The sequence below is a fragment of the Burkholderia seminalis genome (assembly GCF_001718535.1).
Taxonomy (GTDB): Bacteria; Pseudomonadota; Gammaproteobacteria; order Burkholderiales; family Burkholderiaceae; genus Burkholderia; species Burkholderia seminalis.
The window spans coordinates 2,913,099-2,968,517 of record NZ_CP013400.1 but is presented as its reverse complement, the minus strand read 5'-3'; the positions used below and the strand labels follow the sequence as shown (position 1 = coordinate 2,968,517).

Below are 55,419 nucleotides of genomic sequence, written 5' to 3'. Positions count from 1 at the left end.
CGTTGAGCAAACGCAGAAACGTGTCGCGATGCCGAACGAGAAACGCACCGGTTTCGATCAAGCTTGCCGGCTCCCGCTCGATGACCAGGCACAAGTCGAACAGGTCCCGCGCGGTTGGACGATCGCCGCGGAAGTCCACTGCGGTATGGGGCGCGTGACCGGCAGGTTCGATGAAACATCGGGCAACCTATCGCCACGGCTACCGGTATAGACCGCTATCTCTTGCGTTTCGTCGCGGACGGGTGTCGCGTACGGGAGCACCTGAATTCCGCATAGAAATGCGTTAAATCGAAGGCTCCCCTGCCTCCCTGGTCCTCATCTCCAGTCGGTCCATCGCGCTCCCTTGTTTCCCCTGCTTGCACTCGAAATTTAGGCGGTCTAGACTGCATTCCAGTCTCATCGAAGTCCCGCCTTTCGCGCACCGCGCCGGCTCTCCGGCGCGGCGCCTCCACCGGACGCCGGCGTCGCCCGCCGCGTCGAGACCTGCAAGGACCCGCCATGAACTGCACTGCAACGCTCCTCGTTACCGCGCTGGCATTCGCGCCGCTCGTGTCGTTCGCCCAGGACACGTCGACGATCCGCTGGGGCATCGACCCCACGTATCCGCCGTTCGAGGCGAAGCAGCCCGACGGCTCGCTCGCCGGTTTCGACATCGACCTGCGCAATGCGATCTGCGAGCAGCTGCATGCGAAGTGCGTGTGGGTCGAGCAGGGCTTCGACGGGATGATTCCGGCGCTGCGCGCGCGCAAGTTCGACGTGATCATGTCGGCGATGACGGCCACCGACGAGCGGCTCAAGCAGATCGACTTCTCGAACAAGCTGTATGCGTCGCCGGGTGCGCTCGTCGCGCCGGTCGGCTCGAAGCTGCTGCCGACCGCCGCGTCGCTCGCGGGCAAGCGCATCGGGATCGACCAGGGCACGACCCAGGAGGCGTACGCGAAGGCCGAATGGGCGACCCGGGGCGTGACGATCGTCTCTTACCAGAATCAGGACCAGGTGTACCAGGATCTCGTCAACGGCCGCCTCGACGCGACCTTCCAGGACAAGACGCAAGCCGGCTACTCGTTCCTGAAGACGCCGCGCGGCAAGGGCTACGCGTTCGCCGGCCCCGACGTGACCGACGCACGGATCACCGGCTACGGCGTCGCGATGGGCGTGCGCAAGGGCGACGCGGACATGAAGAAGCGGCTGAACGACGCGATCGTCGCGATCCGCGCGAACGGCACATACCAGAAGATCGCCGCGAAATATTTCGACTTCGACATCTACGGCGCGAAGCAGCAGCTGACTTCGGCGCCGTGACCCGGTGATTCATTCAATGGACAGGCACACCATGACGAGTATCCAGGATCGAGTCGCGCAAGCCGTGACGCCCGAACTGATTGCCGCGTTCCGCGAGGAAGGCGCGGTCTGCATCAAGGGCATCTTTTCGCCCGACGAAGTGGCCGCGCTGCGGGCCGGCATCGACGTGAATCTTGCCCGGCCGAGCGCGCGCGCGAAAGTCGCGAGCCGGCCCGACGATCCCGGCTGGTTCTTCGAGGATTTCTGCAACTGGCAGCACAACGACGCGTATCGCGACTTCATCGTGCGCTCGCCGGCGCCGTCGGTCGCCGCCGCGCTGATGGGAACCGGGCGCGTGCGACTGCATCACGACCACCTGCTCGTGAAGGAGCCCGGCACGCGGCAGCGCACGCCGTGGCACCAGGACCAGCCGTACTACAACATCGAAGGCGACGACAACGTCAGCATGTGGATTCCGGTCGATCCGGTGCCGCTCGAATCGACGCTGGAATTCGTCGCGGGCTCGCATCGCGGGCCGTGGCTGATGCCGCGCACGTTCATGGACAAGGAAGCGAAGTGGTTCCCGGAAGGCAGCCTGGCCGACTTGCCCGATATCGAAGCCGACCGCGCGGCGTTCCCGATCCGCCGCTGGGCGCTCGAGCCCGGCGACATGGTGTGCTTCCGGATGCTCACGCTGCATGCGTCGGGCGGCACGCGGAACCGCCGGCGCGCGTTCTCGATCCGCTTCGTCGGCGACGATATCCGTCACGCGCCGCGCCGCTGGAAAACGTCGCCCGACTTCCCCGGGCTCGCGGAGCAGCTGGCCGACGGCGCACCGCTCGACCATCCGCTGTTTCCGGTCGTGTGGTCGCGCGGCGCGGGGCAGGTCGGCGCGATTTGACCGGCGCGGCGAACGAACGCGGCGGCCGTTTCGTCATGAAACGGCCGCCGTGTCCATTGGCGCGTACGGGGAAAGATCAGGTCGGGTGGCGCCCGGCGCCCGGCTTGAAGCGCGAGCCGAGCCGGTAGCGGTTGCCCGGATGCAGGAAATGCACGAACGTGACGGGCAGCCCGTCCGTCCACGTGCGGCGCGTGAGCGTGAGGCACGGCTCGTCGGCGCGCATGTCGAGCAGCCGCGCCTGCTCGACGGTCGGCAGCGACGCGTCGACGACGTGCTCGATTTCCAGTTCGTAGTGCGACACGTTGTTGTACAGGTACTCGGACGGCGGCTCGGTCTGGAAATCCTGGTCGATGAAGCCGGGCGCCGCGGCCGGGTTCACGTAGCGGTCCTCGAGCTGGATCGGGCGGCCGTTTTCCTCGTGCACGCACACCACATGAAAGACCGGCGTATTGACCGGCAGCCCGAATGCGGCCGCGACGTCGAACGATGCCGGCTCGCTCGCCCGGCTCAGCACGCGACAGCGATATTCGTGCCCGCGCGCGCGGATTTCGTCGCGGATGTGCGCGATCATCAGCAGGTTCGACTGCGGCTTCACCTCGGCGACGAAGGTGCCGACGCCCGCGATGCGCTTCAGCACGCCTTCCTCGGTCAGCTCGCGCAGCGCGCGGTTGACCGTCATGCGCGCGACGCCGAACTGCGCGGCGAGATCGAGCTCGGACGGGATGCGGTCGCCCGGGCGCCAGTCGCCGGACTCGACGTTCTGGCGAACGAGCGTCTTGATCTGCTGGAACGGTGCGGCGGCCTTCGTGACCATCAAGGAGGTTTCCGTGGGTGAAATACCAGCGGGATTCTATCGTCTTTGCCCGGTGGCGCTCCGGACGCGGCCTTGCGGGCGGCCGCTGATCCGACGACTCCTTTCCGTCCGTCGACAGGGGGGGAGATGTCGATTACAGGTTCCGCACGTCGGCCGTCGGCTCGGCGCCGAACGCATCGCTCAGCGCATAGCCGATCAGCTGGCGTGCGGCGGCCTCGGGCGTCGCGAGCGCGCCGCTCGATTTCAATTCGTCGAACTTCTCGCGCATCGGGAAGTTGTCTTCGCTGGTCGAGCGGATCGTCGCCTGCATGCCCGTGTCGACGACGCCCGGCGCCACGCTGCAGATCCGCAGCGCGCCGTTCGCATCGAGCGCGACCGCGCGTGCATGGTGATCGAGCGCGGCCTTGGTCGCGCAGTAAACGCTCCAGCCCGCGTATGCGTTGCGGGCCGCGCCGCTCGACAGGTGCAGGATCCGGCATTCGGTCGCGGCCGAAGCCGCTTGCGCGAGCGCGGCCGACAGCATCAGCGGCGCCGCGACGTTCAGGCCGACCGCACGCGCGACGATCGCCGGATCCTGCGCGGCGAGCGGGCCGATCGGATCGACGATGCCTGCGTTGTTGAACAGCAGCACGAGCGACGCGCCGTCGACGAAGCGGCGCAGCGTGTCGCTGGCGAGCCAGGCTGCGATGGCCGCGGTGTCGGACAGGTCGATCTCGACTTCGGAGAAGCGGTCGCCGGCTTGCGACGCGAGCGACGGATGGCGGCTGCGCGACACGCCGAGCACGGCGACGCCTTCCAGCAGCAGTTGTTCGGCGAGCGACGCGCCGAGGCCGCGCGTGTGTCCGGTGACGATGGCGCGCACGTGCGGCGCGGAAGAGGATGCAGTCATGGCAGTGAACCGGTGAAGGCGTGAACGGTGTTGACGGGCGGCGTGCATGCGCGGCGGCAGCACGATAAGGACGGGCGACGCGTGGCATCGGCGGGCGAAGACGATCGTGTGCGGCGCCACGGATACCGGGGTGAACGCATATCGTAGCGCCGGCATGTGTATCGCGCAAATGCCGGTGCGTGCGCGCAGGCAGTGCCGCACGGTATCGGGCGCGCCGACAGGCTGGACGACAGCCCGCTGCGGCAAGTGCGCGCGCCGCCGGGCCGTGCGTCGCGAGCTATCATATGGCTCGCCCGTGCGCGATGCCGGACGGGCCGCGATCGTTTCCCTTCACCTGCTGCACGCTGCGACGCCACTCATGAACACCACGCCGGATACGCCCACGCCACGCGCCCTTCGCGAACTCACGCCCCTCGAGGCCCGCATTCTCGGCGTGCTCGTCGAGAAACAGCACACGGTGCCGGATACGTACCCGCTGTCGCTGAACGCGCTGACCGCGGGCTGCAACCAGAAAACCGCGCGCGCGCCGGTGATGAACGTCAGCGAGGACGAGGTCACGACCGCGCTCGACGGGCTGAAGCACCTGAGCCTCGTGATGGAGGGCAGCAGCAGCCGCGTGCCGCGTTTCGAACACAACATGAACCGCGTGCTGGGCATCCCGAGCCAGGCGATCGCGCTGCTGACGATCCTGCTGCTGCGCGGCCCGCAGACGGCCGCCGAGCTGCGCCTGAACAGCGCGCGCCTGCACGGCTTCGCGGATATCTCGTCGGTCGAGGCGTTCCTCGACGAACTCGCGGCGCGCGCGCCGGCGCTCGTCGTCCGGCTGCCGCGCGCACCGGGCGCGCGCGAGAACCGCTGGATGCACCTGATGTGCGGCGAGGTGAACGTGGCCGATTTCGCCAGCGCGGAGGCCGGCGGCGCGGATTCGGTGCCGCCTTCCGAGTTCGAGGCGCTGAAGGCCGAGCAGAAGCGACTCGCGGATGAAGTGGCGCGACTGAATGCGCTGGTTCAGCGGATGGCGAGCGAACTCGGCATCGACGTCGACGCGCCGGGCGACGCCGGGTGACCGACAGCCTGCAACGCGCTCCTCGCTACCAGCGGCGCCCCGATTTCGCCGAAGCGTCGATATCCGGCGCCCACGCGAAATCGGTTTTCCTGCCCGTGCGCGCGCTGGTGTAGGTCATCGAATAGACCATCGCACCCTGGCTCATCATTTCGTATTCGCCGTCGATCGTGCCGTCGACCATTCCCCACCACGTCGTCGTGTATTGATACGGCCGGTCGGCTCCCAGCATTTCCGCGTCCCGGTGCTTGAACGGCAACGGAATGGCCGTGTTCGATTTCGCATGACGGACGACGCCACCTGACCATTTCGCGACGTCGTCGTGGTACATGCGCGGTTCGACGCGCACGGGTTGGTCGCCGGCTGTCCGGAAGCACGGCACTTCCGTGCTCACTTCGGCCGAGGCGGGCAATGCGATGCAAAGCATCAGCAGCGCGAGCGCTTTCTTCATGAGCGTATGTGAACGACGATGCGCCATTTCAACCCACGCTGATCCGCGTCGCACCTGCATCGACGAGCCGGAACAGCAGATCCTCGACGGCCGTCTCGGGCGCCGAGCCGAGATCCGCATTGACGCGCCACCCGTGTTCCGTGCGAACCGGTTCCGACAGGTAATGCACGATGCCGTGCAGCCCGACTTCGGCCGGATCGTTCTCGTCGTCGACATCGAACCACGCGAGGAACCACGTCTTGAACGCATCGGCCGCCGTGCTTTCGTCGAGACCGTCGGCCTCGATCACGACCCAGTCCCATACGAACGGGCGGACTGACACGGCTGCCATTTCGAGGTCGAACTCGAACGGGTCGAAATCGAGCTGCGTGGTCGAATCGATCATCACGGGCCGGCCGGCCGCTTCGCCTTCGGCCGCGATGGTGTCGGCGCGGCACGGCAGCGCGAGCGGCCCTTCAGTGGCGAGCGTGCCGTCGGCCTTCCGGTAGGCCGGCTCGACGATCACCGACGGTCGCGTGGCCGCTTTCGCGAGCAGATCGGCGTAGGGTTGGCGGATGGCACTGAGCAGTTCGGATACGGTCATCGTGGCGAGTCCGTGGGGCGGGGAGCGAACGGTTGCAGAGCAGGCGGTGGACGGCGCGGACCGCCTCCTGCGACGGGCCGCTTCGTTACCGGACAGCGCCGATCGTACGGTACCCCGGCAAAACGCGAACAGTCGGCCGAACGGCCGGTGCGCATGCGTCGGCCGGCGAGGGTTTTAGACGTTTACCTTCAAACAATCGAAAACGCGCGTCGAACGCGTTCGCGTTGTGCTTCAATGAATCCGGTTTGTACTCCTACTAAAACGACAGGTTCAGAACAAGCCGGATCATTCACTCACAGGAGACAGTCGATGGCACGGAAACGGTTTTGATGCGGCAGGCACGATGGTCTGCAATACCGCCGAACTTCCTTCGATGAAAGCAGGTTATCCCAGAGGCCCCCACCCATGTCCTCCAGACGACTCATGACCGTCGCGGCCGCCGTGTGCGCCGCGCTGGCCATCGCCGCACCGTCGGCCGGCGCCGCCGCGCCGACCGTGTCCGATCCGTTCTACACGTACACCGGCACCACGCCGCTGGCGTCGATTCCGCCGGGCACGGTGCTCAAGACGCGCAGCGTCACCTATCACGTGGCCGGCATTCCGACCGCCGTGACCGCGCAGCAGTTGCTGTACCGCACCAACAACGCGCGGAACCAGCCCGTCGTCAACGTGACGTCGGTGATTCGCAGCCAGGTCAGCAACGGCCACGCCATTTCGTACCAGTCGGCCTACGATTCGCTGAACCCGTACGACGAGCCGTCGCAGGTGATCGCCGGCGACCGCGACGTGACCAAGGTCATCAACGTCGGCACGCTGCTCTACAGCGCGGAATCGATCCCGCTGTCGACGCTGCTGCTGCTCGGCTACAACATCATCGTGCCCGATACGGAAGGCCAGACGGCAGACTTCGCGGCCGGCCCCGAATACGGGATGACGACGCTCGATTCGATCCGTGCGGCGCTCAATACGCCGTCGACCGGCCTGAATCCGTCGAGCAAGGTCGCGATGATCGGTTATTCCGGCGGCGCGATCGCGACGAACTGGGCCGCGCAGCTCGCGCCGAGCTATGCGCCCGACGTCAACAAGCAGCTCGTCGGCGCGGCGGAAGGCGGCGTGCTGGTCGATCCCGCGCACAACCTGCGTTACGTCGACGGCAGCATCGTGTGGGGCGGCGTCGCGGCGGCGGCGCTCGCCGGGCTGGTGCGCGGCTACGACTTCGACCTGACGCCGTATCTCAGCGATACCGGCGTGGCCGTGTTCAAGGACATCCAGAACCAGTCGCTCGCGTACATCCTGCCGAAGTACACGGGGCTGCGCTGGGGCACGCTGTTCAAGCCGCAATACGCGAACGACATCAACAGCATCCCGGCGTACGTGACGTATGCGAACAAGGTGAATGCGGGGCTGGCCGCATCGCCGACGATCCCGATGTTCATCGGCCAGGGCACGGCCGGGGCGCTCGACGGCACCTTCAGCAGCCAGGTGGGCGACGGCGTGATGCTCGCGTACGACGTGCGCGCGCTGGCGCAGAAGTTCTGCGCCAGCGGCACGCGGGTCACGTACACCGAGTATCCGCTCGAGCATGCGGGTGCGATCGTGCCCTGGGTGGCCGGGATGCTGCCCTGGCTCTACGACCGCTTCAACGGGAAAGCCGCGCCGAGCAATTGCTGGCTGACGTCGCTGCTGCCGAGCAACTCGCTGGCGCCCGAGACGTTGCATTAGGCGCGACGGCGTACGACTGCATGCATGGCCGGGCGATCTTTTTCGGGTCGCCCTTTTTTACGATGTTTTGACGTCGGTCGCGTGACCGGTGTGACGACTGTCCGCCTTCCCCTGCCGTCCCCCGCTGCCGCCTTCTCCGGGTGCCATAATCGAGCCTGCCCATCATTCCAGACGTCCCCCGGAGAATCACCATGCAGAACCTCGACAATCCTTCCCACGATCGCGAGGTAGGCAGCGCCGACGCGACGCAGGACACCACGCGCATCGACGACGTCCGCATCGGCGCCGTGCGCCCGCTGATTTCGCCGGCGCTGCTGCTGGACGAGCTGCCGGTGCCGGCCGGCACGCAGACGCTCGTCGAGGACACGCGCCGCGCGATCGGCGACATCCTGCACGGCCGCGACGACCGGCTGCTGCTCGTCGTCGGCCCGTGCTCGATCCACGATCACGACCAGGCGCTCGACTACGCGCGCCGCCTGAAAGCCGCCGCCGACGCGCTGAAGGACGACCTGCTGATCACGATGCGCGTCTACTTCGAGAAACCGCGCACGACGGTCGGCTGGAAGGGCTACATCAACGACCCGCGCCTGGACGGCAGCTTCCGCATCAACGAAGGGCTGCGCGCCGCGCGGCAGCTGCTGCTCGACATCAATGCGCTCGGCCTGCCGGCGTCGACCGAATTCCTCGACCTGCTGAGCCCGCAATACATCGCCGACCTGATCGCGTGGGGGGCGATCGGCGCGCGCACGACCGAGAGCCAGAGCCATCGGCAGCTCGCGTCGGGCCTGAGCTGCCCGATCGGCTTCAAGAACGGCACCGACGGCGGCGTGCAGGTCGCGTCGGATGCGATCGTCGCGGCCGCCGCGAGCCATGCGTTCATGGGGATGACGAAGATGGGGATGGCCGCGATCTTCGAGACGCGCGGCAACGACGACGCGCACGTGATCCTGCGCGGCGGCAAGACCGGCCCGAACTACGACGCCGAGCATGTCGAGGCATGCTGCGCGGTGCTGCGCAAGGCCGGGCTGCGCGAGCAGGTGATGGTCGACTGCTCGCACGCGAACTCGAACAAGTCGCACGACCGGCAGGTCGACGTCGCGCAGGATCTCGCGCGGCAACTGTCGCAGGGCGAACATCGGATCGTTGGCGTGATGGTCGAGAGCCACCTCGAAGCCGGGCGCCAGGACCTGAAGCCGGGCGTGCCGCTGAAGTACGGCGTGTCGATCACCGATGCCTGCCTGAGCTGGGCGCAGACGGAGCCGGTGCTCGACGTGCTGGCCGATGCCGTGCGGCACCGGCGCACCTATTCGCGGAATGCGTGACGCCGCGTGGCGGCGCGGCGCCGGCCGCGCCGTTCGAGGCGCCGCGAAGATCGGGGGGCCATCCGTGAGGTTGTCCTGATCGACGGGCATCGATGCCATTTTTCCGCGCCGCCCGCCCGGTCTGTCCGCACGATCATTGATCCTGATCCGGCTCGTCTGGCGTGTCACGTTGCACCCTGGGCGCACGATCCGCCGAATGCCGCTACCATGAAGCCGTGTCGCACGCTGCGGCCCGGCTGCGCCGGTCCGTCACGTACACATGGCGTGGCGGTGCGGCCGGCCGCCACGCGACCGACGAAGCGCGGGGCGCTCACCGATCAGCCGTTGCGTCCGCGCCGCTTCGTCCCCGGAATCAACAACAACCGAACCGGAGTGCAACGCATATGAAGTTTTACAAGACCCTCATCGCAGCAACCGTCCTCGCGTCGAGCGTCGGCGCGCACGCGCAGATCGCGGGCGCGCAGCCGATCAGCGTGACCGTCGAGCAGTCGCAGGCGCTGCTCGAAGGCTGGAGCGTGAAGAAGAGCGTGCTCGGCAAGACCGTGTACAACGACGAGAACCAGAAAGTCGGCAAGGTGCGCGACCTGATCGTCGCGCCGGACGGCTCGGTGTCGGCCGCGATCGTGTCGGCCGGCGGCTTCCTCGGCGTGGCCGCGCACGACGTCGCGGTGCCGATCGCATCGCTCGACGTGCGCAACGGCAACATCTACCTGCCGGGCGCGACGAAGGAAGCGCTGAAGGCCACGCCGGCGTTCCAGTACGCGAAGGTGCCGTCGCCGCCGAAGCCGAAGAAGCTCGACGAAAAGCACTGACCTGCGGTACCGGCGCGGGGCCCGCTGCGCGATGCGGCGGGCCCCGCGTTTTCATTTTCGCTCAGCGCTGCGATGTCTCGTCCGGCGGCGCAAGCGCCACGACGTGACTGATCCCTTCGTGCGCCATCTTCGTATACGGGCTGAAGCGCTCCGTATTGCGCACGAGCTCCGCCGCCACTGCGCGTTCGACACCCGGCAGCCGCACGCGAATGTTCGCGTTCAGCATGAACAGCCCGTCCACCGGATCGCGACAGAAGTCGATCGATGCGGACACCGATGCCCCGGCGATCGACACGCCCGCCCGTGCAGCCAGCAGGCTCAGCGCGCCGTGAAAGCACGCCGCATAGCTCGCGGCGAACAGTTGCTCCGGATTCGGGCCGTCGCCGGGCCCGCCGAGCGCGGACGGCAGGCGCAGCTCGACATCCAGGCGCCCGTCGTCGGAACGCGCGACGCCGGAGGCGCGGCCGTGCTCCGCCGTCCCGCCCGTGACGGTCACCGTCGTCGAGTACAGCGTTTGCGGTTCCCGACCGCGATACCGGTCGAGCAGCGAGAGGGGCGGCGGGCGCAGCGGCGTCATGGTGTGCGATCCGGCGGCGGCGTTCAGCGCGCGAGCGCGTTCTGCCGGAACCACGTGTCGAAGGTCGTCGCGCCGAGGCGCGCACCGGGCGCCGGCACGAGCGTGTCGTCCTGCAGCACCGCGCCGAAGTAGTCGGCGGCCGCATCCCGCGTCACCGTGCGCGCGTCGTGCGTGGCCGACAGAAAACGCTCGACCAGATCGGCGATCCGCACGCGCTCGGGGCCGCCGATTTCGGCGATGCCGTTGCGCGGCGCGTCGAGCGCGAAGTCGGTCACGGCGGCCGCGACGTCGTCGGAGGCGATCGGCTGGAAGTGCGCGGTGGTCAACCGCACCGTGTCGCCTTGCGCGCCGGCCTGAGCGATCGCCCCGACGAATTCGAAGAACTGCGTCGAACGCACGATCGTGTACGGCACGCCTGCCGCGCGGATCAGGTCTTCCTGGATGATCTTGCCGCGGAAATACGCGCTCTGCTGCAGTCGGTCGGTGCCGACCACCGACAACGCGACGTGATGACGCACGCCGGCCGCGCGCTCCGCGGCGAACAGGTTGCGCCCCGACGCCTCGAAGAACGCCTTCACGGCCGCTTCCTCGAATGACGGCGAATTCGCGAGATCGACGACGACCTCCGCGCCGGCGAGCGCGGCGTCCAGTCCCGCACCCGTGATCGTATCGACGCCCGTCGACGGCGCTGCCGCCACCGCGTCGTGGCCGCGTGCGATCAGGTTCCTGACGACCTTGCTGCCGATGAGGCCGGTACCACCAATCACGACGATTTTCACGATTGCTCTCCTTGAACGGGCGCGCGACATGCACGCCGCTTGAATGTGCCGAAACCGGCGCCCAGCGCGTTCGCGCGACGGGGCCTGGACCTTGCCGAGCGGTGCACCGCCGTATCGGCATGCCGGTCGAACAGCCCGCATCGTAGGCATGCGCCGCGCGATCCGCCAGCGTCCCGCAAGCCCTCATCATGTTGCCGCGAATGCATCAATCGATCGTCTCCAGCGGCGCGATCGTCGTCATCGTCGTTGGGCACTGCAGGTCGCGCGCACGCGTCTGCTCGATCATGTAGTCGATGAACGCGCGGATGCGCGTGGGCAGGTGCTTGCGGCTCAGGTAACAGAGATAGTGGCCGCCGTCGTCCGGCGCATGCTGACCGAGACAGCTCACCAGCCGGCCGTCGGCGAGCAGGTCGCACACCTGGTACGCGGGCAGTTGCGCGATGCCGAGCCCGTCGAGCGCCGCGCGCACGACGAGATCGATGTCGTTGAACGTGTGATGCGCGGCGAGCTGGCGCTGCTGCGTCACCCCGTCGATCCTGAATTCCCATTCCGTCACGCGGCCCGACGCGGTGCACAGGTTGATGCAGCGATGCCGCGCGAGTTCGTCGACGTGGCGCGGCAAGCCGTGCCGGTGCGCATACGACGGCGACGCGCAGACGATCATCTGCATCGGAATCAGCCGGCGCGCGACGATCGCGCTGTCCTCCATGCGACCGTCGCGAAACGCGACGTCGATGCGGTCGGCGGAGAAATCGGCCGGCCGGTCGTTCAACAGCAGGTCGAGCGTGATGTCCGGATAGCGTGCATGGAAATCGCGCAGCAGCGGGGCGATGACCTTGCGGCCGAAGCCTGGCGTCGAGCCGATGCGCAGGTGCCCGCTCGGCGGTCCGCTGCGCAGCTCGCGCATGTCCTCGAGCGCCTGCGCCAGATGCTCGATGCCGGGCCGGCAGTTTTCGTAGAAGAGCTCGCCTTCGCGCGTCAGCGACATGCTGCGCGTGGTGCGCTGGAACAGGCGTGCGTCGAGCCGGTCCTCGAGCCGTTGCACGTGACGGCTGACCGACGAGCGGCCGACGCCGAGGCGATCCGCGGCGCGCGCGAAGCTGCCCTCGGTGACGACGGCCAGGAACGTGACCACGCCGGCATAGCAGGTCGAGAAGCTGCGCGCGAATGGATCGTCGGCGTCGGGGCGGCGGATGGAGGTATCGGGCATGGAGGCGCTGGAATCGTGGTGTCCGTATGCGACTAGACGTTTCAGCGCTGCCGCCTGTGACACCGCCCGCCGCATTTTTTTCAAAAAGGTCGCGGCGGCGTGCGGGCCGGCTATTTTTCCGGCACGAGCACGGGCGCGCCCTTGTCCTTCAACAGCAGCACGATGAACTTCGCGGGTCGGGTCCGGCTCGCGTTGCGTCCGACCGTGTGCAGGTCGTCCGGACCCTCGTAGAAGGTCTGGCCCGGTTTCAGCGTGACGGGCTTGCCGCCCTTCACCTGCATCACGATCGACCCCTCGACGACGTAGACGAACGCGTCGGCGTGGTGGCGGTGAACGGGGTCGACCGCGCCGGGCGGGTACTCGACCGAGATCATCTGCGCTTCCTTGCCCGGGTAAGCGTCGAGCGGCTTCGTCATCAGCGGCGTGACGATGGCCGAGGGCGCCGCGCGAACGGCGCCGGTCGCGTGGGCCGCGACGACGAGCGCGGACGCGATCACGTGTTTCATGCGAATCATGGTGGCTTCCGGTGGGCCGCCGGCCGACGGCCGGCAGCGAGAGAGGGGGGCGGCCGTCAGGCGAGGTTGGCCTTGTCGAGCCCGAACGCCTTGTCGGACGAGCCCGGCACGGTCCGGAACGCGACGTTCGCGCGATTCCAGCCGTTGATCGCCATCACTTCGAACGTCAGGTCCGACAATTCCTTCTCGGAGAGCTGGCCGCGCACGCGGTCGTAGACATCGTCCGGCACGCCGTGCGCGGGCAGCGTCGTCAGCACTTCGGTCCATGCGAGCGCGGCCCGCTCGCGCGGCGAGAACAGCGTCGATTCGCGCCAGGTCGCCAGATGATGCAGGCGCAGTTCGCGCTCGCCGTGGATGCGCGCTTCCTTCACGTGCATGTCGAGGCAAAAGGCGCAGCCGTTGATCTGGGACGCCCGGACGGACACGAGATCCCGGATCGATTCCTCGATCGCGCTGCTGCGCAGCAGGTTGCTGAGTTCGAGGAGTTTCCGGAACAACTCGGGGGACTGTTGAATGTAGTCGAGACGCTGCGTCATGATTTCTCCTGGCGACGAAGAGGCTGGCCCGCATGGCGCGGGTGTCGTGGGCGGCAGGGCGCCGCGCGAAATCATCTTAGGGGTGTGCATCCGTGCGCGGTAGCCACGCACGGGGACGCATCGTGTTGCGCGCGCTGCACCAATCCGCGCTCGGCGGCGGGCGCGGTCGGCGCGGGCGCGCGATGCGCGCGTCAGCCGGCGGCGCAGGCGGCCGCGATGCGGGCGAGCTTGTCGGGATTGCGCTGCACGAGAAGCCGGACGATGCGCGTGCCGTCGGTCTCGAACGACATCGCCGCTTCGAGCTGCCCGTCGATGAAACGCAGCATTGCCCACTGGCCGTTCAGCACGACCGGCCGCATCTCGACACCGCTGCCGCAGCGCAACCACGTCGCATAGAACAGTTGAGCGATCCGCCGGCCGCCGACCATCGGTTTCGGGAAGCTCTGGACGTGGCCGCCGCCGTCGCCGATCAGCATCGCGTCCTCGGCGAGCAGCGCCTGGATCGACGGGAAATCGCCGTGCGCGAGCGCATGCGTGAACGTCTGCAGCAATCGGCGATGCGTTTCGTGCGGCACCGTGCGCCGCGGCTGGGGATCGTCGCGCAGCCGCGCTCGGGCCCGGCTGACGAGCTGCCGGCACGCGGCTTCGGACTTGCCGATCGCGTCGGCGACCCGGTCGTAGTCGAACTCGAAGATTTCGTGCAGCAGGAACGCCGCGCGCGCTTCCGGCGTCAGCCGTTCGAGCAGCAGGAGGTACGCGACCGACACGTCGTTCGCGCGCTCCGTCATTTCCTCGGGCGTTGCAGGCGATTCGCCGAGCTCCGGTTCCGGCAGCCAGATGCCCGCATAGTGCTCGCGCCGGAGCTTCGCCGCGCGCAGGCGGTCGATCGACGTGCGCGTCGTGACCGCGACGAGCCAGGCCTCGGGGTTCTCGATGCTGCCGCGCGCCGCGTCGTGCCAGCGCAGCCACACGTCCTGCACGATGTCCTCGGCATCCGCGACGGAGCCGAGCATCCGGTACGCGATCTTCTGCAGGCGCGGGCGCAACGCGTGGAAGGCTTGTGCGTCGTCGGTCATCACAGCCACACCCCGCTGAACCCGAACGTGACGGGCCCGCTCAGGAACACGCTGCCGGCGCCGTCCCATTGAACGGCGACGTCGCCGCCGTCGCACGTCACCCGCACGGTATCGTCGAGCAGCCCGCGCCGGATGCCGTTGACCGCCGCGCCGCACGAACACGAGCCGGACCCGAGCGGCACGCCGCCGCCGCGCTCCCAGATGCGAAGACGAATGTGCGAACGGTCGATGACCTGTACGACGTGCACGTTGGTTTTCCGCGGAAACAGCGGATGCGTTTCGATGGCCGGACCGAGCGCTTCGAGGTCGACCGCATCGACGTCGTCGACGAAGAACGTGCAGTGCGGATTGCCCATGCTGCACGCGGCCGGCGCGCCGGGCAACGGCAGCGTGAGCGTATCGACGGCTTCGGCGACGGGCACGTCCCGCCAGCCGACGCGCGGCACGCCCATCTCGACCTTGATCGACCCGTGCGCGTCGTACGCACACTGCAGGGGCCCGCGATTCGTGCGCAGCACGATCGACGCCGCGCCGGTTTCCCGCATCAGCTGCCACGCGACGCCGCGTGTCGCGCTGCCGCAGGTATCGAGCGTCGAGCCGTCGGGATTCCAGAACGCGACCTGTGCGGCCGCGTCGTCGCAGTCCGTCACCACCGCGAGCTGGTTGAAGCCGATGCCGCTGTGCCGGTCGCCCATGCGCCGCACGAGGTCGCGATCGAGGCGGGGCACGCGATCCCGATCCTGACCGCGCAGGTCGACGATGACGAAGTCATCGCCGTTTGCGTTCATCTTCTGAAATCGGATCGGCATGGCGGTTCCGGAATGGAGACAGGCGAACACTGTACGTGGCTCGCCGTCCACGATCAATCGCATGCCGGCCGATCGCCACGCAACCGGCATCTACGTAATTCTACGTAGTCGCGCATACGTAGTTATCCGCTTGTAAGCCGCCCCCGTCGCGCGGAATACTACGGCCCATCGTCGCGGCCTTTGCGAGGCCGCGGCACGACGCATCGACGTCACGTGTGCGCGGCCCCTGCGCCGCACGCCATCTAAAACCACATTGGAGACCAGGAGACGCCATGAATCGGGCTTCCAGTACCCTGCTCTGGATCGCGGTCGCGCTGCTCGGCGCGTTCTCGTTCGGCACCATCGCACTCGCACACGGCGAGCGCGTGAGTGCCCTCTGGATCGTGATCGCCGCTGTCTGCGTGTATCTGATCGCGTATCGCTTCTACAGTCGTTTCATCGCCAGCAAGGTCATGCAGCTCGACGGGCTGCGGATGACGCCGGCGGTCAAGTACAACGACGGCCTCGACTACGTGCCGACCAACAAGTACGTGCTGTTCGGCCATCACTTCGCCGCGATCGCCGGCGCCGGGCCGCTGGTCGGCCCCGTGCTCGCCGCGCAGATGGGCTACACGCCCGGCATGCTGTGGATCCTGGCCGGCGTCGTGTTCGCCGGCGCGGTGCAGGACTTCATCGTGCTGTTCATCTCGACGCGCCGCGACGGCCGTTCGCTCGGCGATCTCGTCAAGATGGAACTCGGCACGGTGCCCGGCGTGATCGCGCTGTTCGGCGCGTTCCTGATCATGGTGATCATCCTCGCGGTGCTCGCGCTGATCGTCGTGAAGGCGCTGACCAACTCGCCGTGGGGTACGTTCACCGTCGCCGCGACGATTCCGATCGCGCTGTTCATGGGCATCTATACGCGCTACATCCGCCCGGGCCGCATCGGCGAAGTGTCGGTCATCGGCTTCATCGGGCTGATGGCGGCGATCGCGTTCGGCCAGAACGTGGCCGCGTCGCCGACCTTCGCCGCATGGTTCACGTTCACCGGCACGCAGCTCACGTGGATCCTGATCGGCTACGGCTTCGTCGCGTCGGTGCTGCCGGTGTGGCTGCTGCTCGCGCCGCGCGACTACCTGTCGACGTTCCTGAAGATCGGCACGATCCTCGGCCTCGCGATCGGCATCCTGGTCGTCGCACCGGAACTGAAGATGCCCGCGCTGACGAAGTTCGTCGACGGCACGGGCCCGGTGTGGTCGGGCAACCTGTTCCCGTTCCTGTTCATCACGATCGCGTGCGGCGCGGTGTCGGGTTTCCACGCGCTGATCTCGTCGGGCACGACGCCGAAGCTGATCGACAACGAAACCAACGCGCGCTTCATCGGTTACGGCGCGATGCTGATGGAATCGTTCGTCGCGATCATGGCGCTGGTCGCGGCCTGCGTGATCGAGCCGGGCATCTACTTCGCGATGAACGCACCGGCCGCCGTGCTCGGCTCGACGCCCGAAGCCGTCGCGAACACCGTCACGCAATGGGGCTTCGTGCTGACGCCCGACATGCTGACGCAGACCGCGAAGGCCGTCGGCGAAACGACGATCATCGCGCGCGCGGGCGGCGCGCCGACGCTGGCCGTCGGCATGGCGCACATCCTGCACCAGGTGATCGGCGGCGAAGCGATGATGGCGTTCTGGTATCACTTCGCGATCCTGTTCGAAGCGCTGTTCATCCTGACGGCCGTCGACGCCGGCACGCGGGCGGGCCGCTTCATGCTGCAGGACCTGCTCGGCACGTTCCACCCGGCGCTCAAGCGCACCGAGTCGCTGCCCGCGAACCTCGTCGCCACCGCGCTGTGCGTGGCCGCGTGGGGCTACTTCCTGTACCAGGGCGTGGTCGATCCGCTCGGCGGCATCAACACGCTGTGGCCGCTGTTCGGCATCTCGAACCAGATGCTCGCCGCGATCGCGCTGGTGCTCGGCACCGTCGTGCTGTTCAAGATGAAGCGCGAACGTTATGCGTGGGTGACGGTCGTGCCGACCGCGTGGCTGCTGATCTGCACGCTGACGGCCGGCTGGCAGAAGATTTTCGACGCGAACCCGAAGGTCAGCTTCCTCGCGCACGCCGCGAAGCTGCAGGCCGCGGTGGATGAAGGCAAGGTGCTCGCACCGGCCAAGTCGATCGCGCAGATGAAGCGGATCATCTTCAACGACTACATCGATGCGGCGCTGGCCGGGCTGTTCATCTTCGTCGTCGTGAGCATCGCGGTGTACGGCGTGATCGCCGTGCTGCGCGCGCGCCGCGAGTCGAAGCCGACCGTGCGCGAGACGCCGTACGAAGCGATGCCGGCCGCGCAGGCGCTCGGCAGCGGACGTTAAGGGGAGGCCGCGATGTTCAGCGATCTTGGCAGCGACCTGCGCAGCGCGGGGCGTTACCTCGGGCAGGCGTTGCGGCTGATGGTCGGCCTGCCCGACTACGACACCTACGTCGCGCACATGCGCGACACCCATCCGGACCGCGAGCCGATGACGTACGAGGAATTTTTCCGCGAACGCCAGAACGCGCGGTACGGGTCGGGCGCCGGGAAGTGTTGCTGAGCCGGACTGTCCAGGCGGTTCGACGATCGTAACGGAAGCGCCGCGATGGCAGTCGCGGCGCTTTTTTCTTGGGCGGCCGGCGACGCACGTCGCGTGACGGCCGCTTCGCCGTTTGCCCGGGCGCAGCACGGCAAAATCCGGCCGCCGGTATCATAGGGGTCCCTCTTTTCCCCGATGGACCGCAGGAGAACACGTCGTGCATGTCGGTGAGCGTTTCAACAGCATTTCCCATCTCGTCGGCGCGGTGCTGTCGGTGGCCGGCCTCGTGGCGCTCGTGACGATGGGCGCGCTCGAAGGCGATCCGTACAAGGTGGTGAGCTTCAGCGTGTACGGCGCGATGCTGTTCCTGCTCTACGCGATCTCGACGCTGTATCACAGCGTGCGCAACCCGCGCCTGAAGGCGATCCTGCAGAAATGCGACCATTCGGCGATTTACCTGCTGATCGCCGGCAGCTACACGCCGTTCACGCTGGTGACGCTGCGCGGCCCGTGGGGCTGGTCGCTGTTCGGCGTGAGCTGGGGGCTCGCCGTGTTCGGCATCGTGCAGGAGCTGACGCTCGGGCGCCGCACGCGCATGCTGTCGATGATCCTGTACGTGCTGATGGGCTGGCTCGCGCTCGTCGCGGTGCGTCCGCTGATTCATGCGCTGCCGCCGGTCGGCACCGCCTGGCTCGTGGCCGGCGGCGTGATCTACAGCGCGGGGATCTACTTCTTCATCAACGACGAACGCATCCGCCACGGGCACGGTATCTGGCACCTTTTCGTGCTGGCCGGCAGCCTGTGCCAGTTCGTCAGTGTCGCGATGTATGTCGCGTGAGCGCGTTGTCTGCCGCGGAATGCGCTAGCGTCGCGTGGCGGCCGCCTGCAGGTGCGCGGCCGCTTCGCCGGTTGCCGGTGTCGGCCGCGTCGCGAACCGCCACGATACCGCGGCAAGCGCCGACAGCGCGATCGCCATGACCAGCGCCACCCGCATCGCGGCCGAAAACGGCTGCAGCGTCGCGATGCATGCACCGAAGATCGCCACGCCGAGCGCCGATCCGCTCTGCCGCGCCGCGTTCAGTGCCGCCGCCGCGACGCCGGCGCGGTGCCGGTCGATCGTCCCGAGCGCCGGTGACGTCGCGGCCGGCGAGATGAATCCCGAGGCGAAGCCGATCGCGAGCATCGGCGCGACCGCGAGCCACGCCGGTGTCGTCGCGCCGATGCCCGTCATGCCGAGCGCGCCTGCCGCATACAGCCCGAACGCCGAGCACATCGGCCCGCGCGTCCCGAAGCGCGCGACGATCCGCCCCGAACACAACCCGCCGAGCGCCACCATCGCGGTCATCGGCAGGAACGCGAGCCCCGTGTCGAGCGGGCTCGCGCCGCGAACCTGCCGATAGAACAGGCTGAGCACGAACAGCAGGCCGTAGAACACGAACGCCGACGCCATCGACACGAACGTCGATCCCGCGAACAGCCGGTTGCGGAAGAACGCGAGCGGCAGCATCGGTTCGCGGCGTCGCGCTTCGATCGCGACGAAGGCGATCCATGCGGCGACGCTCGTCGCGGCACCGCCGACGATCGGTGCCGAGCGCCAGCCGAGCGACGGGCCTTCGATCAGCGTGCCGATCAGCGCGGCGATCGCGACGGCGGCGGCGGCCTGTCCGGCCCAGTCGAACTGTCGCGACGCGTCGGCGGCGGCGCGCACGACCGTGCGGCCGAGCCAGATGCCGGCGAGCCCGAACGGCAGGTTCACGAAGAACAGGCTGCGCCATCCGAACAGGTCGACCAGCAGCCCGCCGATCAGCGGGCCCGACGCCATCGCGATGCCGCCGCAGCCCATCCACAGGCTGATCGCCGACGCGCGCGCGGCCGGTGCGGGGAAGGCGCGGTTGATCAGCGCGAGCGAACAGGGCACCAGCATCGCGCTGCCGACGCCTTGCAGCGCACGCGCGACGGCAAGTGCCGGAAGGGTCGGCGCGATGCCGCACAGCGCCGACGCTGCGACGAACACCGCGAGCCCCGCGACATGGACGGTGCGATCGCCGAGCCGGTCGCCGAGCGTGCCGCCCGTCAGCAGCAGGCTCGCGAACGCGAGCGTGTAAGCGTTCACTATCCATTGCAGGCCGGCCACGCGGCCGGCGAAGGTGTGCGCGATGTCGGCGAGCGCGACGTTGACGATCGACGCGTCGAGCAGCACGAGCGTGTAGCTCACGCAGGTCGCGGCGAGCACGCGGCGGGCCGCGGCCCGGTCCGGCACGGCGGCCGTCATGCGCGCTCGGGCGCCGGCGTGGCGGCCCGCAGCGCACTGAATCCGACCCATCCCCAGTACACGCGATGATGCGCGATCCGGCTGTCGCGCAGATCCATGACTTCGACGAGATCGACCTGATCGCCGTCCGGCGCGGCGCGCGGATACTCCCAGACGAGCTGGCGGCCGTTCGAGAAGAACAGCCCGGTCCGGTACCAGCGTCCGAGCGGGCTGCCCGGATTTTGCAGGCCGGCCGCGAAGAATGCCCCGATCGCGGCCTTGCCGTGCAGCACGCCCGAGCCGTGCGCGGGCAGCGTGACGACGACGAGCGGCGTTTCGAGCACCGCGTCGTCGGCATACAGCGCCATCAGCGCGTCGAGGTCGCGCGCGACGACGGCCGCGTGCCAGTCTTCATGGATGCGCCGGGCATCGGCGTCGGTGTCTGCGGGTGTCATGGCGGGTGTCCGGAAGCGTCGTGAGCGGAAACCCACTGTATGGGCGCACCGCCGCAGGACGTTTCACGTCGACCCGAAACGTGGATGCAGCCTCGGGAAGGCTGCGCCGCGGGCCGCCGTTACCCGGTGAGCGCGTCGAGATTCAGCCCATACGACTTGCCGAGCCATACCGCGCAATCGCGATGGTCGCGCAGGTCGTCGCCGGTATTCGGATGCAGGAAGATGTCGAGTGCGCCGTGGTTCAGCACGAGCCACGGCACGATCTCGTCGAAGCGCGCGGCATCGAACGCGATCTGGTACGACCAGGCCGGATGCGGACCGACGAGGCGCTCGTGAAAGCGGCCGAGCTCGATGACCGCGCCGAACCGTTCGTCGACGACCTGGCGAAACGCCCAGGCCGCGTCGCGGCTGGCCGCATCGAAATAGACGTGCGCGTGCCAACTGTCGATGGCGGTGGTGTCGAGGGCAGCCATGGAAGGACTCGATGAAAATGGGAAGGTATGAGAGACCGTGCGAAACGAAGCGAATGGCCGATGCGTGATTATCGCGCGTCCCTGCCGGGCACGTCGTGTGGCGATCCGGCGATTCGGTGCCGATGACTTGTCCTGTGTCAGAAGAACCGTTGGTCCGATGCAATCGTTTCCGCGCTATCCGCATGCGCGATATCACGCCGGGACCCTTGCCGGCAGGTGCGCACGCCACGAGCGCGCCGGCAACACGTCATTTCGGAAACTGAAAAAGCGGCGGGCGTGCCGCCTGCGATCGGGCGCAAAAGCGCGATCAGGTCGTTGAATGAAATAGAGAAATTCCCGTGCGAAGCGATTCGCGAATGGCGCGCGCGCACACCGGATTCCGAAGCCGAAAATATCCATTGCGGAATCGGCTATTCAAGCGGCATGCGGCACGACATACGATGGTTTCAACGCATCGACGATCACGATCGATGCGGGGACAACCATCTGGAGGCCACTATGCGATCCCTCGTTCCCGTTGCCGTTCTTTCCTGCGCACTCGTTGCGCTGCCCGCCGTCAGCTTTGCGCAGTCGGCCGGCCCCGACTGGTCGTCGTATGCCGCGCAGTCGACCTGGTCGGCGGCGCGTGCCGAAACCGACGCGCAACTGATGCAGATGACGCGCGCCGGCTATCGTGCGACGTCGGTCGGCAACCAGAACTATCCGCTTGCGATGCAGCGCGCGCTCGCACGCGTTCACAATCCGGTGCCCGACCGGTCGCGCGAGGAGCGGGCCGCGATGGAAGCGCGCGCCGCGCGCGACGCCCAGAGCGGTCATCCGGTGAAGGCGTTCTTCGTGAAGACCGCGTTCTACCTGAAGGGCGAGAACACCTTCTGATGCGGGAGACGATCATGGGATGCCCGATCCGCTCGACCGGCGTCGCGCGTGCGGCGTTGCCGCGCGTTGAAGTGCCCGCAAGCGGGCACGAAGCATGAAGGCCGCACGCAAAAACCGTCGTCGCGTGCCGTTGACGCGCGAGTGGCTGCTGCCGCTGCCTCCCGCGCATGCACGCGACATCTCGCTGAAATGCCACATGGCGCTCGTCGCGTTGCGTGGCGGGCACGGCAACGAGGCGCTGCTGACGCGGTTGCGCACGAGCGTCTACCTGGTGTTCCTCGCGCTCGACGATACGCGGTACGCGGAAGCGGACATCGACCTGTGCGTCGACGCGGAGCGGGCGCTCGAAGCGAGTGTGGCGCGCGCGGCGCAAAGCGGCGCATGGACGCTGCACGATGACGAATGCGCGGTGCTCGAGCGCGTGCTCGCCGCGCACGACACCTGCGTCGCGACGCTCGCGCGGCATCGGCTGGCCGAACTGTGGCGTGATGTCTGCACGTTCGCGTCGTGCGGCCAGCCGGCGCTCGTTGCGAGCGCGGCGGAGAAGATGCGCGCCCACGTGCCCGACTCGCTGGCCGCGTAGCATCGTGCAGCGGTTTCGCAGGGAGGATGGAGGAGACAGGGCTGGCCGAGCCGGCACGGCGACGGCGTAACGCGGCCCAAAACAAAAGCGCCACGGAGCGAATCCGTGGCGCTTTATTTTTATCACCTGCGCGGAGGCACCGCCTCCGCGTGGCGCAACGCGTTTAGGCGGCCGTTGCCGGCTTCGCCGGCTTCTGCAGCTTGCCCTTGCCGGCGCGCTGGATTTCCTCGAGCTTGATCTCGACGTGGCGCGAGAACACGTACTCGGCCGGACGCTGCTTCGCGATCGAGATGTCCGGGGCGAACGGGCCGTCGGTCCGGATGCCCTTGCGGCTCACCTTCAGCGCCTTCAGCGGGTTCGAGATCGTGTCCATCACGGCCGTTGCCTCGAAGCCGCAGTGGACCATGCAGTCCGCGCACTTCTCGTAGTTGCCGACGCCGTAGTTGTCCCACTCCGTGGTTTCCATCAGTTCCTTGAAGGTCTTCACGTAACCTTCGCCGACCAGGTAGCACGGCTTCTGCCAGCCGAACACCGTACGCGCCGGGTTGCCCCACGGCGTGCACTTGTACGTCTGGTTGCCGGCCAGGAAGTCGAGGAACAGCGACGACTGGCTGAACGACCAGCGCTTGCCGCCTTCGCCGCGCTTCAGGATTTCGCGGAACAGGTTCTTCGTCTTGTCGCGGTTCAGGAAGTGCTGCTGATCCGGCGCGCGCTCGTACGCGTAACCCGGCGACACCGTGATGCCGTCGACGCCGATCGGGCCCAGCGTGTCGAAGAACTTCGCGACGCGCTCCGGCACCGCATCGTTGAACAGCGTGCAGTTGATGTTCACGCGGAAGCCGCGGCGCTTCGCTTCCTTGATTGCCGCGACGGCCTTGTCGTACACGCCTTCCTGCGACACCGAGTGATCGTGCGCTTCCTTGTCGCCGTCGAGGTGGACCGACCAGACGAAGTACGGGCTCGGCGCGTAATCGTCCATCTTCTTTTCCATCAGCAGCGCGTTCGTGCACAGGTACACGAATTTCTTGCGCTTCATGATGCCCTTGACGATTTCCGGCATCTCCTTGTGGAGCAGCGGTTCGCCGCCGGCGATCGACACGACGGGCGCGCCGCACTCGTCGACGGCCTGCAGGCATTCCTCGACGGACAGGCGCTGGTTCAGGATCGGATCCGGATAATCGATCTTGCCGCAGCCGTTGCACGCGAGGTTGCAGCGGAACAGCGGCTCGAGCATCAGCGCGAGCGGATAGCGTTTGTTGCCGGACAGGTGCTGGCGCACGATGTACGCGCCGACACGGACTTGCTGGAGCAGCGGAATAGACAAGGGATGTCCTCCTTAAACTTCGCGGGCGACGGCTTGCGTGAGCTTCGCCGGCAGCTTGAATTCGACTTTTTCCTCACGGCCCGCCATCGTCGCGACATCGACGGGCCCCAGCGCGCGCAGCGCGCCGATTACATCCTCGACCATCTCTTCGGGCGCCGACGCGCCGGCCGTCAGGCCGACCGTCTGCACACCCGCGAACCATTCGGCCTTCACTTCCGAGCCGTCGGCGACGAGATAGCTCGGCACACCGCTTTCGGTGCCGATCTCGCGCAGGCGGTTCGAGTTCGAGCTGTTCGTCGCACCGACGACGAGCAGCACGTCAACCTGTTCGCTCAGCTCGCGCACGGCGGCCTGGCGATTTTGCGTGGCGTAGCAGATGTCGCGCGTGTCCGGGCCGACGATGTCGGTGAACCGGCGCTGCAGCGCCTCGATGATGCCGCGCGTATCGTCGACCGACAGCGTGGTCTGCGTGATGTACGCAACCGGCGTGTCGACGGGCAGCGTCAGCGTATCGACTTCGGCTTCGCTCTGCACGAGGATCACCTCGGCCGGAATCTGGCCGATCGTGCCCTCGACCTCCGGATGGCCCGCGTGGCCGATCAGGATCAGCCGGCGGCCCGCCGCGACGTACTGGCGGCCCTGCACGTGCACCTTCGTGACGAGCGGGCAGGTCGCGTCGAGCACGTCGAGCCCGCGCGTTTCCGCGTCGCGCTCGACCGTCTGGGCGACACCGTGCGCGCTGAAGATCGCGACAGCGCCGTGCGGCACCTCGTCGAGTTCCTCAACGAATCGTGCCCCTTTATTACGCAGATTTTCTACGACGTGCCGGTTATGCACGATTTCATGACGCACATAAACCGGCGCACCGTGCTGTTGCAGCGCGCGATCGACGATTTCGATCGCACGGACAACCCCCGCACAAAAGCCGCGGGGCTGGGCAAGGATGACTCGCATAGGTGAGCGAACTCCGACGACAGACGCCGGGGTTCGAGGAGCTGGCACTCGCTCGCTCGCCCCGGCTTGATGTTATGAAGGCAGGAACGAACCGGCCGGCCAGGCCCCGGAACCCCGAATTAATCGCACATTTTAACCCTATCGCGCCGTCCGTGCTTTGGTGCTGTATCGGCGCTGTTGCAATTGCGGGAGAGCCGCGTCGGCGCTGGCGCGCGCGGAACCCGGTAAACTGCGCGGTTTCGCGGGCGGCCGCTCCGGCTGCCCGGCGTCGCGCTCATTTCAAGGCCATTCGATGACCGTCGATTCTCACGCATATTGCCCGTCCGCCCGTGCGGTGTCGGGTGTTTTGATCCTGACCCCCATTGATATCGGGCATGCCGGCGCCCGGCAGGAGGCGTGCCGATGATGCTGGCGATCGCTTTCCTGGTGTCCGGCCTGTCGCTCGTGATCTGGATCGTGCTGCTCGTCGCGCGCGGCGGCTTCTGGCGCGCGGTGCCCGCGCGGCCGCTGCCGCCCGAGGCGCGGGGCGCCGAGGCCGAGGCCGGCTGGCCGGCCGTCGTCGCGGTCGTGCCGGCGCGCAACGAAGCCGACGTGATTGCTCGCGCGGCGACTTCGCTGCTCGAGCAGGACTATCCGGGCGACTTTCATCTGATCATTGTCGACGACCACAGCGACGACGGCACCGCCGACGCGGCGCGCGCGGCGGCGCTCGCGATCAACCGCGCCGACCGGCTGACCGTGCTGGCCGCGAAGCCGCTGCCGGCCGGCTGGTCGGGTAAGGTGTGGGCACAGTCGCAGGGGATCGCCGCGGTGCAGACGCTCGGCCTGCCAGCCGACTACCTGCTGCTGACGGATGCCGACATCGGCCATCCGCCCGACGCCGTCGCGCAACTGGTCACGCGCGCACAGGCCGAGCAGCGCGATCTCGTGTCGCTGATGGTGCGGCTGCGCTGCGATTCGTTCTGGGAAAAGGCGCTGATTCCGGCGTTCGTGTTCTTCTTCGCGAAGCTGTACCCGTTCTCGTGGATCAACAACCCGCGCAACCGGACGGCCGGCGCCGCCGGCGGCTGCATGCTCGTGAAGCGCACGGCGCTGGAGGAAGCGGGCGGCATCGAGTCGATCCGCGGCGCGTTGATCGACGATTGCAGCCTCGCCGCGCAGATCAAGCACCGCGGCAGCGGCCGCCATCCGATCCGTCTCGACCTGGCCGATCGCAGCGTGTCGCTGCGCCCGTACGACAGCTGGCGCGACATCTGGAACATGATCGCGCGCACCGCGTTCACGCAGCTGCACTATTCGCCGCTGCTGCTGGCCGGCACGCTGCTCGGGATGACGATCATCTATCTCGTGCCGCCCGCCGCGGCGCTCGCGTACGGCGCGGGGGCGTGGCCGGCCTGGCTCGCGTGGGCGTCGATGTGCGCCGCGTATGCGCCGATGCTGCGCTACTACCGGCGCTCGCCGCTGTGGGCGCCCGCGCTGCCGCTCGTCGCGCTGTTCTACGTGGGCGCGACGTTCGCGTCCGCGTGGCGCTACTGGCGCGGCAAGGGCGGCCAGTGGAAGGCGCGCGTGCAGGCGCCGGTGGAGCGCTGAGGATCGGCCGGGAGGCGCGCCTCCCGGCAGCCGGAAAACGAACAGCCCGATCGGTGAACCGGTCGGGCTGTTGCGTTTTGGGGCGGGCGGCGGCTTACCGCTGCGTCAGCATCATGTACATCTGGACCACGACGTCCGGCGAGAACGTGAACGGCACCCAGCCGTAGCCCGTGTGGCGGGCGACCAGCAGGCGGTCGCCATTCGACTGCTTCTGCACCGCCATCATCGGGTTCTTCGTCGTCACGAAACGCCAGCCGGCCGGGATCCCGGCCGGCGGCTCGGGCTGCATCGACGCGCGCGCATGCGCGAGTTCCTCGATCAGCTGGCCCAGTTGCTCCGGATGCAGCGTGATCGACTGGCCGTTGATGGTCAGCGTCAGTTCGTTCTGGGACGGGCGCGCGACGTGCAGCGTCGCCTTGTCGGCCGGTGCGGCGGCCGTGTCGGTTTCAGCGGCGGATGCGGCTTGGGCCGCTGGGACGATCGCGGTGTCGGCCGCCGTCGCGCCGGCAACGTCGGCCGTTTCGGCCTCGGCCGGTGCCGCTGCGCTCACGATCGGTTCCGCCGGCGTCGGTTCGACGACCTCGGCCGCCACGGCCGGGGCGGCCACCGCGTTCGTCGCGGCTTCCTTGACGACGGCCTCGACCAGCGCCTCCGCGTCGGCGATGGCCTTCGCGTGGTGCTGCGCGGCCGCTTCGGCTTGCGCGATCGCTTCGGTATGGCGCTGCGTGACGGCCTCGGCCGCGGCGGTCGCGTCGGCATGACGCTGCGCGGCCGCTTCGGCCTGCGCGATCGCTTCGGTGTGGCGCTGCGTGACGGCTTCGGCCTCGGCGGCCGCATCGGCATGACGCTGCGCGGTGGCTTCGGCTTCGGCGATCGCCTGCGTGTGACGTTGCGCGAGCGCTTCGGCTTCGGCGATCGCGGCCGTGTGGCGCCGTGCAGCCGCTTCGGCTTCGGCGGTCGCTTGCGCGTGACGTTTCGCGGCGGCTTCGGCTTCGGCGGTCGCGGCCGCATGACGCTGCGCGGCCGCCTCGGCTTCGGTTGCCGCGGCGTGATGGCGTTGCGCGGCGGCCTCGGCTTCGGCGATCGCGGCCGCGTGGCGCTGCGATGCGGCTTCGGCATCCGCGTGACGCTGCGCGAGCGCTTCGGTCAGCGCGGTGGCTTCCGCATGGCGCTGCACGGCCGCTTCGGCCTGCGCGGCGGCATCGGTATGACGTTGGGCGGCGGCCTCGGCGGCAGCGGTTGCGTTGGCGTGGCGCTGCTGCGCGGCTTCGGCGTCGGCGGCAGCGGCCGTGTGGCGCTGCGCGGCGGCCTGCGCTTCGGTTTCCGCGGCGGCGTGACGCTCGGCCGCGGCCCGGGCTTCCGCCGCGGCGGCGCGCGCGAAGGCTTCCGCGCTGCGGGCCGCCTGCTGCGCGGCGTGGTGATCGTGGAGGAGCTGATCGACGCCCGTGGCGAGCGAAGCGATCTGATCGTTCAGGTTCATGCGTGTCTTCTCTGCGTAAGACCCGCGATTTTAACCGCTGCGCGGATGTCGGTCCGCGCGGGTCGTGTAACAAAGTGCGCAAGGCGGCGCGCCGCGCGCCGCTTTGTGTTACTTCAGGTAGCCCGCCGAGCCGAACCAGTCGAGCGCGTCGCGCAGCCCTTCGCGGTACGGACGCGCACGGTAGCCGAGCTCGCGCTCGGCCTTCGCGGACGTGAAATACATCTTGTTCTTCGACATCCGTAGCCCGTCCACGGTGACGAACGGCTCCTTCTTCGTGAACTTCGCGACCGCTTCGGCGCCGACCGCGAGCGGGTACAGCGGCCAGCGCGGCAGCGCGATCGTCGGCGCCTTGCGTCCCGTCATCTGCGCGATGTCGGCGAGCATCTGCTGCAGCGGCAGATTCTCGCCGCCGAGGATGTAGCGCTCGCCGATCCGGCCGCGCTCGAGCGCGAGGAAGTGGCCGTGCGCGACGTCGTCGACGTGCACCAGGTTCAGCCCCGTATCGACGAACGCGGGAATCTTGCCGAGCGCGGCCTCGACGATGATGCGGCCGGTCGGCGTCGGCTTCACGTCGCGCGGGCCGATCGGTGTCGACGGGTTGACGATCACGGCCGGCAGCCCTTCGTCGGCGATCATCCGCTCGACCGCGCGCTCCGCGCGCACCTTGCTGCGCTTGTACACGCCGATCGCCTGCTCGGCCGTGAGCGGCCGGTTCTCGTCGGACGGATCGCCGGCGCTCGTCACCTTCAGCGTCGCGACGCTGCTCGTGTAGACGATCCGCTCGACGCCCTCCGCGCGGGCCGCGCGCATCGTCGAGACCGCCCCCTCGAGGTTCGCGCGTTCGATTTCGTCGGGATCGGGCGCCCACAGCCGGTAGTCGGCCGCGACGTGCAGCAGGTAGCGCACGCCGCGCAGCGCGGCGCGCATCGACGCCTCGTCGCGCATGTCGCCGGTGACGATCTCGGCATCGAGATCCGCGACGTTCGTGCGCGGGCTGGTCGGGCGCACGAGCACGCGCACCGCATAGCCTTTCTGCTGCGCGATGCGCGCGACGGCCGAGCCGACGAAGCCGGACGCGCCGGTGACGAGAACGAGATCGCGGGAGGTATCAGTCATGCGTTTCCTTCAGGGCCGCGCGCGGGCGGCGCGGCGGTTGAGCATCGGCGAGATTGTACGTGGTCGGCGCACGCGGCGACGCCTGGCCGGCGCGTGTGCGAAGCGGCCGGCGCGACTACAATGCCGGGCTTGAATGCAACGGGAGGGCGACGCGATGAGCCGCAATGAACTGGACGAACGGATCGAAACCTACTACGTGCGGGTGCGCGGCGTCGTGCAGGGCGTCGGCTTCCGTCATGCGACGGTGCGCGAGGCGCATGCGCTGAAACTGCGCGGCTGGGTCGCGAATCTCGAGGACGGCAGCGTCGAGGCGATGATCCAGGGCCCCGGCGCGCAGATCGACCGGATGCTCGCGTGGCTGCGTCATGGGCCGCCGGCCGCGCGCGTCACCGAAGTGACGTTCGAGGAGCGCCGGACCGAGCGGCGCTTCGAGCGTTTCCAGCAGCAGTAAGCGGCGCTGAACGACCATGACGGGGTATCCGGAAGCCGGTCGCGGCCTCATGTTGTCGGTGACGGCGTCGACGCTGTTCGCGCTGATGTCGGTTTACGCAAAACTGCTCGCGCCGCTCACGGGGCTCGACATCTTCGCGTGGCGCGTCCTGTGGACCGCGCCGGGCGCGCTCGCGCTGATCGCGCTGCGCGGCCGCTGGCCGGCGCTCGTCGGTCTCGTGCGCCGCACCGCGCGCGACTGGCGCCTGCTGCTCGCGCTGCCGGCGAGCGCGGCGCTGCTCGGCGTGCAGCTGTGGCTGTTCCTGTGGGCGCCGCTGCACGGCCGCATGCTCGAGGTGTCGCTCGGTTATTTCCTGCTGCCGCTGACGATGGTGATCGTCGGCCGCTTCTACTATCACGAGCGGCTCGACCCGCTGCAATGGGCGGCGGTCGCGTGCGCCGCGCTCGGCGTCGCGCACGAAGTGTGGGCGACACGCGCGTTCGCGTGGCCGACGCTCGTCGTCGCGCTCGGTTATCCGCCGTATTTCGTGCTGCGCCGGCGGATCAACGCCGATTCGCTGGCCGCGTTCGCGGTCGAGATCGTGCTGCTGTGCCCGATCGCGTTCGTGATGGTCGCGACGAGCGCGACGCGGGTCGACGGCCATCCGGCGCTGTGGGCCGCGCTGCTGCCGGGGCTCGGCGTGCTCAGCACGCTCGCGCTCGCCAGCTACCTGAAGGCGAGCCGGATGCTGCCGATGGCGCTGTTCGGGATCCTCGGCTACGTCGAACCCGTGCTGCTCGTCGCGGTGTCGCTGCTGCTGCTCGGCGAGACGCTGAGCGTCGCGAAGCTCGCCACCTACGGGCCGATCTGGGCCGCCGTCGCGCTCACCGCATGGCACAGCGCGATGCTGATGCGGCGCCTGCCCGCACGCGGATGAGCGCCGGTCGCGATGGCGCGGCCGCGCGGAACGTGCATCGCACCGCGCTTCCCGCCGCGATCGAACGGCGGCGATCCGGTGGCCGAACGAGGCGATGCTGACCGCAAGCTGGCGTCGCGCTGACGTGAATCTGGCGACGCCGACCGCCGCGCTCCGTCAGGCTCGCGCGTGTAATCGAACAGAAGATTCGGTTGCACTTTGTTACTTAGGGTCTTCCCCGAACGGCCATTAGACTGACCTGACCGACTACCCTTCGTATGCAGCTTTTCGATGAACGGTCATCTCCGTGCCTGGCCAGCCGGGTTGGTGCGATGCGGGCATACGCGTATCGCCGCTGACCGCGCTCGCCAGCTTCTTCCCGATCCCTTCCCCGGTGCCCGTCGCACCGCCGTCGTGCCGGTGCGCTCATGTCGTTGAGCCCGTCGCCGTCCGTCACGGTCCTGCCGCCGCGCGGCGGCCGCCTGATCGAAATCGACTTCTTCCGCGGGCTCGTGCTGTTGATGATCGTCGTCGATCACATCGGCGCGAGCGTGCTGTCGCGCGTGACGCTGCATGCGTTCGCGCTGTGCGATGCAGCCGAGGTGTTCGTGTTTCTCGGCGGTTTCGCGACCGCGAGCGCGTACGGCGCGATCGCCGAGCGGCACGGCGCGCGCGCCGCGCAGCAGCGGTTCGTGCGGCGTGCGATGCAGATCTACCGCGCGTTTCTCGCGACGTCGACGCTGATGCTGGTCGTGTCGGCCGTGCTCGACCATTACGGAATCGATGCGCCGAACCTCGCGCTCGATGATGTCAGCGTGATGCTCGCGTCGCCGCTCACGGGCGCTGCCGAGTTGCTGACGTTCCAGCGCCAGCCATATCTGGCGTCGGTGCTGCCGATGTACGTGCTGTTCGCGCTCGCGTCGCCGGTGATCGTGCCGTTCGCGCGTCGCCATCCGTGGCTGCTCGTTGCGTTCAGCGTCGTGTCGTGGGGCGCGGCGGGCTGGCTCGGCCCCGAGCTGCTGGATACCGACGGCTTCCGCTGGAGCTTCAACCCGTTCGCGTGGCAGCTGATGTTCGTCGCCGGCGTGCTGGCGCGCTGCCAGCCGTTCTACCGGCGCATCGCGCTGGGGCGCTGGGGCGCGGCGGCGACCGGGCTCGCATGCGCGGTCGTGCTCGGTTGCGCGAGCTACAAGCTGTTCTCGGGCTTGCCGTTGCCGGAAGGCGTGTTCAAGCGCGACCTGGCGCTGCCGCGCGTCGTGAGCTTCGCGGCCGTCGCATGGCTGATGGCCGATTGCGTGCGCTTCGGCTGGATCGCGCGGATCGCGCAGGGCGTGCGACCCGTCGTGGCGGTCGGCCAGCGCGGGCTGATCTGCTTCGTGGCGGGCGCGGCGATCTCGCTCGTCCTCGATTCGCTGCTGCATCCGGTCGTGGGCGGCGCCGACCTGCGGCATGTCGGCGTGGGCCTCGTGGCCGACGCGTGCGCGCTCGGGCTGATGATGGCCGTGGCCGGTTCGGGGACGTGGATCGCGCGGTGGCGCGGCGCGGCTGCGTGAGCGGCGCGGAAGGCGGCGCGTGCCCGCCGCGGCGTCAGTGAGGTGAGCCGATACGGGAGCGGGGCACGGCGATTGCGTCGTCGGATTCGGCGTCGTCGCGTTCGTCCGGTGCCGGATCGTCGCGCTCGGCGAGCACCGCGTCGGCTTCGGCTGCGGCCCGGGCGGCGCGTATCGCGGTGCAGCGCTGCGCGTGCCGGATGTCCGACAGTATCCTCAAGAGCCGAGTCGTCTTGTTTTTCATGATCTTCTCCCGCCAGTGCGCATCGCGACGGAGCGGATGCGCCGTTGCAACCAGTGTAGGACGTGCCGGCCGCGCTGGCGGGAGAATATGGCGTGCGGGCCGCACGCCGAGGGATAGTACTTACCGGGCCGGGGCGACGCCCTGCGCCTGCAGCGCTTCCTCGCGGCGCTCTTCCGCACAGCGCTGGTGCTGGCGCGACAGGCGGTTCATCAGCGGCAGCAGCAGCAGCGCGAGCACCATGCCGATCGCGGCGAGCCAGCCGAGCTTCTCGAACAGCGACAGGTAGAGCGGCAGCGATTCGGTGGCCGGCAGTTCGTGCGACGGCATCTGCGCGAAGTTCGCGACGACGCTGCCCAGATACTGCGACACGCCCGTCGCGACGAAATACGCACCCATCATGAAGCCGCTCATGCGCGCCGGCACGTAGCGGGCGATCATCGCGAGGCCGAGGCCGCTCACCAGCAGTTCGCCGAGCGAGTACAGGCCGTAACCCCACACCATGAACCACGACGACACGCGGCCGTCCACGGCATAGCGGCCGCTGATCGTGAACACCAGGTAGCCCGCGGCCACCGCGCCGAAGCCGAGCGCGTACTTCGCGGCGACCGGCAGGTCGCGGCCGCCCTTCGCGACGGCGTTGTAGACCCACACGAGCAGCGGGCTCAGCAGCATGATCCAGATCGGGTTCAGCGCCTGGAACTGCGCGGCGCTCCACGTGAACAGCGTCGTGCCGAACACGATGAAGCGCGGATCGACGTTGCGCAGCGCGAACAGCGTCAGCGACGTCGACATCTGCACGTAGAAGATGAAGAACAGGATCACCTGGCCGATCAGCACGAGCGCCGCGATCAGGCCCGCGCGCTCCGAGCGCTCCGACTTCGCGATCATGTACGCGAAGATCGCGAGGATCGCGAACGCGGCCGTCCATACGCTGGCCACGGCGAGCTGCTTGTGCTGCAGCACGTACAGCGTGACCAGCGCGAGCGCGACGCCGCCGGCCGCGACCGCGCCGAGGCGCTTCCAGCGGATCGGTTCGTCGTCCGGCTGCGAGCCGACGTGCGCGAGCGTGCGATGCATCAGCATGAAGTTGAGGATCGCGAGCAGCATGCCGCCGCAGCAGACCGCGAACGCGGTGTGCCAGCCCCAGTGATCCTTGATCCACGGCGTCGCGAGCATCGACACCGTCGAGCCGATGTTGACCGCCATGTAGTAGATCGTGAACGCGCTGTCGATGCGCGCGTCGTCGCCTTCGTAGATGCGGCGCACGAGGTTCGCCGCGTTGGCCTTGAACAGGCCGTTGCCGACGACGATCACGCCGAGCGACGCGTACATGTACGTCAGCTGGTCGTTCGGCACCGAAAGCATCAGGTAGCCGGCACACAGCACGGACGCGCCGACGATCATCGTGCGGCGGGCGCCGAGCACCTTGTCGCCGATCCAGCCGCCGATCGACGGCGCGGCATAGACGAGTGCGGTGAACGCACCCCAGGTCAGGTTCGCATGGCTGTCGGTGAAACCGAGCCGGTCGACCATGAAGAGGACCAGGAGCGCGGCCATGCCGTAGTAGCCGAAGCGCTCCCACATTTCGATGAGGAAGACCGTCGTGAACGATCGGGTTTGTGAAACAGGTGAATGCATCATCAATCTCGGTTGAAACGGACGGCACGGATCACGCGTCGTCTTGGGGTCGAACTGGCGCCGGAGCACTGAGGCCGGGTAGGCTTGCGTCGGCGATGGAGCAGTCGGGCGGTTAGCCCGGGCCGGGGTCGGACTCCGCCCGACAAGGCGGTGCGCGGCCCCGACCGGCGCGCGAATGGTAACGTTTGCCGGTCCGGTGCGTCGGGTCCGTGCCACTTAGGGAAACTCCCGATATGGCAGCAGCTTTCAGGAACATTCGTCTCATCATGTATTTGTAAGCTTGACGCCCGTTCTCCGCAAATTCCCGGAGAGCCGCTTGCAGCTTGCCTGTGAAGCCCGCGAGTCTGGCAAGATAGCGCGTCGTTTCGTTCGCTTCGGGCCCTGTTTAGTGCACCGGGCTCAACGCCGAAGGCGTGTACGAACCCGAAGATTAAGCTATCTCCAATTAACTTAGTTACTTTCCATCAAACATTTTTTGACGACCACTTTTCGGCCTGCTATGGTTCCCCCCACTGAAAACTCGCGATCGGCAGACGCTGTCGCACTGGGCAGCAAGATTCGCGCGTTGCGCCAACGTCTGAAGCGCACGCTCGACGACACCGCTTCCGCCGCGGGGATTTCGAAGCCGTTTCTGTCTCAAGTCGAGCGCGGGCTCGCGTCGCCGTCACTGACGTCGCTGGCCGGTATTGCCCACGCGCTCGGTGTGACGGTGCAGTACTTCGTGGATACGCCGAGCGAGGAACGCTCGGTCTGCCGAGGCGATCAGTTGCGCTTCTTCGGGTTTGCCGATTCGGCGAACCTGTTCGCGCGGCTGACGAACGTGTCCGAAGGGCGCCAGCTGGAGGCGATCCTCGTGAGGATGCCGCCGGGGCAGAAGCGGTCGGAGGTGACGACACATGCAGGAGAGGAGTTCCTGTATGTGATTGAAGGGGAAGTGTCGCTGACGCTGGAAGGCAAGACGTTCGTCCTGCAGGCCGGCGACAGCTCGCACTATCAGTCGACGGTGCCGCATAGCTGGGTCAACACCGCGAAAATCGAGTCGGTGGTGGTCTGGGTCGGTACACCGAGGCTGTTCTAACGCACAGGTATTCCTTCGTTTCCAAGACGGAATGCCTGTCGAAAGAAACGTAAGGAATACTAAAATGCTACACGAGAATCACGGGCCTCCTCAATCGCTGCGCCCGTCAGCGTCTCACGCGTAATCCGCGGCATCCGCCGCGCGACGCGCACCGAACCAACCTTCTCAAGACTGCCACGATGAAATCCTTGCATGCCATGTCGGCCGTGCTGGCCGCGCTCGCCCTGACGACGCCTGTTGCCCACGCCGTTACCGTCCCGTCGAACGTCGCGCTCGCTCCTCAACAGGACCTGACGCGGCAGGTGCCCGCCGAAGTCGAGTCGCTCGATCCCGCGCACATCGAGTCGTGGACCGGCAACACGATCGGCCTCGACCTGTTCGAGGGGCTGGCCCGCATCGATGCAGCCGGCCAGGTCGTGCCGGGTGTCGCGCTGTCGTGGGAACGCAAGACGCCGACGACGTGGATCTTCAAGCTTCGCCATGACGCGAAGTGGAGCAACGGCCAGCCGGTGACGGCCGCCGATTTCGTCTATTCGTGGCAGCGCCTCGTCGATCCGAAGACGGGCTCGAAGTACACGATCCTCGTCGAGTTCGTGAAGAACTCGAAGGACATCATCGCGGGCAAGGCCGCGCCGTCGACACTCGGCGTGCGCGCCGTCGATCCGTATACGCTGGAAGTGACGACCGACGTGCCCGTCGCGTTCTTCCCCGAACTGACCGCGATGGTGCCGCTCGCGCCGGTGAACAAGGACACGGTGACGAAGCTCGGCGACGCATGGACGCGCCCGGGCAACATCGTCAGCAACGGCGCATACCAGCTCGTCGACTGGCAGCCGAACAACCGCATCGTGATCTCGAAGGACGCGAAGTACTGGAACGCGCCGAAGGTCGTGATCAACAAGGTCACGTACCTGCCGATCGAGAGCGACGAGACGGCGATGCGCATGTACCAGGCCGGCCAGATCGACTACAGCTACTCGATCCCGTCGGGGATCTTCCAGCAGGTCAGCAAGCAGTTCGGCGGCGAACTGCGACAGGGCCTGCAGCTCGCGACCTACTACTACTATCTGAACAACAGCGATCCGGTGCTGAAGGACAAGCGCGTGCGCCAGGCGCTGTCGATGGTGCTCGATCGCGACGTGCTGACGCAGAGGCTCACGCAGGCCGGCGAGAAGCCGATGTACGGCCTGATGCCGAACGGCACGAAGGGCGTGCAGCCGTTCACGCCGGACTGGGCGTCGTGGCCGATGGCCAAGCGCGTCGAGACCGCGAAGAACCTGCTGAAGCAGGCCGGCTATTCGGACGCGAAGCCGCTGTCGTTCACGCTGACGTACAACACCAACGACCTGCACAAGAAGGTCGCGCTGTTCGCCGCGTCCGAATGGCGCACCAAGCTCGGCATCAACACGAAGCTCGAGAACGTCGAGTTCAAGGTGCTGATGAAGGAGCGTCACGACGGCAAGGTGCAGATCGCGCGTGACGGCTGGTTCGCCGACTACAACGACGCGATGACGTTCTTCGACCTGCTGCGCTGCGGCAGCGCGCAGAACACCGTCGGCTACTGCAACAAGCAGGCCGACGCGCTCGTCGACGAAGGCAACCAGAAGCTCGACGACAAGGCGCGCGCCGCGCTGCTCACGCAGGCGCACGACCTCGCGCTGAACGACACGCCGATGGTGCCGCTGTTCCAGTACTCGGCCGATCGTCTCGTGAAGCCCTACGTGGGCGGTTATTCGCTGAAGAACGTGATCGACATGCGTGCTTCGCAGGACATGTACCTGATCAAGCACTGAGCGGAGCGATCATGCTGGCCTACGCATTGAGGCGCACGTTGTGGGCGGTGCCGACGATCCTCGCGGTCGTCACCGTCTGCTACCTGCTGCTGCACTTCACGCCCGGCGGTCCGTTCGATACGGAAAAGCAGTTGTCCGCCGCGACGCTCGCGAACCTGAACGCGAAGTATCACCTCGACCAGCCGCTGTGGAAGCAGTACCTGATGTACCTCGATTCGCTGCTGCACGGCGATCTCGGTCCGTCGTTCCGCTACGTCGACTGGTCGGTGAACGACCTCGTGAGGAAGGCGCTGCCCGTGAGCCTCGGCGTGGGCGGCGTGTCGATCCCGATCTCGATCGGGCTGGGCGTGCTGCTCGGCACCGTCGCGGCGGTGCGCCGCGACAGCTTCATCGACCGCATCGTGATGCTGATCGGCAACGTCGGCAACGTCGTGCCGCCGTTCGTGCTCGGCCCCGTGCTCGTGTGGATCTTCGCGATCCTGCTGAAGACGTCGGCCGGCAACGGCTGGCTGCCGGCCGGCGGCTGGGGCGACGGCGGCTGGCAGTACCGGCTGCTGCCGATCGTGCTGCTGACCTTCATCAACATGTCGCTGCTCGCGCGCGTGATGCGCGGCTCGATGATCGAGACGCTGTCGAGCAACTACATCCGTACCGCGCGTGCCAAGGGCCTGCCGGGCTCGACGATCGTGCTGCGCCATGCGCTCAAGCCCGCGCTGATGCCGGTCGTGTCGCTGTTCGGCACGGTCTGCATCTCGTCGATCACGGCGGCCGTCGTCACGGAATCGGTGTTCGCGCTGCCGGGCCTCGGTCAGCTCGTCGTGAACGGCGCCATCAACCGCGACTACACGCTGGTGCTCGGCCTCGTCGTCCTGACCACCGTCTGCGCGGTGCTGTTCAACCTGCTGGTCGACCTCGCGTATGCGTGGCTCGATCCGCGCATCCGTTATTGAGCGAGGCACCGCGATGACTCCGACTACTCCCGTCGTCGGTCTGCCTGTGCAGACCGATTCGCCGCCGCGTTCGCGCTCGCCGCTCGCGCTCGCGATGGCGCGTTTCCTTCACAACCGCGCAGCCGTGTTCAGCCTCGTGCTGCTCGCGCTGATCACGCTCGCCTGCTTCGTCGGCCCGTGGCTGCTCGCGGCCGATCCCGCCGCGAGCGACTGGGGCGCGATCAGCCTGCCGCCGACCTGGGCGAATCAGCACTGGTTCGGCACCGACGAGCTCGGCCGCGACCTGCTGGTGCGCACGCTGATCGGCGGCCGCGTGTCGATCGAGGTCGGCGTGCTCGGCACGCTCGTGTCGGGCCTGTTCGGCGTCGCGTGGGGCGCGACCGCGGGCTTCGCGGGCGGCCGCGTCGACTCCGTCATGATGCGCGTCGTCGACATGATGTACGCGATTCCGTACCTGCTGATCGCGATCCTGATGATGACCCTGTTCGGCCGCTCGTTCATGCTGGTCGTGCTGACCATCAGCGCGTTCTCGTGGATCGACATGGCGCGCGTCGTGCGCGGCCAGACGCTGTCGCTGCGCAACCGCGAGTTCGTCGACGCGGCGCGCGCGATCGGCGTGACGCCGGCCACGATCGTGCGGCGCCACGTCGTGCCGAACCTGCTCGGCGTGGTCGTCGTGTACGCGACGGTCTCGGTGCCGGGCATCGTGCTGACCGAATCGGTGCTGTCGTTCCTCGGCCTCGGCGTGCAGGAACCGATGACGAGCTGGGGCGTGCTGATCCAGGACGGCGCGCAGAAACTGGAATCGATGCCGTGGCTGCTGCTCGCCCCGGCCGTCATGCTGTGCGTGACGCTTTATTGCGTGAATTTCGTCGGCGATGGCCTGCGGGATGCGCTTGACCCGAAGGATCGTTGAGATGGCCGCATTGCTCGAAGTAGACAATCTCGGCGTGCGCTTCACGCGCAAGGATGCCCCGCCGATCGACGCCGTCAGCGGCGTGTCGTTCTCGCTCGAAGCCGGCAAGACGCTCGGCATCGTCGGCGAATCGGGCTCGGGCAAGAGCCAGACCGTGATGGCGCTGCTCGGCCTGCTGGCCGGCAACGGCACGACGACCGGCGTCGCGCGCTACCGCGGCGACAACCTGCTCGACATGGACACGCGCGCGCTGAACGCGGTGCGCGGCGACCGGATCGCGATGATCTTCCAGGATCCGATGACGTCGCTCAATCCGTTCCTGACGATCGAGCGGCAGATGACCGAGACGCTGCAGCTGCACCGCAAGCTGTCGCGCAAGGAAGCCACGAAGCGCGCGATCGAGGCGCTCGAATCGGTGCGCATTCCCGACGCGGCGCGACGCATCCGCATGTATCCGCACGAGTTCTCGGGCGGCATGCGGCAGCGCGTGATGATCGCGATGGCGCTGCTGTCCGAGCCGGAAATCCTGATCGCCGACGAGCCGACCACCGCGCTCGACGTGACCGTGCAGGCACAGATCATCGACCTGCTGCGCGAGCTGAACCGCGAACGCGGCACCGCGATCGTGCTGATCACGCACGACATGGGCGTGGTCGCCGGCCTCGCGGACGACGTGATGGTCATGTACTCGGGCCGCACCGTCGAATACGCGCCGGCCGAATCGATCTTCGCGGCGCCGTCGCATCCGTACACGATCGGCCTGCTCAATGCGCTGCCGCGCCTGACAGACGCGGACGATGCGCCGCTCGTCGCGATTCCCGGCAATCCGCCGATGCCCGGCACCGCGCCGGCCGGCTGCGCGTTCGCGAAGCGCTGCACGTATGCGGAAGAGCGCTGCGGCGCGGCGCGCCCCGCGCTCGAAACCTATGGCGCCGCGGGTGCGGTGCGCGCATGCCACCGCCCGGTGGCCGATCTGACGGGAGGTCTGCGATGAGCGTCAATGAACGCCGCGATGCCGGCGTGACGGACGACACGCTGCTGTCCGTCGACAATCTGAAGGTGCATTTCCGCGTGCCGCTCGGCGGCTATCCGTGGTCGCCGAAGGGCACGCTGCGCGCGGTCGACGGCGTGTCGTTCGACGTGAAGCGCGGCGAGACGGTCGGGCTCGTCGGCGAATCGGGCTGCGGGAAGTCGACGCTTGCGCGTGCGCTGATCGGCCTCGTGCCGATGACGGCCGGTACGGTGAAGTGGCGCGGCGAAGCCGTCACGCCCGATCACCTGCGCGGCTCCACGATGCGGCGCGAAGTGCAGATGATCTTTCAGGATCCGCTCGCGTCGCTCGATCCGCGCATGACGATCGAACAGGTCGTCGCCGAGCCGCTCGTCACGCACCAGGCCGGCCTCGGCCGTGCCGAGGTGCGCCGCCGCGTGGTCACGATGCTCGAACGCGTCGGCCTGAACGCGCATCACCTGCTGCGTTATCCGCATGAATTCTCCGGCGGGCAATGCCAGCGCGTCGGCATCGCGCGCGCGCTGATCGGCGCGCCGAAGCTCGTGATCTGCGACGAGCCCGTGTCGGCGCTCGACGTGTCGATCCAGGCGCAGATCGTGAACCTGCTGCGCGACCTGCAACGCGAACTGTCGTTGTCCTATCTGTTCGTTGCACACGATCTCGCCGTGGTGAAGGCGATCAGTCAGCGTGTGCTCGTGATGTATCTCGGCCGCGTGATGGAGTTCGGCACGCGGCATGACGTGTACGGCGTGCCGCAGCACCCGTACACGAAGGCGCTGCTCGATGCGGCGCCGACGCCGGAGCCGGCGCGCGAGCGTGCTCGCCGTCCGATGCTGCTGGCGGGCGAGATGCCCTCGCCGCTCAACCCGCCGTCCGGCTGCGCGTTCCGCACGCGCTGCCCGGTCGCGATCGACGCATGCGCGCGGGACGTGCCGCTGCCGGAAGTTCGGCAGGGGTCGGCGGCGCGTGTCGCGTGCATCCGCGCGGGCGTGGCGTGAAGTGAAGTAACTCGGCAAATAAAACCAGGCAGGTCAACAGGGGCAGTGGCGGCGCGAATGATCTTCGCGTCGCGGGTACAGGCGCGTCCTTAACCGGGCGTGCCGGGGGGCCGGGAGCGGATCGCGACCGGCGTGGACGGATATCAACACAAGACGAGAATGACGATGAAAAAACAGAAGACGATCGGGACGGCATCGAAGATGCTGCTTGCATGGGGACTGCCGGCACTCGCAGGCGTCTCGTTGACGGGCGTTGCGCACGCCGACGACGCGGCGCCCGCGCCGCTGACGGTCGCGCAGGCCGCGCCGGCCGCCGGTACGGCCGCGACCGTTGCGCAGGCATCGACCCCGAACGCGATCATCAACGCCGAAGCGAACCAGGCCGTCACGCCGCCGGACGAGCCGTCGGCGCAGTCGAAGTCGAATGGCTTCATTGCCGACAGCCATCTCGACTTCCTGTTCCGCAACTATTCGGACGTGCTCGACAGCAAGGGCGGACCGCATCGCCACGCGTGGGTCCAGGGCGCGATGGCGAACTTCGAGTCGGGCTACACGACGGGCCTGATCGGCATCGGCTTCGACGCATCGCTGTATGCGGCGCTGAAGCTCGACGGCGGCCAGGGCGCCGGCAGCATGGTGCACATCGCGAAGGGCGGCGGCGGCGGGAACCAGCTGGCATGGGCGTACCCCGGCATCTACGACATCAAGGCGCGGATCTCGAACACGGTGGTCAAGTACGGTCTGCAGGCCGTCGACAACCCGTTCATGGAGCAGCACGACAACCGTGCGCTGCCGCCGACGTTCCTTGGTGCGACGATCGTCAGCAATGAATTCAAGAACGTGATGCTCGAGGCCGGCAGCTTCACGAAGACCGACGCGCGCGGCCACACGACGCTCACGAACCTGACGACGCAGTACGGCGGCACGCGTATCAATCGCCTGTCGTATGTCGGCGGCACGTGGGACTACTCGCCGAACGGCGAAGTCGCGCTGTATGCGAACCAGGCCGACGACGTGTGGCACCAGTACTACGCGTCGGTGAAGCACAGCATCGGCAGCCCGCAGACGATCAAGTGGACCGGCTTCGGCAACGTCTATTCGACGCACGACACGGGCGATGCGCTGCAGGGCAAGATCGACAACAACGCATACAGCCTGTCGGTGGCGGCGCAGCACGGCCCGCACGAGCTGCTGCTCGGCTTCCAGCAGGTGCTCGGCGACCAGTTCTTCGACTACCTGAACGAAACGAACGGCATCTTCCTGACCAACTCGATGGACGTCGACTACAACGCGCCGCACGAAAAGTCGCTGCAGCTGCGTTACACGTTCTACGGCAAGGAAGCGGGCCTGCCGGGCTTCAAGGCGATGGTCTGGGGTGTGACGGGCTGGGGTGCGGACGGCAGCGCGGGCGCGGCCAACGACCCGAGCAAGTCGAGCATCTACTGGAGCAACGGCGCGCCGGTGCAGGGCCGTCACCACGAGTTCGGCTTCATCCCGTCGTACACGTTCCAGAGCGGCAAGCTGAAGAACACGAAGGTCACGTTCATCGCGATGTGGCACAACGGTTCGGCACACTACTCGGACGCGACGAACAGGGAGTACCGCCTGGTCGTGAACCTGCCGCTGCACGCGTTCTGATCGACGGGGGCATCGCGCCCCCCGCATCGCGCGGCCGGCCTGCGGGCAGTGTGCTCAGGCCGGCTTGTGCAGCCCCGCGACCGGATCGTTCGCCGCGGGCATCTCTTCCGCGAGCGACGTGAGCTGGCGGCCCGTGTCGCGCCATGCGTCGAGGCCGCCGCGCAGCGCAAGCGCATCGGTGAAGCCCGCGTCGAGCAGGCGCTTCGCCATCAGCGCGGCCGTCACTTCGTTCGGGCACGAGCAGTACACGACGAACTTCTGCGAGAACGGATAGCGCGCGACGATGTCGGCGATCTGCCGCTCGTCGGCGAACTGGGCGCCGGGAATCGAGAACGGGTCGAGCTTGCGGTGCTCGGGCGAGCGCACGTCGAGCACCACCGGCGCGGTGTCGTCGCGCAGCAGGGTGTCGAGTTCGTCGACGCCGATCCGCGCATGGGCGAGCTGGCGGATCAGCGCGCGGCGGCGCATCCAGCGCACGGCCGCATAGATTGCCAGCAGCGCGACGATGACCAGCAGCACCGCGCGGCCGAGACGGCTCGCGCCGGCGAACAGCCAGTCGATCTGCCGGTAGAACACGATGCCGGCCGCCAGCCCGACGATCGTCCACAGTGCGGCGCCGAGCGCGTCGTAACCGGCGAACGTGCGATAGCGCGTGCCGAGCGCACCGGCCATCGGCACCGACACGAGCGACAGCCCGGGAATGAAGCGGGCGACCGCGAGCACGCGCACGCCGTAACGGCCGAAGAAGCGTTCGGTCTTTCTCACGCAGGTATCGCGCGACAGCGACAGCCGGCAGATCGTCTTCAGCGTCGTGCCGCCGTAACGGCGCCCCGCGACGTACCACACGGTGTCGCCGATCAGCGCACCGAGCACCGACACCGCCACCACCGTCACGAGCTGCGAGCCGATCATGTCCGGGTGCATCCCGGCCATCGCACCGAACAGCACGAGCGTCGGCATCGCGGGCACCGGCAGGCCGATGGCCGCCGCGAGCACGTTGGCGAACACGAGAAGCGGCCCGTACTGGGCGACGAGGTCACGGAGCATGACGGCTGGCCGAAAAGGAAAGGCGTGGGCAGGAAACGCAGATGGGCCGATTATCGGCCTTTTTCAAGACAACGGCGGGAATGACGGAAAGCGCCTGACGACGGCAGGGGGATGTCGGTGAGCCGGCGCGCTGCGCGTGGCTCACCGACCGGAATCAGGAGAGGGTGCGCGCGAGCGAGGCGGCGCCATGGTTTTCGCCGGGCAGCTCGGCGCCGTGCGAGCGGATCGCCGCGATCAGTTCGGCCGGCGTGATCTCGTAGCGGACCTCGCGGTGGATGCCGGGCTTGCGTTCGTCGATCTCGATCAGCAGCACGCTTTTGCCGTCGCCCGTTGCTTCCAGCCGGAGCGAGCGCAGTTCGCGGCCGTCGGCCGGATCGTGTTCGGTGAGCAGGGTCATTGCCCCGGATGAGCCGGTAGTGCGCATCGAACCTATCCTCGTATCGTGTCGTGGATGCCGTGACGGCAAAGATGTCTTTGTTGACTACAGCTTGACGCAGTTTAACGCGAACGGGCCGCAAGACGGAGCATTTTCGTGCGGTGAAATGAGGGCTACACCACCCATCCTTCTGATGTTTGAGCCATGCGGGGCGGGCGTTTCAGCCGGATCGGCCGCCGCCGCGGCCGGCGCGCGACCGATGTTCGCGGCCGCGCCGGCGCGGGCGGCGACACGCGGTGCGATGCGTGTCGCCGCGGTGCCGTCAGAAGCGGTCGGCGAGACCCATCGCAGGGTCGCTGACCGAGTGGCGGCCGGTTTCGACGCGGCCGGCCACGCGGCGCGAGAAGCTCGCGTCGCTGTCGGCCGTGACGATGAAGTCGTACCAATGGCCGGTCGAGTCGAGCGCCCAGTGCAGCTCGGCCTGGTCGCCGGCGCGTACCGCGACGGTCCACGTGGTACCGGTGCCGTGACCATGGCCGTGGTCGTCGTCTCCGCCGCGGCCGGACAGCGGCCCGTAGACCTGGTTCGACTTCACCGTGAAGCGCACCGTGCCGCCGCCGTGGTTGCGCAGCCGCAGGTGCAGGTTGCCGCTCGCGCCCGCGTAGCCGACGCGCACTTCCGGATGCGGTGCGCGGGCGCCCGCCAGACGGCTCAGGTCGCCGGTGAAGCGGCGGTGATAGCCGTTCGGCCCGAGTACCCACAGGTCATATTTACCGCCATCGTCGGCGCGCGCGGCCCAGTCGCCGTGCAGCGTCTTGCCCGGCTCGACGACGTAGCGCTGCGGCAGGCGGTCGAGGTGGAGCTTGTCGTAGACGTGAAACACGGCGGCGGCGCGGCCCGTGTTCGCGAACTTCAGCGTGACCGTGCCGGCGCCGGCATCGGTGCGCGCGCTCGCATGCAGTTCGTACGGCAGCGCGCGCGACGGGCGCACGCCGGTGGCCTGCGCGGGCAGCACGGGCGCGGCGGGCGGCACGATCTTCGGGGCGGCCTGCTGCGCGGCGCTCAGCGCGTCGACCCGGCTTTTCGTCGTACGGCCCGCGAGCGTCGGCAGCGGTTCGTCGTTCGGCGTGCGGAAGTTGAACGCGCTCGTCAGATCGCCACACACCGCGCGGCGGTACGCGCTGACTTGCGGCTCTGCGACGCCGAAGCGCTGCTCGAGGAAGCGCAGCGTCGACGTATGGTCGAACACCTGCGAGTTGACCCAGCCGCCGCGGCTCCACGGCGACACGACCCACATCGGCACGCGCGGGCCCGGGCCGTACGGACGGCCGTCGGTGGCCGGCTGGCTCGACGTGGCCGGCGTGAAGTCGTGGTATTCAACGGCGATGTCGGCGTCGCGCAGCGTATGGCCGCCCGCGAGCGTGCCGTCGGGGCGGCGCGACGGCACGGCCGGCGACGGCATGTGGTCGAAGAAGCCGTCGTTCTCGTCGTAGTTGACCAGCAGCACCGTCTTGCTCCACACCTTCGGGTTCGCCGTCAGCGCGTCGAGCACGGCCTGCACGTACCAGCCGCCCTGCGCCGGGCTCGACGGCCCCGGGTGTTCGCTGTACACGGACGGCGGGATGATCCACGACACTTCCGGCAACGTGCCGTTGCGAATGTCGTCGCGCAACGTTTCGAGAAAGCCGTACGGCATCGTGTTGCCGAAACCTTTCGCGAGCGGGCTCAGCGGATCGTCGATCGCCGGGTCGTAGAACGCGCCGGCAGCCGTCACCGGTTGCGTGATGTCCGTCGACGCCACGTACGCGGGCCGGCGCGCGGCCGGCATCTGCTCGATCGCCGCGCGCCAGTGGCGGAAGCTCATCATCTCGTTGCAGCCGAAGTTGTCGATCAGGCTCTGATAGACCTTCCAGCGCACGCCGGCCTGCTGCAGCCGGTCGGCATAGGTCGTCCAGGTCCAGCCCTGGCTCGACGGGCCGATGTCGTTGCCGCCGTTGAACTGGTTGTTCAGCGCGGCGATCTTCACGCGGCTGCCGTCGGCCGGGCTGATGCCGTTCGGGCCGTTGGTGCCGCTCCAGTAGAACAGGCGGTTCGCGATCGTGCCCGTATGCATTCCGCAGTGATAGTGGTCGCACAGCGTGAACGCATCGGCGAGCGCGCGCTGGAACGGTACTTCCGCGGCGTCGTAATAGCCCATCGACAGCGGCGTCTTCGCGTCGGGCCAGCGGTTCATCCGCCCGTGATCCCAGGCGGCCTGCGCATCGGCCCACGTGTGCGGCGTGCCGCCCGCCCGCTGCGCGTTGCCCTGGCTCGCGTCGAGGTGATACGGCGTCACGGTCGCGGCGGGCGTCGCCTTCGTGTACGACTGGTAGAACACGTCGCGGCCGTTCGGCGACGGCACCGCGAAGCGGTCGCCGTAGCCACGCACGCCCTTGAACGTGCCGAAGTAGCTGTCGAACGCGCGGTTCTCCATCATCAGCAGCACGACGTGCTTGACGTCCTTGATGGTCCCCGTTTCATGAAACGCGGGAATGGCGAGCGCGCGGCGGATGCTCGGCGGAAACGCGGACAGCGCGGCGGCGGCGAGGCCGGAAGCGGCGGTCTGTTGAAGGAATGTGCGGCGTGACGTCATGGCGTTCGGATCCTGTGAGGGTGGGAGCGTTCGTGACTTCTTCTGGCGGTGCCCGTGCGTCGTCCCGCAAGGGACGATCCGCGATGCGTGTGCGTTCGGTGCGCCGGCCGCCGGTGGCTCAGGTGCGCGCATCGCGTTCGGCTGACGGTGTCGCACCGAGGCAGCGGCCGTCGTCGCGATCCCGCGCACCGCGCGCTCGTGATGCGCGGGGCAGGGTGTCGGCACACGCCGGCCCGGTGCATGCCGGGCTGGGCGGCGCCCAGTCTAGGGAGGCGACATGACGTCGACGTGATGAAGGCGTGACATCGCGTGTCGCGTTGATGACGTTGCGTGCACAACGATTGGTGCCGGCGCGATGCGTGATCGAAAAAGGTCAGGAATTACCGGTCGCCGCATGCGCGACCGGGCGGATTTTTCCGATTTTCGGACAAGTCGCGGGATCACGTTCGTTGCGGATGCAACCCGGCGTGAGGCGACGTGACCCCCATGTTTCAAATGCATGAAATCGGATAAGCTCGACACGTTGCTGCGCATACGCGCAGTCCGCGCCTTCAGCGCGCCTTTCCGGAACCGGCCCACCCATGACCGACATCACGATCCGGCACAGCGAGACGCACGACGTCGACGCAATCCGGCAAATCGCCGCGCATCCCGCGGTGTACACGAACACGTTGCAATACCCGTTTCCGTCGCTCGAAAAATGGCAGAAGCGGATCGAGAACGTGCACGAGCGCGGCGTGAGCCTCGTGGCCGAAATCGACGGCACGGTGGTCGGCCATCTGGGCCTGCACTTCGAGCCGAATCCGCGCCGGCGCCATGCAGCGGGGCTCGGCATGATGGTCGACGCGGCCCGTCACGGGCACGGCATCGGCGGCCGCCTGCTCGCGGCGGCGATCGACCTCGCGGAAAACTGGCTGAACATCACGCGTCTCGAGCTGACCGTGTTCACCGACAACCGCGCGGCGATCTCGCTCTACGAGAAGCACGGTTTCCGGATCGAAGGCGAATCGCCGGGCTACGCGTTGCGCGACGGCGTGCACGCGCCCGTGTATCACATGGCGCGGCTCAAGGCGCGGCAGTGATGCGCCTGCTGACACGCATGTGACCGCGCGCGCGGCCACGATTCCGCGTGTCATATTCATTCGAGAATTCGTTCGTTTTCCACTGGCTTCACGCGTCGTATCGTCGAACGATTTACCGGTCGCCTCGGCCGGCGTTCGCTGTTCCGATTCGATGCATGCGCGGCGTTGCACGCCGGCCGGCTTCATCGTCACGGCTTCCCGGCCCTCGTTTCGTGCGCCGCCCTTTCTCGCAACCGTCTCCTTCAACGGAACCCGCTTCGATGAAAACCGCTCTCCGGAATCTGACTGCCGCCTGCCTGTTCGCCGCCGCCGCGGGTGCGGCCTTTGCCGCCGCCACGCCCAGCGGTGCCCCGGTGGCGAGCGCATCGCCCGACGGTACCCATCTGCCGCCCGGCATCGCGTGGCAGCACGGCGACGTCGATGCCGCGTTCGCGCTCGCGAAGCGCACCGGCAAGCCGCTGCTGCTGTACTGGGGCGCCGTGTGGTGCCCGTCGTGCAACCAGGTGAAGTCGACGATCTTCAGCCAGCAGGCCTTCAAGACGCGCTCGTCGTTTTTCGTGCCCGTCTATCTCGACGGCGATACCGAAAGCGCGCAGAAGCTCGGCGAGCGTTTCAAGGTGCACGGCTATCCGACGATGATCCTGTTCCGCCCGGACGGCACCGAAGTGACGCGGCTGCCGGGCGAAGCCGATCTCGACCGCTACATGCAGGCGCTGTCGCTCGGGATGACGGCGGCGCACCCGGTGCGGCAGACGCTTGCCACGGCGCTGAAGAACGGCGCGTCGCTGACGCCCGACGAATGGCGCCTGCTGGCCGACTATTCGTGGGATACCGACGGCGCGCTGCCGGTGCCGGCCGATCGCGTCGCCGAGACGCTGCAGTCGCTCGCGCAGCGCGCGCGGGCGGCCGGCGCGAAGGCCGAAGCGGCGCGCTTCGCGTTGAAGTCGGCGGTGGTTGCCGCCTCGGGCGATCCGGCGCAGGCCGGTGCGCTCGACAAGGCGGCGCTCGCCGAATCGCTGCGCGGCGTGCTGCACGATCCGGCGCTGTCGCGTGCCGATTCGGACGTGCTGGTCGCGGCGCCCGCACGCGTGGTCGCGTATCTCGGCGGCGGCGACGATGCGCCGCGCGCGAAGCTGCGCGGCGCGTACGACACGGCGCTCGCGCGCCTGTCGACCGACACGACGCTGTCGTCGATCGACCGGCTGATGGCATTGCACGGCCGCGTGCTGCTCGCGCGCGGCGACGCGCGCAAGGGCGCGCCGCTCGACGCGCCGGCGCTGGCCGACACCGCACGCAAGCAGATCGCCGCGTCGGTGCAGGGCTCCGCGAACGCGTACGAGCGGCAGGCGCTCGTCAGCGAAGGCGCGGACACGCTGACCGACGCGGGGCTGTACGACGAGTCGGATGCGCTGCTGAAGGCCGAGCTGCCGCGCTCGTCCACGCCGTACTACTTCATGTCCGGGCTGGCCGCGAATGCGAAGGCGCGCGGCGACAAGGCCGCCGCGCTCGACTGGTATCGCAAGGCGTACGACGCGGCGAGCGGGCCGGCGACGAAGCTGCGCTGGGGTGCCACCTACTTTGCGAATGCGGTCGAACTGGCGCCGGACGATTCGGCCCGTATCGAGGGCATTGCCGCGAACGTGCTCGCGCAGGCCGACAAGACCCGCGACGCGTTCTACGGAGCGAACCTGCGTGCGTTGACCAAGGTCGTCACGCAACTGAACCGCTGGCGCGGCAGCGGCGCGCACGATGCGTCGGTCAGGTCGGTCGTGAAGCAGTTCGACGGCGTATGCGGGAAACTGCCGGCGGGCGATCCGCAGGCAACGGCATGCGCGAAGCTGATCCAGCCCGTGAAGGCGTAACGGCGCAGGGATGCATCGCCGGGCGGGCCGGACGCCGGATTACTGGCCCGACTCCGACGACGCGCCGCGATCGCTGCCGTACCCGGCGGCGTCGTGCTGGCGGGCAATCTTCGCTTCGGCGGAAACGATGCTGGCCGGGTAGAACCAGTCGCTCGACTGGAAGCCGGCCTGCTTCAGCGCCTTGACCTCGGCGCGGACCTGCGCGCGCGTCAGCGGCTGGTTCGACTGGGCTTGCGCGGCGAGCGGGGCCGAGATGGCAAGGGCAATGGCAACGGCTGGGATCAGGCGCTTCATGATCGGGACCTCCAGGATTCCGGTGAATCGCTGCACTTCGTTCGTCGAAGCGCCGCGCGACGTTGAACCCAGTGTAGGCCGGAGCACGCGTGCGAAAAATGCGATCGCGCCCAACGCAGTGTTTTGTTGCGGGTAACAATGGGTGTGCGGCGGCACGCCGGATGGCGGCCTGGGGAGCGGCGCAAACGCGCGGCGGTGCGGATCGACCGCGGCCGACGAGCGGAGAAATGAAATCGGACCGGATGCGATTTCCGGAAGGCGTTCCGGTTCGCAGGCGGTCCGATCCCGATACGCGGGTCAGGCGGGAGACGGCGTACGGAACGCCGCCTCATGCAGGCACTTACACGAGCCCCGTCGCGTAGTACACGGCGATCACGAAGAACACCGCGAGCGTCTTGATGACGGTGACCGCGAAGATGTCGCGATACGACTCGCGGTGCGTGAGGCCCGTGACCGCGAGCAGCGTGATGACGGCGCCGTTGTGCGGCAGCGTGTCCATGCCGCCGCTGGCCATTGCGACGACCCGGTGCAGCACGTCCATCGGAATGTTCGCAGCCTGCGCACCCTTGATGAACAGGTCCGACATCGCGGCGAGCGCGATGCTCATGCCGCCCGACGCGGAGCCCGTGATGCCGGCGAGCGAGCTGACCGACACGGCTGCGTTGACGAGCGGGTTCGGGATGCTCTTCAGCGCATCGCTGACGACGAGGAAACCCGGCAGCGCGGCGATCACGCCACCGAAACCGTATTCCGACGCGGTGTTCATCGCGGCGAGCAGCGCGCCGCCGACGGCGGCTTTCGAGCCGGCCGCGAAGCGCTCGCTGACACGCTTGAACGCGGTCAGCACGACCAGCACGATACCGAGCAGCAGCGCGGCCTCGACCGACCAGATCGCGACGACGGTCTTGATCGATGTCGTGACCGGCGCATGCACGCCCGGCAGCACGTCCGGCGCGACCGTGTACGACGCGGCGCCGTACCACTGCGGGATCAGCTTCGTGAACGCGAAGTTCGATACGCCGACGAGGATCAGCGGCAGGATCGCCAGCGCGGGATTCGGCAGCGACGTCGCCTCGACGCGCTCCGGCTCGTTGACCAGCGACGTGCCGTAACCCTCGCCCTTCGCCATGGCCGAACGGCGGCGCCATTCGAGATACGTGAGGCCGACGACGATGATGAACAGCGAGCCGATCGTGCCGAGCGCGGGCGCGGCCCACGCCGTCGTCTTGAAGAACGTGGTCGGGATGATGTTCTGGATCTGAGGCGTGCCGGGCAGCGAATCCATCGTGAACGAGAACGCGCCGAGCGCGATCGCGCCGGGCATCAGCCGCTTCGGAATGTTGCTCTGGCGATAGAGTTCGGCCGCGAACGGATAGACGGCGAACACCACGACGAACAGCGAGACGCCGCCATAGGTGAGCAGCGCGCACACCGCGACGATCACCGCATTCGCGCGCGAGCGGCCGATGTAGCGGATCGCCGCATGGACGATCGACTCGGAGAATCCGGACAGTTCGATCACCTTGCCGAACACGGCGCCGAGCATGAAGACCGGGAAATACAGTTTGACGAAGCCGACCATCTTCTCCATGAAGATGCCGGAGAAGACCGGTGCGACGGCGGCGGGTTCGGTCAGGAGCACCGCGCCGAGCGCGGCGATCGGCGCGAACAGGATCACGCTGTAGCCGCGATACGCAGCGAACATCAGGAACGCCAGCGCGGCGAGGACGATCACGAAAGACAAGGGAGTCTCCTAATGGCTTTGGTTGTTGTTCGATCGCGCGACGCGCCGCGGACCGGCTCAGGTTCGTGCAGGTTTCGTGCCATCGGCCGGATTGCGCCGCCGGACATGGGTCCGCCGCAGGCAGGCGGGCCCGCGCCGGCCAATGTCTGACGATTCTACAGAAAACGTCTCCATCCGGAGACGATATGGCCGTCCGGCCAGCGCGTGAATTCGCGCAGGGCATGCCCGGGCAACGCATTGCGGCGTGTCTCCAGAGTGAGATAATCCGTCTCGTTCCGGAGACATCCGGTCGAAAATACATGGAGACGAAGACACGATGATGAACGACTGGGCCCGCCTGCCCGTCAACTACGGCGACGTGCTGCGGCGTGCCGCCGAGTCGCTGTTCCGGACCTTCGAGGATTCGAGCGCGGGCACGGTGGTCGTCGATCGCGATGCGCGCGTCGTGTGGATGAACGATCGTTACGCGGCGCGCTTCGGCTTCGCCGATCCGCAGCAGGCCGTCGGCCTCGACTGCGAAGCCGTGATTCCGAACAGCCTGATGCGCGAGGTTGTATCGACCGGGCAGCCGATCCTGCTCGACATCATGGAGACGGGCCGCGAGCCGCTCGTCGTCACGCGCCTGCCGCTGAAGAACGAGGCCGGCGAGACGGTCGGCGCGATCGGCTTCGCGCTGTTCGACCAGTTGAAGACGCTCACGCCGATCTTTTCCCGCTATGCGCAGCTTCAGCAGCAGCTGATCGCGACGCAGCGTTCGCTCGCGCAGGCGCGCCGCGCGAAATACACGTTCGCGAGTTTCGTCGGCACGAGTGCCGCGAGCCTCGAAACCAAGCGGCAGGCGCGGCGGGCCGCGCAGGTCGATTCGCCGGTGCTGCTGCTCGGCGAGACGGGCACCGGCAAGGAATTGCTCGCGCACGCGATCCATGCGGCGTCGGCGCGCGCGCTCCAGCCGCTCGTGACCGTCAACGTCGCCGCGATTCCCGATACGCTGCTCGAAACCGAATTCTTCGGCGCGGCGCCCGGCGCGTATACGGGCGCCGACCGCAAGGGGCGCGTCGGCAAGTTCGAACTGGCCGATCGCGGCACGCTGTTTCTCGACGAGATCGGCGACATGCCGCTGCCGTTGCAGGGCAAGCTGCTGCGCGTGCTGCAGGACAAGGAGTTCGAGCCGGTTGGCTCGAACCGGATCGTGCGCGCGGACGTCCGGATCATCGCCGCGACGTCGGCCGACCTGCCGGCGCTCGTCGCGGCCGGGCGTTTTCGTGCCGATCTCTATTACCGGCTGAACGTGCTGACGATCCATGCGCCGCCGTTGCGCGCGCGCGCATCCGACATCGCGGCGCTCGTCTACGCGACGCTCGAGGAGCTGGCCGCGCAGCACGGGCGCGCCGCGCACTGCGAACTGACCGACGACGCGCTGCGGATGCTGTGTGCGTATCCGTGGCCCGGCAACGTGCGCGAGTTGCGCAATACACTGGAGCGCGCGTTGATGCTGTCGGATCGTGCCGTGATCGATGCGCGCGCGCTCGCGCCATTCCTCGGGCCGGTGCGCGTTTCGACGGACGCCGCGGCGCCCGCGCAGCGGCTTGCCGCGACGCCGGTCGAGCCGCGCGCGGGCGAAGCACCCGGCGCATCCGGGGCGCCGGTCGCCTCGTATGCGGATGCGTTGGCGGCGTGGGAGCGCCAGTTCCTGACCGATGCGCTGGCGGCCTGCGACGGGAAGGTCGTCGAGGCGGCCGCGCGCATCGGGATCGGCCGCGCGACGCTTTACAAGAAGCTTGCGGCACTGGGTATCGACCGGTAGGCCGATCGGCGATGCCGAGGCGCCCGGACGTGAAGCATCGAACAGGAGATCACGATGAAGCGGATCGGCATCGCTGGGTGGCTGGCCCTGTTGCTGGCGACTTCCTCGTTCGCGCAATCCGGCGACGCCGACGCGCCCGAGGCGCGGCGCAACTGGTACAACGATCCGTTCGTCGCGCTGTCGCGGGACGTGGCCGAATGTCCGCTGCCGCTCGGCCCGTGGATGACGCGTGCCGAGATGACGGACGATGCGCATTACCGCGCGGAACGCGGCACGACCTGCTGGCTCGCGCACCGCTGCACGAAGCCGAACTCGTATATGTATGACGCGTCGATCGCCGATGCCGCGAAGGCGCACTTCGCCGGCTCGGATCGCCTGCGCGGCACGAGCCTGTGGATCACCGTGCAGCGACGTTTCATCTACGTCGAAGGATGCGCGGATACGGCGTTCGATCGCCAGGCGCTGCAACGCGAATTCGAGGCGCTGCCGGACGTCGAGCAGGTTTTCGTTCGCATCACCGACGATCCCCGCCGGAGCTTGCCGTACAAGGCGCGCGGGCAACCGGACCGCGCGCCGAATTGACGACGGAAAGGCCGCGCATGGCATACTCGCGACATTCAAAAAAAGGTTGACGGGAAGAACAATGAAACACATGCTTGCGTCGGTCTGGCGGCGGTCTCGGGCGGCCGCATTGTTGGCTCTGGTTGCGGGGCTTGGCGGGTGTGGCGGCAGCGCGCCGCTGTTCACGTCCGACGGACGCCCGACGACACAGGTGCAATGCACCGGTCGCGACTGGAGCAATTGCACGGACAATGCCCGGGCGATGTGCAACGGGGATTTCGAAGTGATCCAGCAATCGACGGATGATGCCGTGCGAAATCTTCTCTTCGCATGCAAGAAGAAAAGCGGTTATTGATCCCGACATGACCGGCTGAGGAGACCACGATCGGGCGAAGCGCTTTTCTGTTTGCTTGGAGTTACCTATTTTTCACGAATAACACTCACGGAGTCCCATCCATATGGCGACCTACAGGCAACTGTCCGCACAGCTCGAACGGCTTCAGCAAAAGATCGACAAGGAACGCGAAAAGGCGATTGCCGAAGCGATTGCCGAAATCCGCGCGAAAATCGAGGAATACGACATTACGCCGGAGGAGCTCGGTTTTCGTCCGATAGGGTCCGCCGTCGCTGCCGCCGCGAAGCCGAAGCGGTCGTTGCCGCCGAAGTACCTGAATCCGAAGACGGGCGAGACGTGGAGCGGCCGCGGGCGGGCACCGACCTGGCTCGGCAAGAACCGCGCACGTTTCCTGATCAAGGACTGACTCCCGAAAATCCTCACCTTTCGCGTGCCGACCGACGGTGCGAATGGCCATGCGGCCGTCGCACCGTTTTGTTTTTGCGCAGTCGCCGTGCGATTTTCCCTGCCGAATGGATGCGCGATGCCGCGCAATTGACGGCCTCCGTTTTGCGGATTCACCGCGATTCGGCCGTATATCGCGTCGAATTCCCGTAAACAACCGTGCAATTACGCCGCGCAAGCGCATGGACATTCGCGATTTTCGCGGTGCAGGCGTGCCGCGGATTCTCATCACCTTTCGCGTATTTGCGCACGGCGTCGTGCTGATCCCGAAGATACTCACCATGGCTCCTGTAAACCCTCACCTTTGAGGAAGCGGCTGCAGCGTCGAGCCGGGTTGTGCGCGTTGTGCGGCGATGGGCTGCCGCGTGTGTTGCAGGTCCATGATGCGAGCGTTGATGCGCGTCGAGTAGTCAGCCGTTCGGCATATAGGCAGCCGCATGCGCTTCGCCTATGCTTGGGGTTCGCGTCGATCGGCGCACGGCCTGTCCGGCCGCATGCCGATCGTGTCGTCTTTCGTCACCGCAGGGAGTCGATGTGACCGTTCGCCATCTCGATGCGTTGTTCCAGCCCAAGTCCGTTGCCGTCGTCGGCGCGTCGTCGCGCGCGGGCAGTATCGGCGCGATGGTGTGGTCGCGTGTGCTCGACGGCGCGTTTCAGGGGCCCGTGTGGCCCGTCAATCCGAAGTACCGGGAACTGGACGGGCATGCGGTCGTGTCGGACGTCGACCGGCTGCCTGCGCCGCCGTCGGTTGCCGTGATCTGCACGCCGCCCGCCACCTGGGCCGGCATCGTGCGCAAGCTCGGCGAGCTCGGTACGCGTGTCGCGGTGATCGTCGGCGAGGCGCGCACGGACGCCGATCGTGCCGCGGTCGATCGCATGCTGAAGGCGGCGAAGCCGTTCGTGCTCCGTATCGTCGGGCCCGGCAGCCTCGGCGTGTTGTCGCCCGCGCGGCACGCGCATTTCGGTGCGCCGGCCTATACGGCGCGATCGGGCGGCGTTGCGTGGGTGTCGCAATCGAACGCGCTGACGAACGCGGTGCTCGGCTGGGCCGACGCGCGCGGCCT

General features: G+C 67.8%; 55 protein-coding genes (2 of these 55 running past the window's edge). 29 read left to right on the top strand and 26 right to left on the bottom strand.

Annotation, left to right across the window (positions count from 1 at the left end; all coding sequences use genetic code 11):
• On the bottom strand, positions 1-139 hold the start of the coding sequence (locus tag WJ12_RS33750) for a hypothetical protein (RefSeq protein WP_082744727.1). It extends 146 nt beyond the left edge of the window; only the first 139 of its 285 coding nucleotides appear in the window; its start codon is at positions 137-139; its stop codon lies off the left edge, out of view.
• A 359-nt stretch (positions 140-498) separates the two neighbouring features.
• Here WJ12_RS33750 and WJ12_RS33745 point away from each other — a divergent pair, with 359 nt between their 5' ends.
• Both WJ12_RS33745 and WJ12_RS33740 read left to right on the top strand, forming a co-directional pair.
• The gene (locus tag WJ12_RS33745; RefSeq protein WP_059559189.1) at positions 499-1,302 is read left to right on the top strand and encodes an ABC transporter substrate-binding protein; all 804 of its coding nucleotides are present in this window, start codon (positions 499-501) and stop codon (positions 1,300-1,302) included.
• Positions 1,303-1,333: 31 nt separating this feature from the next.
• Complete coding sequence (locus WJ12_RS33740; RefSeq protein ID WP_034187614.1) at positions 1,334-2,182, top strand: phytanoyl-CoA dioxygenase family protein; 849 nt, start codon at positions 1,334-1,336, stop codon at positions 2,180-2,182.
• Between the two features lie 76 nt (positions 2,183-2,258).
• On the opposite strand, the gene hutC is transcribed toward WJ12_RS33740, so the two are convergent.
• Both hutC and WJ12_RS33730 read right to left on the bottom strand, forming a co-directional pair.
• Complete coding sequence (hutC, locus tag WJ12_RS33735) at positions 2,259-2,996, bottom strand: histidine utilization repressor (RefSeq protein ID WP_034187615.1); 738 nt, start codon at positions 2,994-2,996, stop codon at positions 2,259-2,261.
• A 133-nt stretch (positions 2,997-3,129) separates the two neighbouring features.
• On the bottom strand, positions 3,130-3,885 hold the full coding sequence (locus WJ12_RS33730; RefSeq protein WP_059559187.1) for an SDR family oxidoreductase: 756 nt from the start codon (positions 3,883-3,885) through the stop codon (positions 3,130-3,132).
• Positions 3,886-4,243: 358 nt separating this feature from the next.
• Between WJ12_RS33730 and WJ12_RS33725 the strand changes: the two genes are divergently transcribed.
• The gene (locus tag WJ12_RS33725) at positions 4,244-4,951 is read left to right on the top strand and encodes a YceH family protein (protein ID WP_034187617.1); all 708 of its coding nucleotides are present in this window, start codon (positions 4,244-4,246) and stop codon (positions 4,949-4,951) included.
• A 25-nt stretch (positions 4,952-4,976) separates the two neighbouring features.
• Here WJ12_RS33725 and WJ12_RS33720 read toward each other — a convergent pair whose 3' ends face one another.
• Entirely contained in the window at positions 4,977-5,399 is a 423-nt protein-coding gene (locus tag WJ12_RS33720; protein ID WP_059559185.1) for a hypothetical protein, read from the bottom strand.
• Positions 5,400-5,427: 28 nt separating this feature from the next.
• A complete protein-coding gene (locus WJ12_RS33715) occupies positions 5,428-5,982 on the bottom strand; it encodes a hypothetical protein (protein WP_059559182.1) in 555 nt (184 codons plus the stop codon).
• Positions 5,983-6,387: 405 nt separating this feature from the next.
• On the opposite strand from WJ12_RS33715, the gene WJ12_RS33710 reads away from it, so the two are divergent.
• The 3 genes from WJ12_RS33710 to WJ12_RS33700 all read left to right on the top strand — a co-directional run bounded on the left by WJ12_RS33710 (position 6,388) and on the right by WJ12_RS33700 (position 9,838).
• Positions 6,388-7,704 carry a lipase family protein gene (locus WJ12_RS33710; protein ID WP_049036782.1) on the top strand — a complete coding sequence of 439 codons (1,317 nt, stop codon included), beginning with the start codon at positions 6,388-6,390 and terminating at the stop codon, positions 7,702-7,704.
• Between the two features lie 191 nt (positions 7,705-7,895).
• A complete protein-coding gene (locus tag WJ12_RS33705; protein ID WP_059559179.1) occupies positions 7,896-9,026 on the top strand; it encodes a 3-deoxy-7-phosphoheptulonate synthase in 1,131 nt (376 codons plus the stop codon).
• 383 nt (positions 9,027-9,409) lie between these two features.
• Positions 9,410-9,838 carry a PRC-barrel domain-containing protein gene (locus tag WJ12_RS33700; RefSeq protein WP_034187621.1) on the top strand — a complete coding sequence of 143 codons (429 nt, stop codon included), beginning with the start codon at positions 9,410-9,412 and terminating at the stop codon, positions 9,836-9,838.
• Positions 9,839-9,899: 61 nt separating this feature from the next.
• On the opposite strand, the gene WJ12_RS33695 is transcribed toward WJ12_RS33700, so the two are convergent.
• From WJ12_RS33695 to dapF, 7 genes are all read right to left on the bottom strand, one after another.
• The gene (locus WJ12_RS33695) at positions 9,900-10,415 is read right to left on the bottom strand and encodes an Ohr family peroxiredoxin (protein ID WP_034187847.1); all 516 of its coding nucleotides are present in this window, start codon (positions 10,413-10,415) and stop codon (positions 9,900-9,902) included.
• Between the two features lie 23 nt (positions 10,416-10,438).
• The gene (locus WJ12_RS33690; RefSeq protein WP_034187622.1) at positions 10,439-11,194 is read right to left on the bottom strand and encodes an SDR family oxidoreductase; all 756 of its coding nucleotides are present in this window, start codon (positions 11,192-11,194) and stop codon (positions 10,439-10,441) included.
• Between the two features lie 205 nt (positions 11,195-11,399).
• Complete coding sequence (locus tag WJ12_RS33685; RefSeq protein WP_049034435.1) at positions 11,400-12,404, bottom strand: LysR family transcriptional regulator; 1,005 nt, start codon at positions 12,402-12,404, stop codon at positions 11,400-11,402.
• Positions 12,405-12,514: 110 nt separating this feature from the next.
• Complete coding sequence (locus WJ12_RS33680; protein WP_059559177.1) at positions 12,515-12,919, bottom strand: cupin domain-containing protein; 405 nt, start codon at positions 12,917-12,919, stop codon at positions 12,515-12,517.
• 56 nt (positions 12,920-12,975) lie between these two features.
• Positions 12,976-13,455, bottom strand: coding sequence for a carboxymuconolactone decarboxylase family protein (locus WJ12_RS33675; RefSeq protein WP_059559175.1), 480 nt, complete (start codon positions 13,453-13,455; stop codon positions 12,976-12,978).
• A gap of 191 nt (positions 13,456-13,646) precedes the next feature.
• Positions 13,647-14,531, bottom strand: a complete 885-nt coding sequence (locus WJ12_RS33670; protein WP_059559173.1) for an RNA polymerase sigma-70 factor — start codon at positions 14,529-14,531, stop codon at positions 13,647-13,649.
• Positions 14,531-15,340, bottom strand: coding sequence for a diaminopimelate epimerase (dapF, locus tag WJ12_RS33665; RefSeq protein WP_059559170.1), 810 nt, complete (start codon positions 15,338-15,340; stop codon positions 14,531-14,533). Before dapF ends, WJ12_RS33670 begins: the two co-directional genes overlap by 1 nt.
• Positions 15,341-15,612: 272 nt before the next feature.
• Between dapF and WJ12_RS33660 the strand changes: the two genes are divergently transcribed.
• The 3 genes from WJ12_RS33660 to trhA all read left to right on the top strand — a co-directional run bounded on the left by WJ12_RS33660 (position 15,613) and on the right by trhA (position 18,727).
• Positions 15,613-17,691 carry a carbon starvation CstA family protein gene (locus WJ12_RS33660; RefSeq protein WP_034187628.1) on the top strand — a complete coding sequence of 693 codons (2,079 nt, stop codon included), beginning with the start codon at positions 15,613-15,615 and terminating at the stop codon, positions 17,689-17,691.
• A gap of 12 nt (positions 17,692-17,703) precedes the next feature.
• Positions 17,704-17,910 carry a YbdD/YjiX family protein gene (locus tag WJ12_RS33655; protein ID WP_006766647.1) on the top strand — a complete coding sequence of 69 codons (207 nt, stop codon included), beginning with the start codon at positions 17,704-17,706 and terminating at the stop codon, positions 17,908-17,910.
• A 196-nt stretch (positions 17,911-18,106) separates the two neighbouring features.
• The gene (trhA, locus tag WJ12_RS33650; protein WP_034187629.1) at positions 18,107-18,727 is read left to right on the top strand and encodes a PAQR family membrane homeostasis protein TrhA; all 621 of its coding nucleotides are present in this window, start codon (positions 18,107-18,109) and stop codon (positions 18,725-18,727) included.
• A gap of 24 nt (positions 18,728-18,751) precedes the next feature.
• Here trhA and WJ12_RS33645 read toward each other — a convergent pair whose 3' ends face one another.
• The 3 genes from WJ12_RS33645 to WJ12_RS33635 all read right to left on the bottom strand — a co-directional run bounded on the left by WJ12_RS33645 (position 18,752) and on the right by WJ12_RS33635 (position 21,068).
• Positions 18,752-20,161: an MFS transporter gene (locus tag WJ12_RS33645; RefSeq protein ID WP_069246056.1), complete on the bottom strand. Its 1,410-nt coding sequence runs from the start codon at positions 20,159-20,161 to the stop codon at positions 18,752-18,754.
• Positions 20,158-20,595 carry a nuclear transport factor 2 family protein gene (locus tag WJ12_RS33640; protein ID WP_059559167.1) on the bottom strand — a complete coding sequence of 146 codons (438 nt, stop codon included), beginning with the start codon at positions 20,593-20,595 and terminating at the stop codon, positions 20,158-20,160. The genes WJ12_RS33645 and WJ12_RS33640 overlap by 4 nt, the downstream gene beginning before the upstream one ends.
• A 119-nt stretch (positions 20,596-20,714) precedes the next feature.
• Positions 20,715-21,068 (bottom strand): DOPA 4,5-dioxygenase family protein, encoded by a 354-nt coding sequence (locus WJ12_RS33635; protein ID WP_034187631.1) that lies wholly within the window; start codon positions 21,066-21,068, stop codon positions 20,715-20,717.
• A 498-nt stretch (positions 21,069-21,566) separates the two neighbouring features.
• Here WJ12_RS33635 and WJ12_RS33630 point away from each other — a divergent pair, with 498 nt between their 5' ends.
• Complete coding sequence (locus WJ12_RS33630; protein WP_034187632.1) at positions 21,567-21,944, top strand: hypothetical protein; 378 nt, start codon at positions 21,567-21,569, stop codon at positions 21,942-21,944.
• 94 nt (positions 21,945-22,038) lie between these two features.
• A complete protein-coding gene (locus WJ12_RS33625; RefSeq protein ID WP_059559164.1) occupies positions 22,039-22,527 on the top strand; it encodes a hypothetical protein in 489 nt (162 codons plus the stop codon).
• A gap of 163 nt (positions 22,528-22,690) precedes the next feature.
• Here WJ12_RS33625 and hpnH read toward each other — a convergent pair whose 3' ends face one another.
• Both hpnH and ispH read right to left on the bottom strand, forming a co-directional pair.
• A complete protein-coding gene (hpnH, locus tag WJ12_RS33620; protein WP_034187634.1) occupies positions 22,691-23,851 on the bottom strand; it encodes an adenosyl-hopene transferase HpnH in 1,161 nt (386 codons plus the stop codon).
• A gap of 12 nt (positions 23,852-23,863) precedes the next feature.
• Positions 23,864-24,805 carry a 4-hydroxy-3-methylbut-2-enyl diphosphate reductase gene (gene ispH / locus WJ12_RS33615; protein ID WP_034187635.1) on the bottom strand — a complete coding sequence of 314 codons (942 nt, stop codon included), beginning with the start codon at positions 24,803-24,805 and terminating at the stop codon, positions 23,864-23,866.
• A 402-nt stretch (positions 24,806-25,207) separates the two neighbouring features.
• Here ispH and WJ12_RS33610 point away from each other — a divergent pair, with 402 nt between their 5' ends.
• A complete protein-coding gene (locus tag WJ12_RS33610; protein WP_059559161.1) occupies positions 25,208-26,395 on the top strand; it encodes a glycosyltransferase in 1,188 nt (395 codons plus the stop codon).
• 94 nt (positions 26,396-26,489) lie between these two features.
• Here WJ12_RS33610 and WJ12_RS33605 read toward each other — a convergent pair whose 3' ends face one another.
• Complete coding sequence (locus WJ12_RS33605) at positions 26,490-27,875, bottom strand: hypothetical protein (RefSeq protein ID WP_059559157.1); 1,386 nt, start codon at positions 27,873-27,875, stop codon at positions 26,490-26,492.
• Positions 27,876-27,983: 108 nt separating this feature from the next.
• Positions 27,984-28,991, bottom strand: coding sequence for a hopanoid-associated sugar epimerase (gene hpnA, locus WJ12_RS33600; RefSeq protein ID WP_059559154.1), 1,008 nt, complete (start codon positions 28,989-28,991; stop codon positions 27,984-27,986).
• A 154-nt stretch (positions 28,992-29,145) separates the two neighbouring features.
• Between hpnA and WJ12_RS33595 the strand changes: the two genes are divergently transcribed.
• The 3 genes from WJ12_RS33595 to WJ12_RS33585 all read left to right on the top strand — a co-directional run bounded on the left by WJ12_RS33595 (position 29,146) and on the right by WJ12_RS33585 (position 31,890).
• Positions 29,146-29,442 carry an acylphosphatase gene (locus WJ12_RS33595; RefSeq protein ID WP_034187849.1) on the top strand — a complete coding sequence of 99 codons (297 nt, stop codon included), beginning with the start codon at positions 29,146-29,148 and terminating at the stop codon, positions 29,440-29,442.
• A gap of 16 nt (positions 29,443-29,458) precedes the next feature.
• Positions 29,459-30,358 (top strand): EamA family transporter RarD, encoded by a 900-nt coding sequence (rarD, locus tag WJ12_RS33590; protein ID WP_059559152.1) that lies wholly within the window; start codon positions 29,459-29,461, stop codon positions 30,356-30,358.
• 407 nt (positions 30,359-30,765) lie between these two features.
• A complete protein-coding gene (locus tag WJ12_RS33585; RefSeq protein WP_059559149.1) occupies positions 30,766-31,890 on the top strand; it encodes an OpgC domain-containing protein in 1,125 nt (374 codons plus the stop codon).
• A 34-nt stretch (positions 31,891-31,924) separates the two neighbouring features.
• Here WJ12_RS33585 and WJ12_RS33580 read toward each other — a convergent pair whose 3' ends face one another.
• Positions 31,925-32,131, bottom strand: a complete 207-nt coding sequence (locus tag WJ12_RS33580; RefSeq protein ID WP_034187641.1) for a hypothetical protein — start codon at positions 32,129-32,131, stop codon at positions 31,925-31,927.
• Between the two features lie 120 nt (positions 32,132-32,251).
• Positions 32,252-33,772 (bottom strand): peptide MFS transporter, encoded by a 1,521-nt coding sequence (locus WJ12_RS33575; RefSeq protein WP_034187642.1) that lies wholly within the window; start codon positions 33,770-33,772, stop codon positions 32,252-32,254.
• Positions 33,773-34,268: 496 nt separating this feature from the next.
• Between WJ12_RS33575 and WJ12_RS33570 the strand changes: the two genes are divergently transcribed.
• From WJ12_RS33570 to WJ12_RS33540, 7 genes are all read left to right on the top strand, one after another.
• Complete coding sequence (locus WJ12_RS33570; protein WP_034187643.1) at positions 34,269-34,847, top strand: cupin domain-containing protein; 579 nt, start codon at positions 34,269-34,271, stop codon at positions 34,845-34,847.
• A gap of 179 nt (positions 34,848-35,026) precedes the next feature.
• Positions 35,027-36,640 (top strand): peptide ABC transporter substrate-binding protein, encoded by a 1,614-nt coding sequence (locus WJ12_RS33565; RefSeq protein ID WP_034187644.1) that lies wholly within the window; start codon positions 35,027-35,029, stop codon positions 36,638-36,640.
• A gap of 11 nt (positions 36,641-36,651) precedes the next feature.
• Positions 36,652-37,590 (top strand): ABC transporter permease subunit, encoded by a 939-nt coding sequence (locus tag WJ12_RS33560; RefSeq protein ID WP_034187645.1) that lies wholly within the window; start codon positions 36,652-36,654, stop codon positions 37,588-37,590.
• Positions 37,591-37,603: 13 nt separating this feature from the next.
• The gene (locus WJ12_RS33555; RefSeq protein WP_034187646.1) at positions 37,604-38,506 is read left to right on the top strand and encodes an ABC transporter permease; all 903 of its coding nucleotides are present in this window, start codon (positions 37,604-37,606) and stop codon (positions 38,504-38,506) included.
• Position 38,507: 1 nt separating this feature from the next.
• Positions 38,508-39,500: an ABC transporter ATP-binding protein gene (locus tag WJ12_RS33550; RefSeq protein WP_034187647.1), complete on the top strand. Its 993-nt coding sequence runs from the start codon at positions 38,508-38,510 to the stop codon at positions 39,498-39,500.
• Positions 39,497-40,516 carry an ABC transporter ATP-binding protein gene (locus WJ12_RS33545; RefSeq protein ID WP_059559146.1) on the top strand — a complete coding sequence of 340 codons (1,020 nt, stop codon included), beginning with the start codon at positions 39,497-39,499 and terminating at the stop codon, positions 40,514-40,516. The genes WJ12_RS33550 and WJ12_RS33545 overlap by 4 nt, the downstream gene beginning before the upstream one ends.
• 165 nt (positions 40,517-40,681) lie before the next feature.
• Positions 40,682-42,154: an OprD family outer membrane porin gene (locus tag WJ12_RS33540; protein ID WP_034187850.1), complete on the top strand. Its 1,473-nt coding sequence runs from the start codon at positions 40,682-40,684 to the stop codon at positions 42,152-42,154.
• Between the two features lie 54 nt (positions 42,155-42,208).
• Here WJ12_RS33540 and WJ12_RS33535 read toward each other — a convergent pair whose 3' ends face one another.
• From WJ12_RS33535 to WJ12_RS33525, 3 genes are all read right to left on the bottom strand, one after another.
• Entirely contained in the window at positions 42,209-43,201 is a 993-nt protein-coding gene (locus WJ12_RS33535) for a DedA family protein/thiosulfate sulfurtransferase GlpE (protein ID WP_059559142.1), read from the bottom strand.
• Positions 43,202-43,355: 154 nt separating this feature from the next.
• The gene (locus tag WJ12_RS33530) at positions 43,356-43,625 is read right to left on the bottom strand and encodes a hypothetical protein (RefSeq protein WP_034187650.1); all 270 of its coding nucleotides are present in this window, start codon (positions 43,623-43,625) and stop codon (positions 43,356-43,358) included.
• Between the two features lie 274 nt (positions 43,626-43,899).
• Positions 43,900-46,209: a phosphocholine-specific phospholipase C gene (locus tag WJ12_RS33525; RefSeq protein WP_059559139.1), complete on the bottom strand. Its 2,310-nt coding sequence runs from the start codon at positions 46,207-46,209 to the stop codon at positions 43,900-43,902.
• 581 nt (positions 46,210-46,790) lie between these two features.
• On the opposite strand from WJ12_RS33525, the gene WJ12_RS33520 reads away from it, so the two are divergent.
• Together WJ12_RS33520 and WJ12_RS33515 are read left to right on the top strand one after the other, a co-directional pair.
• Positions 46,791-47,291 carry a GNAT family N-acetyltransferase gene (locus tag WJ12_RS33520; RefSeq protein WP_034187652.1) on the top strand — a complete coding sequence of 167 codons (501 nt, stop codon included), beginning with the start codon at positions 46,791-46,793 and terminating at the stop codon, positions 47,289-47,291.
• A gap of 260 nt (positions 47,292-47,551) precedes the next feature.
• Positions 47,552-49,153 carry a thioredoxin family protein gene (locus tag WJ12_RS33515; protein ID WP_069246020.1) on the top strand — a complete coding sequence of 534 codons (1,602 nt, stop codon included), beginning with the start codon at positions 47,552-47,554 and terminating at the stop codon, positions 49,151-49,153.
• Positions 49,154-49,192: 39 nt separating this feature from the next.
• On the opposite strand, the gene WJ12_RS33510 is transcribed toward WJ12_RS33515, so the two are convergent.
• Together WJ12_RS33510 and WJ12_RS33505 are read right to left on the bottom strand one after the other, a co-directional pair.
• On the bottom strand, positions 49,193-49,447 hold the full coding sequence (locus WJ12_RS33510) for a DUF4148 domain-containing protein (protein WP_059559303.1): 255 nt from the start codon (positions 49,445-49,447) through the stop codon (positions 49,193-49,195).
• Between the two features lie 340 nt (positions 49,448-49,787).
• On the bottom strand, positions 49,788-51,191 hold the full coding sequence (locus WJ12_RS33505) for a GntP family permease (RefSeq protein WP_034187654.1): 1,404 nt from the start codon (positions 51,189-51,191) through the stop codon (positions 49,788-49,790).
• 316 nt (positions 51,192-51,507) lie between these two features.
• On the opposite strand from WJ12_RS33505, the gene WJ12_RS33500 reads away from it, so the two are divergent.
• The 5 genes from WJ12_RS33500 to WJ12_RS33480 form a co-directional block, all read left to right on the top strand.
• Positions 51,508-52,995 carry a sigma-54 interaction domain-containing protein gene (locus WJ12_RS33500; protein ID WP_034187655.1) on the top strand — a complete coding sequence of 496 codons (1,488 nt, stop codon included), beginning with the start codon at positions 51,508-51,510 and terminating at the stop codon, positions 52,993-52,995.
• Positions 52,996-53,049: 54 nt separating this feature from the next.
• Complete coding sequence (locus tag WJ12_RS33495; RefSeq protein WP_034187656.1) at positions 53,050-53,577, top strand: BON domain-containing protein; 528 nt, start codon at positions 53,050-53,052, stop codon at positions 53,575-53,577.
• Between the two features lie 61 nt (positions 53,578-53,638).
• Positions 53,639-53,911 carry a hypothetical protein gene (locus WJ12_RS33490; RefSeq protein ID WP_080287802.1) on the top strand — a complete coding sequence of 91 codons (273 nt, stop codon included), beginning with the start codon at positions 53,639-53,641 and terminating at the stop codon, positions 53,909-53,911.
• Positions 53,912-54,014: 103 nt separating this feature from the next.
• The gene (locus WJ12_RS33485; RefSeq protein WP_034187657.1) at positions 54,015-54,317 is read left to right on the top strand and encodes an H-NS histone family protein; all 303 of its coding nucleotides are present in this window, start codon (positions 54,015-54,017) and stop codon (positions 54,315-54,317) included.
• Positions 54,318-54,889: 572 nt separating this feature from the next.
• Positions 54,890-55,419 carry the 5' end (the start) of a bifunctional acetate--CoA ligase family protein/GNAT family N-acetyltransferase gene (locus WJ12_RS33480; RefSeq protein ID WP_034187658.1) on the top strand. 1,828 nt of this gene lie beyond the right edge of the window, so only the first 530 of its 2,358 coding nucleotides appear in the window; the start codon lies at positions 54,890-54,892; the stop codon falls past the right edge of the window.

Excerpts from the sequence above, each read along its gene's own strand:
- WJ12_RS33745 (WP_059559189.1), top strand. The coding sequence starts at position 499 with ATGAACTGCACTGCAACGCTCCTCGTTACCGCGCTGGCATTCGCGCCG.
- WJ12_RS33740 (WP_034187614.1), top strand. The coding sequence starts at position 1,334 with ATGACGAGTATCCAGGATCGAGTCGCGCAAGCCGTGACGCCCGAACTG.
- hutC (WP_034187615.1), bottom strand. The coding sequence starts at position 2,996 with ATGGTCACGAAGGCCGCCGCACCGTTCCAGCAGATCAAGACGCTCGTT.
- WJ12_RS33730 (WP_059559187.1), bottom strand. The coding sequence starts at position 3,885 with ATGACTGCATCCTCTTCCGCGCCGCACGTGCGCGCCATCGTCACCGGA.
- WJ12_RS33725 (WP_034187617.1), top strand. The coding sequence starts at position 4,244 with ATGAACACCACGCCGGATACGCCCACGCCACGCGCCCTTCGCGAACTC.
- WJ12_RS33720 (WP_059559185.1), bottom strand. The coding sequence starts at position 5,399 with ATGAAGAAAGCGCTCGCGCTGCTGATGCTTTGCATCGCATTGCCCGCC.
- WJ12_RS33715 (WP_059559182.1), bottom strand. The coding sequence starts at position 5,982 with ATGACCGTATCCGAACTGCTCAGTGCCATCCGCCAACCCTACGCCGAT.
- WJ12_RS33710 (WP_049036782.1), top strand. The coding sequence starts at position 6,388 with ATGTCCTCCAGACGACTCATGACCGTCGCGGCCGCCGTGTGCGCCGCG.
- WJ12_RS33705 (WP_059559179.1), top strand. The coding sequence starts at position 7,896 with ATGCAGAACCTCGACAATCCTTCCCACGATCGCGAGGTAGGCAGCGCC.
- WJ12_RS33700 (WP_034187621.1), top strand. The coding sequence starts at position 9,410 with ATGAAGTTTTACAAGACCCTCATCGCAGCAACCGTCCTCGCGTCGAGC.
- WJ12_RS33695 (WP_034187847.1), bottom strand. The coding sequence starts at position 10,415 with ATGACGCCGCTGCGCCCGCCGCCCCTCTCGCTGCTCGACCGGTATCGC.
- WJ12_RS33685 (WP_049034435.1), bottom strand. The coding sequence starts at position 12,404 with ATGCCCGATACCTCCATCCGCCGCCCCGACGCCGACGATCCATTCGCG.
- WJ12_RS33680 (WP_059559177.1), bottom strand. The coding sequence starts at position 12,919 with ATGATTCGCATGAAACACGTGATCGCGTCCGCGCTCGTCGTCGCGGCC.
- WJ12_RS33675 (WP_059559175.1), bottom strand. The coding sequence starts at position 13,455 with ATGACGCAGCGTCTCGACTACATTCAACAGTCCCCCGAGTTGTTCCGG.
- WJ12_RS33670 (WP_059559173.1), bottom strand. The coding sequence starts at position 14,531 with ATGACCGACGACGCACAAGCCTTCCACGCGTTGCGCCCGCGCCTGCAG.
- dapF (WP_059559170.1), bottom strand. The coding sequence starts at position 15,340 with ATGCCGATCCGATTTCAGAAGATGAACGCAAACGGCGATGACTTCGTC.
- WJ12_RS33660 (WP_034187628.1), top strand. The coding sequence starts at position 15,613 with ATGAATCGGGCTTCCAGTACCCTGCTCTGGATCGCGGTCGCGCTGCTC.
- WJ12_RS33655 (WP_006766647.1), top strand. The coding sequence starts at position 17,704 with ATGTTCAGCGATCTTGGCAGCGACCTGCGCAGCGCGGGGCGTTACCTC.
- WJ12_RS33645 (WP_069246056.1), bottom strand. The coding sequence starts at position 20,161 with ATGACGGCCGCCGTGCCGGACCGGGCCGCGGCCCGCCGCGTGCTCGCC.
- WJ12_RS33640 (WP_059559167.1), bottom strand. The coding sequence starts at position 20,595 with ATGACACCCGCAGACACCGACGCCGATGCCCGGCGCATCCATGAAGAC.
- WJ12_RS33635 (WP_034187631.1), bottom strand. The coding sequence starts at position 21,068 with ATGGCTGCCCTCGACACCACCGCCATCGACAGTTGGCACGCGCACGTC.
- WJ12_RS33630 (WP_034187632.1), top strand. The coding sequence starts at position 21,567 with ATGCGATCCCTCGTTCCCGTTGCCGTTCTTTCCTGCGCACTCGTTGCG.
- WJ12_RS33625 (WP_059559164.1), top strand. The coding sequence starts at position 22,039 with ATGAAGGCCGCACGCAAAAACCGTCGTCGCGTGCCGTTGACGCGCGAG.
- ispH (WP_034187635.1), bottom strand. The coding sequence starts at position 24,805 with ATGCGAGTCATCCTTGCCCAGCCCCGCGGCTTTTGTGCGGGGGTTGTC.
- WJ12_RS33610 (WP_059559161.1), top strand. The coding sequence starts at position 25,208 with ATGATGCTGGCGATCGCTTTCCTGGTGTCCGGCCTGTCGCTCGTGATC.
- WJ12_RS33605 (WP_059559157.1), bottom strand. The coding sequence starts at position 27,875 with ATGAACCTGAACGATCAGATCGCTTCGCTCGCCACGGGCGTCGATCAG.
- hpnA (WP_059559154.1), bottom strand. The coding sequence starts at position 28,991 with ATGACTGATACCTCCCGCGATCTCGTTCTCGTCACCGGCGCGTCCGGC.
- WJ12_RS33595 (WP_034187849.1), top strand. The coding sequence starts at position 29,146 with ATGAGCCGCAATGAACTGGACGAACGGATCGAAACCTACTACGTGCGG.
- rarD (WP_059559152.1), top strand. The coding sequence starts at position 29,459 with ATGACGGGGTATCCGGAAGCCGGTCGCGGCCTCATGTTGTCGGTGACG.
- WJ12_RS33585 (WP_059559149.1), top strand. The coding sequence starts at position 30,766 with ATGTCGTTGAGCCCGTCGCCGTCCGTCACGGTCCTGCCGCCGCGCGGC.
- WJ12_RS33580 (WP_034187641.1), bottom strand. The coding sequence starts at position 32,131 with ATGAAAAACAAGACGACTCGGCTCTTGAGGATACTGTCGGACATCCGG.
- WJ12_RS33575 (WP_034187642.1), bottom strand. The coding sequence starts at position 33,772 with ATGATGCATTCACCTGTTTCACAAACCCGATCGTTCACGACGGTCTTC.
- WJ12_RS33570 (WP_034187643.1), top strand. The coding sequence starts at position 34,269 with ATGGTTCCCCCCACTGAAAACTCGCGATCGGCAGACGCTGTCGCACTG.
- WJ12_RS33565 (WP_034187644.1), top strand. The coding sequence starts at position 35,027 with ATGAAATCCTTGCATGCCATGTCGGCCGTGCTGGCCGCGCTCGCCCTG.
- WJ12_RS33560 (WP_034187645.1), top strand. The coding sequence starts at position 36,652 with ATGCTGGCCTACGCATTGAGGCGCACGTTGTGGGCGGTGCCGACGATC.
- WJ12_RS33555 (WP_034187646.1), top strand. The coding sequence starts at position 37,604 with ATGACTCCGACTACTCCCGTCGTCGGTCTGCCTGTGCAGACCGATTCG.
- WJ12_RS33550 (WP_034187647.1), top strand. The coding sequence starts at position 38,508 with ATGGCCGCATTGCTCGAAGTAGACAATCTCGGCGTGCGCTTCACGCGC.
- WJ12_RS33545 (WP_059559146.1), top strand. The coding sequence starts at position 39,497 with ATGAGCGTCAATGAACGCCGCGATGCCGGCGTGACGGACGACACGCTG.
- WJ12_RS33540 (WP_034187850.1), top strand. The coding sequence starts at position 40,682 with ATGAAAAAACAGAAGACGATCGGGACGGCATCGAAGATGCTGCTTGCA.
- WJ12_RS33535 (WP_059559142.1), bottom strand. The coding sequence starts at position 43,201 with ATGCTCCGTGACCTCGTCGCCCAGTACGGGCCGCTTCTCGTGTTCGCC.
- WJ12_RS33530 (WP_034187650.1), bottom strand. The coding sequence starts at position 43,625 with ATGCGCACTACCGGCTCATCCGGGGCAATGACCCTGCTCACCGAACAC.
- WJ12_RS33525 (WP_059559139.1), bottom strand. The coding sequence starts at position 46,209 with ATGACGTCACGCCGCACATTCCTTCAACAGACCGCCGCTTCCGGCCTC.
- WJ12_RS33520 (WP_034187652.1), top strand. The coding sequence starts at position 46,791 with ATGACCGACATCACGATCCGGCACAGCGAGACGCACGACGTCGACGCA.
- WJ12_RS33515 (WP_069246020.1), top strand. The coding sequence starts at position 47,552 with ATGAAAACCGCTCTCCGGAATCTGACTGCCGCCTGCCTGTTCGCCGCC.
- WJ12_RS33510 (WP_059559303.1), bottom strand. The coding sequence starts at position 49,447 with ATGAAGCGCCTGATCCCAGCCGTTGCCATTGCCCTTGCCATCTCGGCC.
- WJ12_RS33500 (WP_034187655.1), top strand. The coding sequence starts at position 51,508 with ATGATGAACGACTGGGCCCGCCTGCCCGTCAACTACGGCGACGTGCTG.
- WJ12_RS33495 (WP_034187656.1), top strand. The coding sequence starts at position 53,050 with ATGAAGCGGATCGGCATCGCTGGGTGGCTGGCCCTGTTGCTGGCGACT.
- WJ12_RS33490 (WP_080287802.1), top strand. The coding sequence starts at position 53,639 with ATGAAACACATGCTTGCGTCGGTCTGGCGGCGGTCTCGGGCGGCCGCA.
- WJ12_RS33485 (WP_034187657.1), top strand. The coding sequence starts at position 54,015 with ATGGCGACCTACAGGCAACTGTCCGCACAGCTCGAACGGCTTCAGCAA.